The organism is Neoroseomonas alkaliterrae (assembly GCF_014199195.1).
GTDB lineage: Bacteria > Pseudomonadota > Alphaproteobacteria > Acetobacterales > Acetobacteraceae > Neoroseomonas > Neoroseomonas alkaliterrae.
This window is the reverse complement of the sequence record NZ_JACIJE010000007.1, coordinates 219,509-270,596: the sequence shown is the minus strand read 5'-3', so window position 1 is coordinate 270,596 and position 51,088 is coordinate 219,509. Positions and strand designations below refer to the sequence as shown.

The 51,088-nt window shown below is 74.1% G+C and carries 36 protein-coding genes and 1 tRNA gene (1 of these 37 only partly in view); 16 read left to right on the top strand and 21 right to left on the bottom strand.

Annotated elements, in window-relative coordinates:
- Positions 1-14: 14 nt before the first annotated feature.
- The 7 genes from FHS88_RS13930 to FHS88_RS13900 form a co-directional block, all read right to left on the bottom strand.
- A complete protein-coding gene (locus tag FHS88_RS13930; RefSeq protein ID WP_184485687.1) occupies positions 15-824 on the bottom strand; it encodes an aspartate dehydrogenase in 810 nt (269 codons plus the stop codon).
- A 57-nt stretch (positions 825-881) separates the two neighbouring features.
- Positions 882-1,364, bottom strand: a complete 483-nt coding sequence (gene cynS / locus FHS88_RS13925; protein WP_184485685.1) for a cyanase — start codon at positions 1,362-1,364, stop codon at positions 882-884.
- A 32-nt stretch (positions 1,365-1,396) separates the two neighbouring features.
- Positions 1,397-2,335, bottom strand: a complete 939-nt coding sequence (locus tag FHS88_RS13920) for an ABC transporter ATP-binding protein (RefSeq protein WP_184485683.1) — start codon at positions 2,333-2,335, stop codon at positions 1,397-1,399.
- Between the two features lie 4 nt (positions 2,336-2,339).
- Positions 2,340-3,188, bottom strand: coding sequence for a nitrate ABC transporter permease (gene ntrB, locus FHS88_RS13915; RefSeq protein ID WP_184485681.1), 849 nt, complete (start codon positions 3,186-3,188; stop codon positions 2,340-2,342).
- Between the two features lie 3 nt (positions 3,189-3,191).
- Positions 3,192-4,559: a CmpA/NrtA family ABC transporter substrate-binding protein gene (locus FHS88_RS13910; protein ID WP_184485678.1), complete on the bottom strand. Its 1,368-nt coding sequence runs from the start codon at positions 4,557-4,559 to the stop codon at positions 3,192-3,194.
- 136 nt (positions 4,560-4,695) lie between these two features.
- Complete coding sequence (locus FHS88_RS13905) at positions 4,696-5,481, bottom strand: SDR family NAD(P)-dependent oxidoreductase (RefSeq protein ID WP_184485677.1); 786 nt, start codon at positions 5,479-5,481, stop codon at positions 4,696-4,698.
- Between the two features lie 66 nt (positions 5,482-5,547).
- Positions 5,548-5,623: transfer RNA gene (locus FHS88_RS13900), tRNA-His, on the bottom strand.
- Between the two features lie 139 nt (positions 5,624-5,762).
- Between FHS88_RS13900 and FHS88_RS13895 the strand changes: the two genes are divergently transcribed.
- A complete protein-coding gene (locus FHS88_RS13895) occupies positions 5,763-6,992 on the top strand; it encodes an MFS transporter (RefSeq protein ID WP_184485675.1) in 1,230 nt (409 codons plus the stop codon).
- 85 nt (positions 6,993-7,077) lie between these two features.
- Complete coding sequence (locus tag FHS88_RS13890; protein ID WP_184485673.1) at positions 7,078-7,722, top strand: aspartate/glutamate racemase family protein; 645 nt, start codon at positions 7,078-7,080, stop codon at positions 7,720-7,722.
- A gap of 140 nt (positions 7,723-7,862) precedes the next feature.
- Here FHS88_RS13890 and FHS88_RS13885 read toward each other — a convergent pair whose 3' ends face one another.
- The gene (locus FHS88_RS13885) at positions 7,863-8,996 is read right to left on the bottom strand and encodes a M48 family metallopeptidase (protein ID WP_184485671.1); all 1,134 of its coding nucleotides are present in this window, start codon (positions 8,994-8,996) and stop codon (positions 7,863-7,865) included.
- Between the two features lie 18 nt (positions 8,997-9,014).
- Positions 9,015-9,581 (bottom strand): LemA family protein, encoded by a 567-nt coding sequence (locus FHS88_RS13880; RefSeq protein WP_184485669.1) that lies wholly within the window; start codon positions 9,579-9,581, stop codon positions 9,015-9,017.
- 412 nt (positions 9,582-9,993) lie between these two features.
- Here FHS88_RS13880 and FHS88_RS13875 point away from each other — a divergent pair, with 412 nt between their 5' ends.
- From FHS88_RS13875 to FHS88_RS13855, 5 genes are all read left to right on the top strand, one after another.
- A complete protein-coding gene (locus FHS88_RS13875; protein ID WP_184485667.1) occupies positions 9,994-10,521 on the top strand; it encodes a TadE/TadG family type IV pilus assembly protein in 528 nt (175 codons plus the stop codon).
- Between the two features lie 7 nt (positions 10,522-10,528).
- Positions 10,529-11,158 carry a TadE/TadG family type IV pilus assembly protein gene (locus FHS88_RS13870; RefSeq protein WP_184485665.1) on the top strand — a complete coding sequence of 210 codons (630 nt, stop codon included), beginning with the start codon at positions 10,529-10,531 and terminating at the stop codon, positions 11,156-11,158.
- Positions 11,155-13,041: a pilus assembly protein TadG-related protein gene (locus FHS88_RS13865; RefSeq protein WP_184485663.1), complete on the top strand. Its 1,887-nt coding sequence runs from the start codon at positions 11,155-11,157 to the stop codon at positions 13,039-13,041. Before FHS88_RS13870 ends, FHS88_RS13865 begins: the two co-directional genes overlap by 4 nt.
- Positions 13,042-13,153: 112 nt before the next feature.
- On the top strand, positions 13,154-14,080 hold the full coding sequence (locus FHS88_RS13860) for a M91 family zinc metallopeptidase (protein ID WP_184485661.1): 927 nt from the start codon (positions 13,154-13,156) through the stop codon (positions 14,078-14,080).
- A gap of 16 nt (positions 14,081-14,096) precedes the next feature.
- Positions 14,097-14,663, top strand: coding sequence for a hypothetical protein (locus FHS88_RS13855; RefSeq protein WP_184485659.1), 567 nt, complete (start codon positions 14,097-14,099; stop codon positions 14,661-14,663).
- An 85-nt stretch (positions 14,664-14,748) separates the two neighbouring features.
- Here the strand turns inward: FHS88_RS13855 and FHS88_RS13850 are convergent, their stop codons facing one another.
- Together FHS88_RS13850 and FHS88_RS13845 are read right to left on the bottom strand one after the other, a co-directional pair.
- Positions 14,749-16,098 (bottom strand): ATP-binding protein, encoded by a 1,350-nt coding sequence (locus FHS88_RS13850; protein ID WP_338146570.1) that lies wholly within the window; start codon positions 16,096-16,098, stop codon positions 14,749-14,751.
- The gene (locus FHS88_RS13845) at positions 16,091-16,807 is read right to left on the bottom strand and encodes a response regulator (protein ID WP_184485657.1); all 717 of its coding nucleotides are present in this window, start codon (positions 16,805-16,807) and stop codon (positions 16,091-16,093) included. The genes FHS88_RS13850 and FHS88_RS13845 overlap by 8 nt, the downstream gene beginning before the upstream one ends.
- Before the next feature lie 122 nt (positions 16,808-16,929).
- Between FHS88_RS13845 and FHS88_RS13840 the strand changes: the two genes are divergently transcribed.
- The 4 genes from FHS88_RS13840 (at position 16,930) to FHS88_RS13825 (ending at position 20,686) form a co-directional block, all read left to right on the top strand.
- Positions 16,930-17,676, top strand: a complete 747-nt coding sequence (locus tag FHS88_RS13840) for a DNA-3-methyladenine glycosylase family protein (protein ID WP_272872826.1) — start codon at positions 16,930-16,932, stop codon at positions 17,674-17,676.
- Positions 17,677-17,757: 81 nt separating this feature from the next.
- A complete protein-coding gene (locus FHS88_RS13835; RefSeq protein ID WP_184485653.1) occupies positions 17,758-18,921 on the top strand; it encodes an aminotransferase in 1,164 nt (387 codons plus the stop codon).
- Positions 18,921-19,961 carry an ACR3 family arsenite efflux transporter gene (arsB, locus tag FHS88_RS13830; RefSeq protein WP_184485651.1) on the top strand — a complete coding sequence of 347 codons (1,041 nt, stop codon included), beginning with the start codon at positions 18,921-18,923 and terminating at the stop codon, positions 19,959-19,961. Before FHS88_RS13835 ends, arsB begins: the two co-directional genes overlap by 1 nt.
- On the top strand, positions 19,958-20,686 hold the full coding sequence (locus FHS88_RS13825; protein WP_184485649.1) for a hypothetical protein: 729 nt from the start codon (positions 19,958-19,960) through the stop codon (positions 20,684-20,686). The genes arsB and FHS88_RS13825 overlap by 4 nt, the downstream gene beginning before the upstream one ends.
- Here FHS88_RS13825 and hydA read toward each other — a convergent pair.
- Together hydA and FHS88_RS13815 are read right to left on the bottom strand one after the other, a co-directional pair.
- Positions 20,679-22,136, bottom strand: a complete 1,458-nt coding sequence (gene hydA, locus FHS88_RS13820) for a dihydropyrimidinase (protein WP_184485647.1) — start codon at positions 22,134-22,136, stop codon at positions 20,679-20,681. The two genes, FHS88_RS13825 and hydA, sit on opposite strands and share 8 nt — an antisense overlap.
- A 62-nt stretch (positions 22,137-22,198) precedes the next feature.
- On the bottom strand, positions 22,199-23,557 hold the full coding sequence (locus FHS88_RS13815) for a cytochrome P450 (RefSeq protein ID WP_184485645.1): 1,359 nt from the start codon (positions 23,555-23,557) through the stop codon (positions 22,199-22,201).
- 484 nt (positions 23,558-24,041) lie between these two features.
- On the opposite strand from FHS88_RS13815, the gene FHS88_RS13810 reads away from it, so the two are divergent.
- From FHS88_RS13810 to FHS88_RS13790, 5 genes are all read left to right on the top strand, one after another.
- A complete protein-coding gene (locus tag FHS88_RS13810; RefSeq protein WP_184485643.1) occupies positions 24,042-25,757 on the top strand; it encodes a ShlB/FhaC/HecB family hemolysin secretion/activation protein in 1,716 nt (571 codons plus the stop codon).
- 3 nt (positions 25,758-25,760) lie between these two features.
- Positions 25,761-36,386: a two-partner secretion domain-containing protein gene (locus FHS88_RS13805; RefSeq protein ID WP_184485641.1), complete on the top strand. Its 10,626-nt coding sequence runs from the start codon at positions 25,761-25,763 to the stop codon at positions 36,384-36,386.
- Positions 36,387-36,390: 4 nt separating this feature from the next.
- Positions 36,391-39,399 (top strand): CHAT domain-containing protein, encoded by a 3,009-nt coding sequence (locus tag FHS88_RS13800; RefSeq protein ID WP_184485639.1) that lies wholly within the window; start codon positions 36,391-36,393, stop codon positions 39,397-39,399.
- 109 nt (positions 39,400-39,508) lie between these two features.
- Positions 39,509-41,959, top strand: a complete 2,451-nt coding sequence (locus tag FHS88_RS13795) for a protein kinase domain-containing protein (protein ID WP_184485637.1) — start codon at positions 39,509-39,511, stop codon at positions 41,957-41,959.
- A gap of 23 nt (positions 41,960-41,982) precedes the next feature.
- Positions 41,983-42,735, top strand: a complete 753-nt coding sequence (locus FHS88_RS13790) for a dienelactone hydrolase family protein (protein WP_184485635.1) — start codon at positions 41,983-41,985, stop codon at positions 42,733-42,735.
- A gap of 244 nt (positions 42,736-42,979) precedes the next feature.
- On the opposite strand, the gene FHS88_RS13785 is transcribed toward FHS88_RS13790, so the two are convergent.
- The 8 genes from FHS88_RS13785 to tssC all read right to left on the bottom strand — a co-directional run.
- Positions 42,980-44,047: a hypothetical protein gene (locus tag FHS88_RS13785; protein WP_184485633.1), complete on the bottom strand. Its 1,068-nt coding sequence runs from the start codon at positions 44,045-44,047 to the stop codon at positions 42,980-42,982.
- Between the two features lie 10 nt (positions 44,048-44,057).
- Positions 44,058-44,747, bottom strand: coding sequence for an OmpA family protein (locus FHS88_RS13780; protein WP_184485631.1), 690 nt, complete (start codon positions 44,745-44,747; stop codon positions 44,058-44,060).
- Between the two features lie 64 nt (positions 44,748-44,811).
- Positions 44,812-46,311, bottom strand: a complete 1,500-nt coding sequence (locus FHS88_RS13775; protein ID WP_184485629.1) for a class I SAM-dependent methyltransferase — start codon at positions 46,309-46,311, stop codon at positions 44,812-44,814.
- A 39-nt stretch (positions 46,312-46,350) separates the two neighbouring features.
- Positions 46,351-47,484, bottom strand: a complete 1,134-nt coding sequence (gene tssG / locus FHS88_RS13770) for a type VI secretion system baseplate subunit TssG (protein WP_184485627.1) — start codon at positions 47,482-47,484, stop codon at positions 46,351-46,353.
- Positions 47,481-49,307, bottom strand: coding sequence for a type VI secretion system baseplate subunit TssF (gene tssF, locus FHS88_RS13765; RefSeq protein WP_184485619.1), 1,827 nt, complete (start codon positions 49,305-49,307; stop codon positions 47,481-47,483). Before tssF ends, tssG begins: the two co-directional genes overlap by 4 nt.
- A gap of 3 nt (positions 49,308-49,310) precedes the next feature.
- Entirely contained in the window at positions 49,311-49,802 is a 492-nt protein-coding gene (tssE, locus tag FHS88_RS13760; RefSeq protein ID WP_184485611.1) for a type VI secretion system baseplate subunit TssE, read from the bottom strand.
- A gap of 77 nt (positions 49,803-49,879) precedes the next feature.
- Positions 49,880-50,665, bottom strand: a complete 786-nt coding sequence (locus FHS88_RS13755; protein ID WP_184485609.1) for a type VI secretion system accessory protein TagJ — start codon at positions 50,663-50,665, stop codon at positions 49,880-49,882.
- Positions 50,662-51,088: the 3' portion of a type VI secretion system contractile sheath large subunit gene (tssC, locus tag FHS88_RS13750; protein WP_184485607.1), read on the bottom strand. 1,139 nt of this gene lie beyond the right edge of the window; the window shows 427 of its 1,566 coding nt (coding positions 1,140-1,566); the start codon falls outside the window, past its right edge; its stop codon occupies positions 50,662-50,664. The genes FHS88_RS13755 and tssC overlap by 4 nt, the downstream gene beginning before the upstream one ends.

Here is a 51,088-nt window from a genome sequence, read left to right as displayed (position 1 = left end):
GCGCGGCGGCCGCGCTAGGAACCCACCTTCAGCGTGCTGGTCAGCCCGCGCAGGCACGCCAGGATGGACAGCGGCGTGATCCGGCCCGTGCGCGGATTCTCCTCGGAGGGCACGTTCTCGATGGTCATGGTCAGGCGCGCGGCGGCGGCCTCGACGCGGATGGTGTGCTGGTTGCGGGTCTGGGCGGGGTCGGCCCAGATCTCGACCATGGTGCGCTCGGGGCCGATGCCGGCGAGCGCCAGGGCTGCCGCGACATTCACATTGGCCGGGAACCCCTGCGCCGCGTCGAAGGCATTGCCCTTGAAGACGCGCGTCGGCGTGGTGATGGCGAGCACGTCGATCGCGTTCTGCCTGAGATAGGGCGCACCCTCCAGGCCGCGCGGCGGCTTGCGGGTTTCGATGGTGACGCTCTCGACCTCGCCTTCCGCCGCCGCGCGCACGGCGTCGAGGCCGAGCAGCGCGCCGGTCGGCACCACGATGCGAGCGCCGGTTTCGCGCGCGCGCTCCACCAGGTGCATGCGCGGCAGCAGCGCGCCGACCGAGGAAGGCACGAAGATGCGCCCGGCCTCGATCGCGGCGGTGGCGATCTCCTCGAAGGCGGCGGCCGGGGCGGCTTCCACCACCACGTCGCAGGCAGCGAGTTCGGGGTTGGAAACCACCATCGGCGGCTGCCGGAAGCCGCCGACATTGGCCTGCGCCTTCTTGAGATCCCGCGCCGAGACCGCGGCGAGCCGCAGCCCCTGCACCCCCGCATCGAGAGCGCGCGCGAGATGCAGCCCGATCGCCCCGAGCCCCGCGATGCCGACCGTCAGTTCCTGCGCCATGCGCCCCTCCCGCGATGAGGCGAGCGCGTTACCACGGCCGGCGGCGCGGGCGAAGCCTCACTCCTCCTTGAAGCCGTAGGCGGGGATGCCCTGCTCGTTGCCGTAGTACTTGTAGGGCAGGAACTTGCCGGTCATCTCGATCTTCACGCGGTCGCCCTTCTCGTGCGCCATGCGCTCGAAGCGGAAGTCGAAGTCGATGGCGGACATGATGCCATCCCCGAACTCCTCCTCGATCAGCGCCTTCCAGGCCGGGCCGTTGACCATGACCATCTCGTAGAAGCGGTAGATCAGCGGGTCGGTGGGCGGCATGGGGGTGCCGCGATAGGGCACCTCGTTGAGCATGCGCTCCTCGGCCTCGCTCAGCCCGAACAGGGCGGCGGCCTTCTTCGCCAGCGGCTTGACCAGCTTCATCTGGCCAAGCAGCGCGCCGACGATCAGCGTGTCCGACACGCCGCCGATCTCGTCGCTGATGTGGCGCCAGCTCCAGCCCTTCTCGCGCTTTATGTCGAGGATCTTCTCGGTCAGTTGCGCGCGCGTCATCGGCGTTCGTCTCCTTGCCTGGATGGTCGGGTTCATTCCGCCGCGAGCGGCGGCGGCGGGCTCTCGATCGCCGGGCGCACCTCGGGCACGGCGCGCGGCGCCCAGCCCGCGGGCGGGGCGGCGGCGTCGAAGGCCGCCGAGCGGCTGATCAGGAAGTCGAGCACGTGGTCGCGCAGCGCGTGGTAGCCCGGCATGTGGTGCAGGTTCGCCCGCGTGCGCGGCCGCGGCAGGGTGTTCACCACGACCTCGGCGATGCGCGCGCCGGGGCCGTTCGACATCAGCAGGATGCGGTCGGCGAGAAGGATCGCCTCGTCCACGTCATGCGTGATCATGAAGGCGGTCTGCCGCGTCTCGGTGACCAGGCGCGAAACCTCGTCCTGCAGCGAGCCGCGCGTCAGCGCATCGAGCGCGCTGAAGGGCTCGTCCATCAGCATCATCTTGGGCTCGAGCGCGAGCGCGCGGGCGATGCCCACGCGCTGCTTCATCCCGCCCGAGAGCTCCGCCGGGCGCCGGTCGAGCGCGTGGCCGAGGCCGACGCGCTTCAGCGCCTCGCGCGCCGCCGCCTCGCACTGGGCGCGCGACCAGCCCCGGTGCCGGCAGGAGAGCGCGAAGGCCACATTGCCGGTCGCCGTCATCCAGGGCATCAGCGCATGGCCCTGGAAGATCACAGCGCGGTCGAGCGAGGGGCCCGTGATCTCCGCCCCGTCCACGATGACGGCACCCTCCGTGGGGCCTTCGAGGCCGGCGAGGATGTTGAGAATCGTCGTCTTGCCGCAGCCCGAATGACCGACGAGGCAGACGAACTCCCCGCGCTCGATGCCGAACCAGACATCCTCGAAGATGGTGGTGGCGCCGTAGCGGCGGGCGATGCCCTCGACGCTGACATAGGCATGGCGCGCGCGGGCCGCGGGCCGGCCGGCCTGCGCCTCGGCATCCACCGCACGCGGGGGGGAGGCAGCGGTCGCGTTCATCGGCCTATTCCCGCCACGCCACGGCATGCGCCACGAGGCCGAGCAGCCGGTCGAGCGCGAGGCCGACCACGCCGATCATCAGGATGGCGATGACGATGTCGGCGATCGAGAGGTTGTTCCACTGGTTCCACACCCAGTAGCCGATGCCCGTGCCGCCCACGAGCATCTCGGCGGCCACGATCACGAGCCAGGCGATGCCGATGGAGATGCGCATGCCCGTCAGGATGGTCGGCGCGGCGGCGGGCAGGATGACGCGCGTGGCCGTCTTCCACGTCCCCGCCTCCAGCGTGCGCGCCACGTTGAGCCATTCGCGCCGCACGCTCGCCACGCCGAAGGCGGTGTTGAGCAGCATCGGCCAGACCGAGCAGATGAAGATGACGAAGATCGAGGAGACCGCGCTGTCCTTGATGGTGTAGAGCGCGAGCGGCATCCAGGCGAGCGGGCTGACCGGCCGCAGCACCTGGATGAAGGGGTTGAGCGCGGCGTTGAGCAGCGGCGACATGCCGATCAGGAAGCCGAGCGGGATCGCCACCAGCGCCGCGAGCCCGAAGCCCGCGCCGACGCGCAGCAGGGAATAGGCGATCTGCACGCCGATGCCCTGGTCGTTGGTGCCGCGCACGTAGAAGGGATCGGACAGCAGCTCGAGGAGCCGCGCCCCGATGGCCGCGGGCCCCGGCATCGGCGTGGTGCCGCCCTGCGCGGCGGCCTGGCCGAGCAGCGCGGCATATTCGGGATCGAGCGCCGCACCGCCGCCCGCGCGCGGCATGACCGCGAGCTCCCAGGCGATGAGCGCGGCGGCGAGCAGCAGCAGCGAGAGCGCAGCCGCCCGCCAGAAGGGAACCTCGCTGGCCATGGCTCAGGCGCGGACCGCGCGCTCGGTCCAGGGGGAGGGATTCGCCGGGTCGAAGGCGCGGCCCATGATGGTCTCGGTCCGCAGCGGGCTCGCCGGCACGGGGAGGCCGAGATCGCGCATCGCGCGGCCGGCATCCAGCGCAAGGAAGGTCTGCGCGGCCACCTCCGCGTAGTCCACCTCGCGCTGCAACTGGCCCCAGCGGCGCATCTGGGTGAGGATCCACATGGCCATGGAGTGCCAGGGGAAGGGGTCGAAGCCGATGCGGTCGGGAACGCGCTGCACGCGCCCGAGCCCGTCGGCGAAGGTGCCGGTGAGCACCTGCTCGACGACCGTGGGGGGCTGGTTGAGGTAGTTCTGCCCGGCGATGGCCTGCGCCACCTCGCGCCGGTTCTCGGCCTTCTGGGAATAGGCGGTGGCCTCGACGATCGCGCGCAGCAGGGCGGCGAAGGTGTTGGGCGTGTCGGTGATCATGCCGCGCGGCACGGCGAAGGCGCAGCAGGGATGCCCGTCCCACAATTCCCTGGTCAGGATGTGGATGAAGCCCACGCCGTCGAACACCGCGCGCTGGTTGAAGGGGTCGGGGCCCAGGAAGCCGTCGATGTTGTCGGCGCGCAGGTTGGCGACCATCTCGGGCGGAGGGACGGCGCGGATCTGGATGTCGCGGTCGGGGTCGAGCCCATGCTCGGCCACGTAGTGCCGCAGCAGGTAGTTGTGGATCGAGAAGTCGAAGGGCACGGCGAAGCGGAAGCCGCGCCAGTCGCGCGGGTTGCGCTTGTCGCGGTGCTTGTTGGCGAGCGTGATGGCCTGGCCGTTGATGTTCTCGATCGCCGCCACAGCGAAGGGCTGCGGCTGGCCGACGCCGACGCCGAGCGACATGGCGAGCGGCATCGGCGCCAGCATGTGCGCGGCGTCGTATTCGCGCGCGATGGCGCGGTCGCGGATCACCGCCCAGCCGGCGGTGCGGATCACCTCCACGTTCAGCCCGTGGCGCGAATAGAAGTTCATCGGATGCGCCATGATGATGGGCGTGGCGCAGGTGATGGGGATGAAGCCGATCCTGAGGTCGCGCTTCTCCGGCGCGCCGGCGGCCTGGGCGAGCGCCTCGCGCGCGGTGGCGAGCGGGAAGACGCTCTCGATCGCGGCCATCACCGTGCCGGCGCCGAACAGGCGCAGCAGCGCGCGGCGCGTCGCATCCTCGGGGAAGACGGCCTTCATGACCGCGACTTCGGCCGCCTCGCCCAGCGCGCCGGTGCCGTCGGCGGGCGGGGCGGCCTCGGCCGTGCAGGCGAGGCCGGGGGCGTGGTCGCGCCCGCAGGGGCAGGCGTCGAGCCGGCTGTCGGCCGAGAAGGGATCCTGGAAGATGCGCGCCATTCATGCCTCCCGCTCGCCGGCGGATCGGGCCGGCGGGGGTCTGGCTAGCAAGGCGCGTGCCGCCCAACGAAGCGGCAGGAGCGGCGAGGCGTCGCGCCCGGCCGCTTAAATATTGGCCATATTGCCTATACGATGCTCAGACGACCGGGCTCGCCCCGCCATCCACATTGATGGCGGTGCCGGTGACATAGCCGCCCTGATCGCTCGCGAGCAGCAGCGCGAGCGCGGCGAACTCCTCGGCCTTGCCGATGCGCCCGAGCGGGACCGCCCTGCCCTGCTCGGCCTTCCACTCCTCCCAGGTGATGTTGCGCTTGTCGGCGGCGTGCCGGCGCACCCACTGGTCGCTCTCGATGATGCCGACGAGCATGGCGTTCACCAGCACGTTGTGGGGCGCGAACTCGTTCGCCAGCGCCTTGGTCAGCGCCATGCCCGCGGCACGGCTGACGGAGGTCGGCGTTGACCCGGCCTTGGGCGCCTTCGCGCCGATGTTCAGCACGTTGATGATCCGCCCCCAGCGGCGGTCCCGCATGCCCGGCAGGGCGAGGCGGCAGAGGCGTATGGCGGCGAAGAGCTTGAGGTCGAGGTCGTCCTGCCACAGCGCGTCGCTGACCGAGAGGAACTCCCCCCGCTGCGAGGTGCCGGCATTGTTGACCAGGATGTCCACCTGCCCGAGCGCCCGCACCGCGCCGTTGAAGGCCTGCTCGCAGCCTGCCGCGGTGCGGATGTCGGCGGCGATGGCCGCGACCTTCGCCGTCGGCGCGGCGTCGCGGATCTCGGCCTCGGCGGCGGCGAGCGCCTCGGCGCCGCGGGCGACCAGCGCGACATGCCCGCCCGCCTGGGCGAAGGCCTTGGCCATGGCGAGGCCGAGTCCCTTGGAGCCGCCGGTGATCAGCGCGGCACGGCCGTTGAGTGCAATCTGCATGGATGTTCCCCCTCAGGATGCGCCGCATCCTGCCGGGAACGGCGGAACACGCAAGGAAAGGGGGGGTGGGGCGACCAACGGGACTCGAACCCGTGACATCCAGGACCACAACCTGGCGCTCTACCGACTGAGCTATGGCCGCCACCGGAGGCGCGGGGAATAGGGCCGCCGGCCGGGTGCCGTCAACCGCGCCGCGCGCGCGCATGGCAGCAATGCGGCCCCGTCCCCGTTGCCCGCACCGGCGCGCGGGACGACATTGACCGCGATCAAGGGAGTCCGCGATGAGCGCCTCGACCCAAGCCGGCCGCGCGGTCCTGCCCGCGGCGATCCTGATCGCCTGCGGCGTCGCGGCGGCCATGCTCGCGATGGGGCTGAGGCAGTCCTTCGGGCTGTTCCTCGCGCCGATGACGGCCGCCCATGCCTGGACCGCCTCGGGCTTCGCCTTCGCCATCGCGCTGCAGGTGCTGCTCAACGGCGCCTCGCAGCCGCTGGTCGGCCAGCTCGCGGACCGCTTCGGGGGGCGGCGGGTCATCATCGGGGGCGCGCTGCTCTATGCCGCGGGCATCCTCGGCATGGCCTTCTCCGAGGGGCTCGCCCTCTTCACCTTCTTCGCGGGGCTCGTGATGGGGGTCGCGGTCTCGGCGGCGGGGATGCCCGTCATCATTGCCTCGCTGACGCGCCTCCTGCCCGAGGAGAAGCGGGGCCGGGCGGTCGGGCTCGGCACGGCGGGCTCCTCGGCGGGGCAGTTCCTGGTGGTGCCGCTCGCGGGGCTCGGGATCTCGGGCTTCGGCTGGCAATGGGCGCTGATCGCCATGGCGGTGGCGGCGCTGGTGATGATCCCGCTTGCCTGGCCGCTGAACGACAAGCCCGCGCCGGTCGCCGCCGACGCGCCTGCGGCGGAGAGCGAGACCGCCCGCGCCGCCCTCTCGCGCGCCTTCCGCGACACGTCCTTATGGTGCCTGTTCTTCGGCTTCTTCGTCTGCGGGCTGCACGTCTCCTTTCTCACGGTGCACCTGCCGGGCTTCGTGCATTCCTGCGGGCTGCCGCTCTATGTCGGGGCGGGGGCGATCTCGCTGATCGGGCTGTTCAACATCGCGGGCTCGCTGATCTCGGGCGAACTCACCCAGCGCTGGAGGCGGCGGGAACTGCTGGTGGCGATCTACGCCTCGCGCGGGGTGCTGATGGCCGGCTTCATGCTGGTGGAAAAGACGACGGCGAGCGTGATGGTCTTCTCCGCCCTGATGGGCATCCTGTGGCTGTCCACCGTGCCGCCGACCGTCGCGCTCTGCGCGCGCAACTGGGGCACGCGCTGGCTCGCGACCATCTTCGGGCTGGTCTTCCTCGGCCACCAGATCGGCGGCTTCACCGGCGCCTTCCTCGGCGGCGTGGTGTTCGACCGCACCGGCTCCTACGACCTGATGTGGGTGATCGGCATCCTCGCCGCGGCCTTCGCGGCGCTGATCCACCTGCCGGTGCGCGACGGGCCGCGGGCGGTTCCCGCAACGGCCTGAGGGCGGAGCCGCCCGCGCGCCGGCGGGCTTGCCCGGGCGGCGGGGGCGGTCCATGACCCTCGCCGAGCCATTCAGAGGAGCGGCCATGAGCGCAGCCCGGCGCATCGCCCTGATCCACGCCCTCAGGCATTCTCCGCCGCCGATCGAGGCCGCCTTCGCGCGGCTCTGGCCGGGCCAGGTGCTGATGAACCTGATGGATGACAGCCTCTCGGCCGACCTCGCGCGCGAGGGCGCGCTGACGCCGCGCATGACCGAGCGGTTCCTCACGCTCGCGCGCTATGCCGCGGGCACCGGGGCGGATGCGATCCTCTTCACCTGCTCCGCCTTCGGCCCCTGCATCGAGGCCTGCGCGCGGGACCTCGCGCCGATGCCCGTGCTCAAGCCGAACGAGGCGATGATCGAGAAGGCGGTGACCAAGGGGAAGCGCATCGGCCTGCTCGTGACCTTCCCCGGCACCATCCCCTCCATGACGCCGGAATTCCCGCCCGGCATCACGGTGGTGCCCAAGGTCGCCGAGGGTGGCCTCGCCGCGCTCGATGCCGGCGATGTCGAGGCGCATGACCGGCTGGCCGCGGAGGCGGCGAAGGACCTTGCGGATTGCGATGCGATCGCGCTCGGGCAGTTCAGCCTCGCGCGGGCGAAGCCGCTGGTGGAGGCGGCGACCGGCAGGCCGGTGCTGACCACGCCGGACAGCGCGGTGCTGAAGCTGCGGCGGCTGCTCGGGGGCTGATGCCAGCGGGCGAGGGGTTTGACCTTTCGCCCGCCGGTATCGCGCGCGGGCCTGGAGGGGCGGCCGCGCGCGGAACCAGATCCCGATGCCCGGCGGACAAAGGGCGATCCTTTGTCCGCAAGGTCTGAGGGCGGCGCGGCTCAGCCGCGCGGCCCCCAGGGGGACTTGCCGCTGCCCTCGCTGCGCGCCGGCCCCTGCCACCAGGGCGCGGCGGCGCCGGCGGCGGGCCGGGGGGCGACCTGGATGGTGTCGTCGCTCGCCTCCTGCCGCGCCCAGGCGGGGGTCTCGGTCGGCTGCGGCGCGCGCTCGATGCGCCCCGGGTCGCGCCCGCCCGCCATCTTCACGAGCATCGCCACCCGCTGCTCGATCGGCGGATGCGTCGCCATCAGCGAGGAGAGGGCGTTGTCCGTGGAATCCTCGAGGAACAGGGCGCGCACCTGGGGCGAGACCTCGGGCATGTCGGCATTGCCCTCGACCTTGCGCAGCGCGGAGATCATCGCATCCGGGTCGGAGGTCAGTTCCACCGCCCCGGCATCGGCCAGGAACTCCCGGTTCCGCGACAGCGCCATGCGCAGCACCATCGAGAGCAGCCAGGCCGCGGCGATGACCAGGACGCCGATGAGCGCGGCAAGCCCGCCGCTGCGCGAGGAACCGTGGCTGCGCCAGGTGCCGCCGGACCGCGCGGCCCGCCGCCCGCGCGTCATCATGTCGAAGCCGAGCGAGATGATGCCGACAAAGACCGCCGCAATCAGGCCGAGCCGCGCATCGCCGTTGCGGATATGGGCGAGCTCGTGCGCCAGCACCGCCTGCAACTCGCGGTCGTCGAGGTTGTCCATCAGCCCGCGCGTGACGGTCACGGCGCCCTTGTCGCGCGTCAGGCCCGAGGCATAGGCGTTCATCGCCGGGGTCTCGATGACGGCGAGCCGCGGCATGCGCATCCCGCGGGAGATGCAGAGGTTCTCGAGCAGGTTCCACAGCCGCGGCTCCTCCTGCCGCGTGACCGGCCGCGCGCCCGTCGCCCAGTCGAGGATGCGGTTGTGCGCCGCCCAGGCGATGGCGAACCATACCAGCGCCACGACGCAGCAGACGAGGTAGATCCAGGGCAGGGCGCGTATGGCGTCGCGGAAGGCGCGGCCGAGATCCTGCTGCTCGGCCCCGATGATCAGGGCGAGGCCGAGCGCGGTCAGCGCCAGCAGCAGCGGGAAGCCCGCCAGCAGCAGCATGGAGCGCCAGGCGGTGTTCCAGGCATGGGTGCGCAGGCCGAAGGCCTGCATCGCGGCGCCCCCTGCCCTTTACGAGAAGCGGACCTGCGGCGTCGCCTGGACGGCGGCGCGCTCGGCCTCGGGCAACTCGAAGAAGCCGCGCTGCTGGAAGCCGAGCGCGCGGGCGAAGAAGACCGCCGGCACGCTCTCGGTCATGGCGTTGTATTCGGCCACCGAGGAATTGTAGAAGCGCCGCGCCGCGGCGATCTTGTTCTCGATGTCCGAGAGCTCGGACTGCAGCGCGAGGAAGTTCTGGTTGGCCTTGAGGTCCGGATAGGCCTCGGCCAGGGCGAAGAGACGGCCGAGCGCGGCGCCGAGCGCGCCTTCGGCCGGCCCGGCCGCCGCCGGGCCCTGGGCCTGGGCGCTGACCGCGTTGTTGCGCGCCTGGATCACCGCATCGAGCGTCTGGCGCTCATGCGCGGCATAGCCCTTCACGGTCTCGACAAGGTTCGGGATCAGGTCATGGCGCTGCTTGAGCTGGACATCCACGTCCGACCAGGACTGGCCCGTCACCTGCCGCAGCGTGACCAGCCGGTTGTAGATCACGACCAGCCAGACGACGAGCAGCACGACGATTCCGAGGATGACCCATTCCATGCAGCGCATCTCCCTGTTTCGGTGCGGCCAGGAAAGGAGGCTATCGCAATCGGCGGATGCGGGGAAATGGCGACGGGGCCGGCGGCGCGCCGGGGATGCAGGCGCCGGAGCCACCGATCCGCAACCATGGCGCGCTTTTGCCACCGAAACATACAACATCGATCGCAAACGCGGGGCCGCAATATACTGAAAATTGCAATTCGTCCAACAAAACGGACGCCCCGAGACGCCGGCGGTTGCTCCCACGCGGATCGCGCATCCCATTTTACTTGCTTTCTCGACGCGCGCGACCTATCAGCGGATCGCGAATTCGTGTCTGGCGGGATAGGCTCAAATATTGGAATTTGAGCGCCTGACGAACACCTTCGCTGCTGGCCCGACCGGGGCCCGGTTCCGCCGCAGGATGCGCCGCATGAGAGCCTTCTTCCGAAACCGCCGCAGCCCGCTCGGCCGCAGGGGCGCGCTCGCCTCCGAATTCGCGATCATCGCCATCCCGTTCTTCATCACTGTCATCGCGACCATCGAGGCCGCGTGGCAGCTCGCGACCGGCATGGCGCTCGACCACGCCGCGCTGCGCGCGAGCCGCTATGGCGTGACCGGATCGAACTCGCCGCCCGCCCTCGTCATCCAGGGCCAGCAGAGCGTGCCGACCTGCCGGTCGCAGAACATCGCCTGGATGATCACCCGCAGCACCGGCGGCATGCTGACGCCCTCGAACCTCACGGTCGAGACCCGCACCTGGTCCGGCGTGAGCGGCGCCGAGCAGGGCACGGGCTCTCCTGGCGCGGGTGCTGCAGGCCAGATCGTCTCCTACCGGCTGACCTATCGGCAGCCTTTCGTGACCGGCATCGTCGCGGCCAATCTCTGGGGCGGCACCGAGTTCACGCACACCGCCTTCCTCATCGTCAAGAACGAGCCCTTCGAGAATGCGACCTGCTAGCCCCTTGATGCGGCTCGCGCGGATCGGCCGCCGCGGCTGGGTCGCGGCCGAATTCGCGCTGATCGCCCCGGCCTTCTTCCTGATCGCGCTCGGCACGGCGGACCTGATCCGCCTGTTCCGCGCGCAGCTGCGGACGGAAACCATCGCGGTGCAGATCGGCCAGATCGTCTCCCAATGCACGCGCATCACCACACCGGGGGACGTGAACCAGTTCTGGACCCACGCCAACCGGATCGCGGGCGGCATCGTGGACATCAGCAGCCCGACCGGCGGCGCGGTCGTCATCAGCGCGGTGGGGCGGAACACGGCGACCAACCCGGCCTCGAACCGCCTCGCCTGGCAGATCAGGACGGGCAATACCTCCTTCGTCCCGAGCGTCGGCACCACGCCGGGCGGCACCGCGACGATCACGCACAACATCCCCGGCGTCACGCCCTTCGTGGTGCCGGCGAACCAGACCGTCTTCGTCACCGAAGTTTTCGCGATCGTGCAGCCCTGGCCGCTCAGCGCCGGGCTGATCGGCACCGCGCTGCCGGCCACGATCGGGGCCAAGACCCTGTTCCTGACGCGCGCGCGAGACCCGCAGAGCCTTCAGACGGCGCCGACCAACAGCCCCACGGCGGAGTGCACGGCATGAGCAAGCCCCGCAAGCCGACCGGCCTCCTGGGCCGGCGCGAGGAACGCGGCGCCATCGCCGCGCTGAGCGCGATCGTGATGATCGCGGTGATCGGCTCGGCCGGCCTCGCGGTGGACCTCTCCCGCATCTGGCTGCTCTCGGCGCGGCTCAAGACCGCGGTGGACGCATCGAGCCTCGTCGCCGCGCGCACCATCGACAGCCCGACGCGGGATGCCGACACGCGCGCGCTGTTCTGGGCCAACATGACGCGCAACGGCACGCAGCAGAACTACGTGCTGTCGCAGATCCCGAACGCAAGCGCGACGCCGGTGATCGAGCGCGTGAGCGACACGCGCATCCGCGTCTCGGCCAGCGCGACCATCCCGACGACGCTGTTCAGCATCATCAGCCCCGGCACGACGCAGATGTTCGAGACGACCCTCGCCGAACGCGAGGGCTCGGGCCTCGAACTCGCCATCGTGCTCGACCAGACGGCGTCCATGCGGCAGTCGGCACCCGGCTTCACCTCGAAGCTCGCCGCGGCGCAGAACGCCGCGCGGACCATGCTCGACATCCTCTACGGGACGGACGACACGCGGCGGAACCTCTGGGTCTCGGTCGTGCCCTTCTCGCGCACGATCAGCTTCGGTCCCAACAACACGAGCTTCCTGAACACCGCGGGCCTGCCACCGGACTGGAACGTCAACAACTGGAGCGGCTGCGTCGAGGCGCGGCGCGACGGCAACGACATCACCGACATCTCGCCCGCCACGATCGACGGCCGCTTCCGGCCCTATTTCGACCAGAGCACCTATCGCCGCGTCGGCTTCGTGCTGCTGCAGAGCGGCTCCGCCGTGACCGGGACGACGCTGACCAACATCATCTCCCAGACGCGCAACCAGACGCAGTTCGCCACCCAGACGGCGGTGCCCGCGCGGAACATCGATGGCGTCGACCATTCCGGCTACACGGTGCCGCTGACGGTCGGCGCCAATGCCTGCACCACGGCCAACGCCTACACGCCGATCAACGTCAACCTCTTCGCCACGGCGGCGGCCACAACCACGACCGCCTACACGGTCGCCTTCTGCCGCGGCGACAACGACTTCATGAACCCGAACGGGCTGAGCACCACGACCTCCGACGGGCTCCGCTACAATCCGGAATTCGCCTACCTCCGCAATGCGGGCATGGGCCCCGTCGGCAACCTCGCCACCTCCTCGGCGGGCCCGAACCGGCTCTGCACCATGAACCAGATCCTGCCCCTGACCGCGAGCCGCGCGACGGTGCAGGCCGCGATCGACGCCATCCAGGCGCCGATCCGCTCGGGCGGCACAACCACGCCGGTCGGCATGCAGGGTGCCTGGTACACGCTCAGCCCGCAATGGCAGAACTGGTGGCCGAACATCGCGACCAATGGCGGGGCGCTCGGCGCGCTGCCGCTCGCCTACAATACGCGCAACATGAACAAGGCCGTCGTGCTGCTCTCGGACGGCGACAACAACTGGCAGGGCTTCTATACCTCCACGCAGGTGCGCGGCTCGCCCACCGGGACGGAGCTTCTCTACAACGCCTATGGCCGCGTGGCCGACTGGAACGCAAACTTCCCCTCGCTCCCGATCAGCCCGGTCAACCAGACCAACGCCGATGCGCGGCTCGACACGCGCTTCGTCGCGATCTGCCAGGCGATGAAGGGCACGGCGAGCACCAACCCCAACGACCACCGCATCCGCATCTACGTCGTCGGCTTCGAAGTGGCGAACTCCACCCATCGCACGCTGCTGCAGAACTGCGCGAGCGGGACGTCCGACCCCTACTACTTCGAGGCGCCTTCCGCCTCCGCCCTGCAGGGCGCCTTCAGCCAGATCGCGAATGCGCTGACGCAGCTGCGCCTTGTCGAATAGGCGGGGCTGAAACGCTTCACCCCGCGCGCGGCAAGGCGCGCGGGGTCATTCCCCGGCTGCGGCGCAGCGGCTATCCTCGACCACCGATGAGGGCGCCGAGGACATCCGGGCCATGACCAGCTTCCCCGCAGCGCGCGTGACGGACATGCATCTCTGCCCCATGGCCAGCCCGGCGGTGCCGCCGGTGCCCCATGTCGGCGGGCCGATCCTGCCGCCCTGCGCGCCGACGGTTCTGATCGGTTCGCTCTTCTCCGCGCGCATCCTCGACATGGCGATGTGCGTGGGCCCGCCGGACGCCATCGCGCAGGGTGCCGCGACGGTGCTGGTGATGAACATGCCGGCCTCGCGCATCCTCGACAGCACCTCCCATGGCGGCAAGATCATCATGGGCTGCTTTACGGTGCTGATCGGCGGCAAGACGGCCACGATCAAGGTGGACCCGAACGCGGACCCCGCCTTCCTGGCGCAGCTGCGCGCCGCGCTCGCGCAGATCTTCAGCACACCCTCGGGCCGCGAATGGCTCAGGCAGATGAGCGAGACGGGGCGGGAGATCACGATCCTGCAGGGCGGCCCCGGCGCCAACTTCGCCACCCCCGCCAACTCCGCCGACGCCAGCAACGGCACCGGCACCAACACCACGGTCACCTGGGATCCGAACACCACCTCCCTCGGCGGCTATTCGCCCGCCGTCTCGAACTGCGGCAGCGATGTCATCCTCTTCCACGAGATGGTGCATGGGCTGCACAACGCACAGGGCAACGGGATGAAGGGACCCTACGAGACCTTCCCCGGGCAGAGCGGCGGCAGCTTCCGGGAGGAGGAGCGCAAGACGGTCGGCACCAGCCCCAATGTCCCGCAGCCGGGCGGCGGCACGCGGCCCGTGCAGCAGGCGGGGCCGCCCGTCTCCAACGCGCCGGCCGGGCAGCAGGTGGACTACAGCCGCGACGTGCCGACCGAGAACAGCTACCGTCGCGACAAGGGCCTGCCCGACCGGCCCTCCTACTACCCCAGCAACTGGCCCGGCGGCCCGCCCTGGTGATCAGGACCTCCCGCAGATGAGCGAGAACGACCCGCAACTCGGCTTCAGGGTGGAGGCGGTCGCCCGCGACTACCACCTCCACATCCGCTACAGCGTGCGCAATGACGGCGTGCGCGACGTCTATCTGCTGAACCGGCTGTTCCGGAACGCGCCGCCCGCCTTCGGGCCGGACATCGCCTATGTCGAGTTCGACCGGCCGGATCGCGTCGTGCTCGTCTCGAAGCGCATCGCCCCCGTGCCGCCGGGGATGAGCCCCACCGCCCTCGTCGCGCCCTATGTCACGCCCGTGCGGGTGCGCGAGACCTTCACCGAGACCTTCAAGCTCGCCCTGCCGCTGCGCGTCATCCTGGAATACGGGCTGTCCCAGCGCCCGCTGCCGCCCGAGCAGGAGCGCATCACCGAATACCGCGGCATGCGCTTCCGCCTCGCCTATTACTGGCGCGACGACGGGGTGACGGAGACGCCGGCCGTCGCCTTCGACCAGCCGGTCATCATCCCCGGGAACTTCCCGCGCTTCCCGCCGATCCTCGAACTCGTCTCGCCGGTCGTGCCGGTGCCACTGCCGGTCATCGAGCCGCCCTGAGCGCAGCGCCTCACGGCGGGCGGGCACGGGGGAGCCCGCCGCCCGCCGCGCAACCGGCCACGCCGTGCCCGCGCGGCCGGCGCCCTCAGCCCGGCAGGCTCGCCACCGCGGTCAGCCCGCCGCCCGGGCGGTTGCGCAGCACCACGTCCCCGCCATGCGCGCGCAGGATGTTGCGCGCGATGGTCAGGCCGAGGCCGGTGCCGCCGGTCTCGCGGTTGCGGCTCTCCTCCAGGCGCTGGAAGGGCTGGAACACGCGCTCGATCTCGGCCTCGGCTATGCCCGGCCCGTCATCCTCGATCTCGAGCCGCACCATGCCGCCCTCGCCGGTCGAAAGCCTCAGCCGCGCCGCGCCGCCATAGGTCAGCGCATTGCTCACGAGGTTGGCGAGCGCGCGCTTGAGCGCCACCGGCCGCGCGCGGGCGGTGAGCCGCTCGGGCCCTTCATAGGTGATCTTCTCGGCCAGTTCGGGGCGCGCATCGGCGGCCTCGTCCACCACCGTGCGGCACAGCGCAGCGATGTCGATGGGCGAGGCCGGCTCGGCCGCCGCGTCGTCGCGCGCGAAGGCCATGGTGGCCGAGATCATCTGCTCCATCTCGTCGAGGTCCGCGAGCATCTTCCGCCGCTGCTCGTCGTCGTCCATGAACTCGGCGCGCAGGCGCAGCCGGGTGATGGGCGTGCGCAGGTCGTGGCCGATCGCGGCCAGCATCTGGGTGCGGTCGGCGACGAAGCGGCGGATGCGCTCGGCCATCTGGTTGAAGGCGCGCGCGGCGGTGGCGACCTCCGAGGGCCCGGCCTCGTCGAGCGGCGGGGCGTTGACGTCGCGGCCCAGCCGGTCGGCCGCGGCGGCGAGCAGCCGCACCGGGCGCATCAGCCGCCGCACCGCCCACAGGATGAGCAGGATCGCCGCCCCGGTCATGACCAGGAAGGCGGCGAGGAAGGTCGCCGAATGCCAGGGCCGCGGCGGGGGCATCTGCACGCGCAGGTTCAGCCATTCGCCGTCCGGCAGGCGCAGCGAGGCCTGGAAGCCGCCGCCCGGCCGGTTGGGACCGAGCCGCACCTCCCGCGGGCGCAGCCGCGGCGGGCCGGAACTGAGCGCATCGAGGCGGAACAGCCGGATCATCTCCGGCGGCGGGGGCGGGCCACCCTGGCGGACCAGCGGCGTGCGGGAGATCTCGGCCTGGATCGCGTCCGGCAGGTCGAGATCCGCGAGCATCTGCTCCCGCCGGTCGGGGGGCGAGAGCACCGCCGCCCGCCAGGCCGAGAAGGCGCGGCCGGCGATCTCGCGCGCATGGATCCAGCGCTGGAGGTCCACGCGGTCGAGCGCATGGATGGTCAGCCCCGCGGCCTGCACGGCCATCAACGCGACCACCAGCCAGAAGGCCGTGCGGCCGCCGAGGGTCGCAGGCAGCCAGGTGCGGCGCCGCGCCTCAGCCACGTTCGACCGTCGCCGCCAGCACGTAGCCGCCGCCGCGCACGGTCTTGATCAGCGTCGGGTTGCGCCCGTCATCCTCGAGCTTGCGGCGCAGGCGCGAGACCGCGACATCGATCGCCCGGTCGAAGGGCCCGGCCTGACGGCCGCGCAGGATGTCCATCAGCATGTCGCGCGTCAGCACGCGGTTGGGGCGTTCCACCAGCACCTGCAGCAGCTCGTATTCGCCGCCCGTCAGTGAGACCTCGGCGCCATCGGGGTTGAGCAGCCGCCGCCGCGCGGGCTCGAGCGTCCAGCCGGCGAAGCGGATCACCTTGGCGGGCGGCTCCTTGCTCGGCCCCTCCCCGTTCGCGCGGCGCAGCACGGCGCGGATGCGCGCGAGCAGCTCGCGCGGGTTGAAGGGCTTGGCCACGTAGTCGTCGGCGCCGAGTTCGAGGCCGACGATCCGGTCCGTCTCCTCCCCCATGGCGGTGAGGATGACGATGGGCACCTCGGACTGGCTGCGCAGCCAGCGCGCGAAGTCGAGCCCCGGCTCCCCCGGCATCATCAGGTCCAGCACGACGAGGTGGTAGCGGCCGAGCGGCCAGAGCTTGCGCGCCTCCCGCGCGTCGCGCGCGGCGGTGACGCGCATCCCCTGCTTCTCGAGGAAGCGGGAGAGGAGGTCGCGGATCTCGCGATCGTCGTCCACAACGAGGATGTGCGGGGCGGGCTCCATGCCCTGTTACAATAGGATGGCCGCAGGCCGGTTCACGAGGCGCGCGCGTTTCTTTCGGTAACGGCGGCCCGGGCTGTTGCGCTCCGTTGCAATCCGGGGCGCGAGGGGGCTTCGTGGCGGGCATGCAGCCACCATCTCCAGGGCGAAGGGCCGCCGCACGCAACCTCCCCCGCGGGGGCGGCCCAAGGGCGGCGGGGGCAGCCGCTTCACTTCCCCACGCCTCCGCCGCCCACCCCCCTCCCCCCGAATGGGCGCGCGAGGGCATCGCGGAACTCACGCGGCTCGATCCCGATTTCGCGCGCATCGAGCCGCAGGCCGGCCCCCTGCCGTGGCGCCGGCGCGACCCCGGCTTTCCCGGCCTGCTGCGCACGATCTGCGGCCAGATGATCTCGAACCAGGCGGCCGCGGCGATCTGGGGCAGGCTTTCCGCGCTGCCCGGCATCCTGCATCCCGAGGGGCTGCTCGCGACAAGCGACGAGGCGCTGCGCGGGGCCGGTCTGTCCCGGCCCAAGGTCGCGCATGTCCGCGCGCTCGCCGCCGCGGTGGCGGAGGGCAGGCTCGACCTCGGCGCCCTGCGCGACGCGCCGGATGCCGAGGCGGTGGCGGCGCTCTCCGCGATCCCCGGCCTCGGGCCCTGGACGGCGCAGGTCCATCTGCTGTTCGGCTTCGAGCGGCCCGACATCTTCCCCGCCGGCGACATCGCGCTGGCGGCGGGGCTTGCGCATCTCAAGGGCCTCGTGGAGCGCCCAAAGCCGCGGGCGCTGGCGGCGATGGCCGAGGGCTGGGCGCCCCGGCGGTCCCTTGCGGCGCGGCTGCTCTGGCACCACTGGCGGCATGTCACGGGGCGGCCGGCGGGCGAGGCCGCCTGAGCCGGGACCGGAAGCCTCGCGGAAAGGCGGACTCGGCGTCGCGGATGGACGGCGCGGGGCGGGGGTGGTTCCTTCGCGCGCATGGATTTTCCGCTTTCGCCGCGCATCGGCGCGACCGCCGAACCGCCCATCCCCTCCGTCCGCGCCTGGGCCTCCCGCTATGACGGGCGCGCAGGGCCCGTGCTCGACCTCACCCAGGCGGTGCCGGGCTACCCGCCGCACCGCGACCTGCTCGCGAAACTCGCCGAATGCGCGGGCAGCACCGCCACCGCCTCCTACGGGCCGATCGACGGGGAAGCGGCGCTGCGCGCGGCACTCGCCGAGGACATCAGCGGCGTCTACGGCGCGCCTGTCGCAACGGCCGACATCGCCATCACCTCCGGCGGCAACCTCGCCTTCACCATGGCCATGACCGTGCTGGCCGGCCAGGGCGAGGCGGTGATGCTGCCCGCGCCCTGGTACTTCAACCACCGCATGGCGCTCACCGCGCTCGGCATTCCCTGCGTGCCGCTCGAATGCCGGGCGGAGGACGGCTTCGTGCCCGACCCCGGCCGCGCCGCCGCGCTGATGGAGGGCGTGCGCGCCATCGTCCTCGTCAGCCCGAACAACCCGACCGGGGCCGTCTATCCGCCGGAGGTGATCGCGCGCTTCGCGGAACTCGCGCGGCGGCACCGGGCCTGGCTGGTGCTGGACGAGACCTATCGCGACTTCCTCGGCGCCGGGCAGTCCCCGCCCCACGCGCTGTTCGGCGACCCGGCCTGGCGGGAGAATGTCGTGCACCTCTATTCCTTCTCGAAGGCCTATTGCGTGCCGGGGCACCGGGTCGCGGCGATCGCCACCGGCCCCGCCTTCCGCGCGGCGCTGATGAAGGCGCTGGACACGATGCAGATCTGCGCGCCGCGGGCGGCGCAGACGGCGCTCGCCTGGGCCATCGGGGCCCTGCGAGGCTGGCGCGAGGGCAACCGCGCCGTCATGGCCGCGCGCGCCGAGGCCTTCCGCCGCGCCGCCGCGCAACTGCCCGGCTGGCGGCTCGACGCGCTCGGCGCCTATTTCGCCTATCTGCGCCTGCCCGCGGAGGCGCCGGAGGCGGTGGCGACGGCCGAGCGGCTCGCGGTCGAGCGCGGCCTGCTCGGCCTGCCAGGGCCCTTCTTCGGCCCGGGGCAGGAGCGCCACCTGCGCCTCGCCTTCGCCAATGCGGCGGAGGACGCGATCGCGGCGGTGCCGGCGCGGCTGACGGAGGGGTGATGTCCGTCTTCGAACGCTACCTCTCGCTCTGGGTCGCGCTGTGCATCCTGGCGGGGATCGCGCTGGGCAGCGCGGCGCCCGGCGCCTTCGGCGCGCTGGCCGCGCTGGAATACGGCTCGGTCAACTTCGTCGTCGCGGTGCTGATCTGGTTCATGGTCTACCCGATGATGGTGGCGGTGGATTTCGCCGCCCTCTCGCGCATCCACGAAAGGCCGAAGGGCCTTGTCATCACGCTTTCGGTCAACTGGCTGGTGAAGCCCTTCACCATGGCCGCGCTCGGCGTGTTGTTCTTCCAGCACCTCTTCGCCGGGCTGATCGATCCGGCGCAGGCCGGGCAATACATTGCCGGGCTGATCCTGCTGGGGGCGGCGCCCTGCACCGCCATGGTCTTCGTCTGGTCCCAGCTCACGCGCGGGGATGCGACCTACACGCTGGTGCAGGTCTCGGTGAACGACGTGATCATGGTCTTCGCCTTCGCGCCGATCGTCGCACTGCTGCTCGGCGTGACCGACCTCTCGGTGCCGTGGGAGACGCTGCTGCTCTCGGTGGTGCTCTATGTCGTGATCCCGCTCGCGGCGGGGGTCTGGACGCGGCTGCGGCTGACCCGCGCCCTCCCGCCGGCGGCGGGCGAGGCGGCGGTGGCGCGCTTCACGGCGCGGGTGAAGCCGCTGTCGGTGCTCGGGCTGCTCGCCACGATCGTGCTGCTCTTCGGCTTCCAGGGGCGCGTCATCCTCGCGCAGCCGCTGCTGATCGCGCTGATCGCGGTGCCGCTGCTGATCCAGTCCTACGGCATCTTCGGCCTCGCCTATGGCTGGGCGTATCTTTGGCGCGTGCCCTATCCGGTCGCGGCACCCTGCGCGCTGATCGGGACATCGAACTTCTTCGAACTCGCCGTCGCCGTGGCCATCGGGCTGTTCGGGCTGGATTCGGGCGCGGCACTGGTGACCGTGGTCGGCGTGCTGGTGGAGGTGCCGGTGATGCTCTCCCTCGTCGCCTTCGCGAACCGCACGCGGGGCTGGTTTCCCGGGGCCGATCCGTGATCCCGCGCCGGCTGCTGCTCGCCGCGCCGCTGCTTGCGCCCGCCAGCGCCCGGGCCGCGACCGGCGAGATCAGGCTGCTGCCCGGCGGGCCGCGCCTTGCCGTCCGCGCGCGGATCGAGCCCCACCCCTCGGCGCGCGAGGCGCTCGCCATCGCCTTCACGGGCCCGGGCGCGCCCGCGGCGCGCGTGCTGCTGCCTTCCTGGTACGGCCGGGCGCGCGTGCTTCAGGCGCTGCCCATCGCGCGGCGCGAGGTGCTGCTCGCGGCCTTCGAGGGCAATCGCGGCACCGGCATCGCGCAGGAACTGGCCGCGGTGATCGGCGCCGACGATGGGGGGCGGCTGCGCGTGCTCGGGATCGAGACGCTCTCCTTCCGCGACCGGCAGACCGGCCAGGGCTGGCGGCGCATGAGCGGGCGGATCGAGGCCGAGCCGGGGCGCGAGGCGCTGCGCCTTTCCATGACCAGCACCGCGCGCCTGCCGCGCCGCCCGCCGGGGCCGCAGCCCGGGCCCGAGGAGCGGGAGGGCTGGACCACGCGGCTGCTCTGGGGCGGCGAGGGGCCGCTGCGCCCGGCCGCCGCGACGCCGCCCCGCGCGAGCGCCCTGCGCCGCCGCGTGGACGAGGCGCGGGCCCGGGTGCTCACGCTGCTTGCCGAGCCGGTGACCGACCTGACGGCGCTCGATCTCGACGCGACGGGGCTCTGGGCGGTGGGCTACGCCATCACCTGACGGCCGGAGGCGGCGCGGGGTCGAAGCCGTCCGGCGTGATGCCGCGCGGGCGGATCAGGTCGTAGGGCCCGCGCGGCAGGAAGCGGCCGGTGCCGGGTTCGGCCTGCACCTTGCCGTCGCGCATCACCACCTCGCCGCGGCGGATGGTGGCGACGGGCCAGCCGGTGACCTCCATCCCCTCATAGGGCGTGTAGTCCACCGCGTGCTGCATCAGCGCGTTGGTCAGCGTGACCTTCTTCGCCGGATCCCACAGCGCGAGGTCGGCATCGGCGCCGACCGCGATCATCCCCTTGCGCGGGGCAAGGCCCATCAGCCGCGCGGGGTTGGTGCTGGTCAGGCGCACGAAATCGTCGAGGCTGATGCGGCCCTTCGAGACGCCCTCGCTGAAGATGATGGGCAGGCGCGCGGCGAAGCCGGGGATGCCGTTCGGGATGTCGCGGAACACGGCATCCGCGCCGTTCTGGCGCTTGCCGCGGTCGCCCTCATACGAGAAGGCGCAGTGGTCCGAGGAGATGACGTCGAGCGTGCCGCGGCGGATCATCTCCCAGATGCGGGCGTGTTCCTCGCGCGTGCGCGGGGCGGGGCTGCACATGAACTTCGCACCCTCGAAGCCGGGGCGGTCGATGTCGGCGGCGGTCAGGGTCACGTATTGCGGGCAGGTCTCCCCCCACACCTTCACCCCGCGGGCCTGGGCGCGGGCGATCTCCTCGGCGGCCTCGGCGCAACTGACGTGGAAGACCTGGATCGGCTGGTCCACGAGTTCGGCGAGCGCGATGGCGCGGTGCGTCGCCTCCCGCTCGACCACCGGCGGGCGCGCCCAGGCGTGGTATTTCGGCGCGGCCATGCCGTGCTTCAGCAATTCGGCCGTGCGCCAGTTGATCGCCGCGTAGTTCTCGCAATGCACGGTCACCAGGCAGCCGAGTTCGCGCGCCTTGGTGAGCACGCGCAGGTACTGCGCATCGTCGAGGTGCAGCGGCTCGTAGGTGAGGAAGACCTTGAGGCTGCGCACGCCCTCGGCGACCACGCGCGGCACCTCCTGCTCCATCACCGCGTCGGTCGGGTCGCTGATGATCTGGTGGAAGGAATGGTCCAGCATCCCGCGCGCGGCACGGGCGCGGTAATCCACGTAGCGCTCCCAGACGCCGTGGCCCTTCCATTGCGGGATGAAGCAGACGACCGAGGTGGTCCCGCCCGCGAAGGCGGCGGCGGAGGCGGTGGCAAAGGTCTCCTCGTTGGCGCCCCCGCCGGGCTGCGGTTCCTCGATGTGGCAATGGCTGTCCACGCCGCCGGGCAGGACGAGCAGGCCGTCGGCCTCGATCGCCCGCGCGGCGTCCGTGATGCGCTCGGCGATGGCGACGATGCGGCCGTCCTTCACGCCGATGTCGCAGCGCGTGGTGCCGAAGCCGGTCGCCACCTGGCCGCCGCGCACCGCGAGATCGTATCCGGCCATCGCCCACCCTCCCCTGCCCGAACGCCGCTCAGACTGAGGCGCGCGCTGAGGCGCGTCCAGCCTCAGCGGGCGGCGAGCAGGAGCCGCATCCCCTGCTTCGGCCTCAGCGTGAGGCGGCATTGCGGCGCGGGTGCCCAGCCCTTCGGCACGCCGAGGCGGAAGCGGCGCAGAAGCACGGCGAGGAAGACCAGCATCTCGGCCATGCCGAAGGCCGCGCCGGCGCAGATGCGCGGCCCGATGCCGAAGGGGATCCAGGTGAATTTCGGCTGGCGGCGCGCGGACTCGGGCAGGAAGCGTTCGGGGATGAAGGCGTGCGGCCGGTCCCACCACATCGCATGGCGATGCAGCAGCCAGGGCACGGCCATCACCGTGTCGCCGGGGCGGATCTCGAAGCGGCGGATCCGGTCGGCCGCGCGGGCCTGGCGCGAGAGCACGGCGACCGGGGGATAGAGCCGCATCGCCTCGCTCAGCACGGCGCGCGCGAAGGTCAGCCCCGCCGCCTGCTCCGCATCCGGCGCGCCGGGCGGCAGCGCGGCGAGTTCCTCGTCCAGCGCCGCTCCGGTCGCGGGATGGGCGGCGATCAGATAGGCGGCCCAGGTCATCGCCGTGGCAGAGGTCTCGCTGCCGGCGAGCAGCATCATCGCCACCTCGTTCGCCAGCGCCTCGGCATCCATCACCGGCGTGCCGTCGGGCCGGCGCGCCGCGCGCATGGCGGCGAGCAGCGGCGGCGCGGGCTCGGGCACGGCGGCGAGCGCCTGCGCGACGAGCGCGCGCAGCCGCGCGGCGGCCAGGCGCGCCCGCCGGCTCTGCCGCCCCGCGAGCCAGGGGGGCAGGCCGAGCAGGTAGCGCAGATCCACGCTCTCGGCCGCCGCCTGGTAGGCGGCGAAGGCCTCCGCCACCGCCGCCGCGGCCTCGCGCGGCACCGCCTCGCCGAACAGGCTCAGCATCATCACCCGCGTCGTCGCCGCGGCGAAGAGCGGCGCGACATCCACCGGGCCGGGCGCGGCGCGGGCGAGGTCCCCGGCCAGTTCCTCCGCCGCGCGGACGAAATGCGGATGGAAGGCGGCGATGCGCGAGGGATGCAGCGCCGGGGCGATGACCGCGCGCCGTTCGGCCCAGGCCTCGCCATGGTTGATGAAGAGGCTGTCGCCCACCACCGGCTCCAGCGCCTGCTCCATGAACCACGACTTGCGCTCGTAGTTCTCCGCATGGGCGACGAAGACGTGGCGGACCACGTCCGGATGGTTGGCGATGACGAGGCCGCGGCCGGGCAGGCGCAGCGGTATGACCTGCCGGCGATAGGCGTCCTCGGTGAAGGCGCGCAGGATGTCGCCGCGGCCGAGGATCAGCGAGGGCAGCCACCGCCAGGGCTGCGCCGGCGGGCGCGGCATGGGCGGGACGAAGTCGGCGGCGGCCTGCATGGCGCGCAGACTAGGCCGGCGGCGCGGGGCGGTCACCGCCGCGGGATCATGCTCGGTCCCTGCCCTGCCGCGGGCGGCCCGCACCCGCCCTCACCGCGGGGCTCAGCGACCATCGCGCGCGCCAGCGGCAGATCGCTCCGGCGCGTCTCGCCTCGGGCCGGCTGGTGCGGCACTCAGCGCGGAGAAGGCGCCGATGGAGGCGCTCTTGGCCGGCGAGGATGCTTCGGGAAATGCCGGGGTGGTCACAGTCTCGCGAGGCTTGGGGCCGCCCCGGCTCTCGCCTGCCCCTTCCCGGCAGCCCGGCCTTCGGCAAGCGTGGCCGGGGGCGCGGCGTGAGCGGCGTTACAGGGCCGCCGCCAATGGGTTGGTTCATTTCCCGTAAAGGGTCAGTATCATCGGCGGAACAACGTCCAAGGCGCTGTGCGTGGCCGATCCCGTGCGCTCGTTCCTTGCCCGCGCCGCAGTCCCGGCGCTGATGGCCGCGATGCTCCTGCCCCTCGGCGCGGGCGCGCAGGCGCCTGCCGGCGCGCCCCGCCCCCCGCCGCCGCCCGCCGGGCTGATCGAGCGCGTCCTGCCGCCCGCCGCCCCCGCCCTTTCCCCGCGCGCCCAGCCGCCCGCCGAGGAACCCCGCCGCGGCCCGGGCGAGGGGCAGGAGGTGGCGATCGCGGAGGCCGTGGTGCAGGGCAACACGGCGGTGCCCACCGCCGATCTGCGCCCCATCCTCGCCGCCATCGAGAACCGCAGCGTCCCGCTCGCGCGCATCGAGGAGACGCGGATCGCGCTGCTCGGCGCCTATCGCCGCGCGGGCTATCCCTTCGTCTCGGTCGCCGCCGCCCTCGCGCCCCGGCCCGACGGGCGCGCCGAAGCGCGCTTCGCGATTACCGAGGGCTATGTCGCCGAGGTGCGCCTCGATGGGGACATCGGGCCGGCGGGCACGCAGGTGCTGCGCTTCCTCGAACGGGTGAAGGCGCACCGGCCGGTCTCGACCGCGGCGGTCGAGCGCGCGCTGCTGCTCGCCTCCGACGTGCCCGGCGTGCGCGTGCGCGGCGTGCTGCAGCCGATCCAGGGCGAGCCAGGCGCGCTCAGGCTGATCGCCCAGCTCACGCGCTCGCCGGTCAGCGGGTATTTCAACCTCGACAACCGCGGCTACCGGCTGACCGGGCCCTGGCAGGGGCTGCTGGTCGGCGGGCTCAACTCCTTCACCGAATACGGTGAGCGGACGGAACTCTCCCTCTTCGGCGCCGAGCAGGGCACGCAGTGGTTCGCGCAGGCAAGCGTGGAGACCTTCATCGGCGGCTCGGGGCTGCGCTTCAGGCTCTATGCCGGCACCGGCAACACGCTGCCTTCGGGGCAACTCTCGGACATCGGCTATGTCGGCGAGACGCGGCTGGCCGGCATCGTCGCGACCTATCCCATCCTCCGCACGCGGCCGGCCAATCTCTGGGCGGTGGCGCAGTTCGACGCCTTCGACAGCGATGTCTACACCGGCGTCGGCACCGCCTCGGGGCGGCAGCGCGCGGGGCGCGACCGCATCCGCGCGCTGCGCGGCGGCTTCGACGCGCAGGCGCTCGACACGCTGATCGGCTTCCTGCCGCCGGCGACCAACCAGGCGGCGCTGCGCATCCACCAGGGCCTCGACGCCTTCGGCGCGACGCGCGACGGCGATCCGCTGGTGACGCGCATCGGCAGCGAGTTCGGCTTCACCAAGGTGACCGGCGAATACCAGCGCGTGCAGCCGCTGTTCAGCCCCTTCGACGGGGCGATGGTCAACATCCAGGCCTATGTCAGCGGGCAGTGGTCGGACAACATCCTGCCGCCGGCCGAGAAGTATTATCTCGGCGGATCGCGGCTCGGCCGCGGATTCTATTCGGGGCAGGTCACGGGGGACTGGGGCTACGGTTACGCCATCGAGCTGCAGCTCGACATGGCCTACGAGATGCCGGCCGACCCGCCTCTCGGCAACAATCGCGGTTCGACGCAGCTCTACGTGTTCCGCGACATGGGCTGGGCCTTCCAGAACCTCGACACCGATGCCGACCGGCGCCTCTCCTCCTGGGGCGGCGGCGTGCGGCTCGTGGTGGCCGACCTCGCGCAGTTCGACCTCGAGGTCGCGCGGCGCCTGACGACGCGGCCCGATGGCGTGGCTAGCGACCCCCTGCGCGCCACGCAGGTCTTCTTCCGCATGCTGTTGAGGTTCTGAGCCATGGCCAGCGGCGCGCCCCCCCGCCCAGCGCGCGAGCCGCGCCCGAACCCGCCCGCGCCCGCGCGCGCGCCGTGGCGGCGTTCGCCGCACCGGCTCTGGCTGCTCGGCACCACCGCGCTGCTGCCCATCGCCACCGGCCAGGCGCTGGCGCAATCGCTGCCCGGCGCGCTGACCGGCCCGGCCGGCGGGCAGGTCGTCGCCGGCCAGGCGGCAATCGCGCAGGCCCCCGGCCGCACCACCATCACCCAGGGCACCGAGCGCGCGGCGATCGACTGGCAGCAGTTCAATGTCGGCAGCCAGCACACTGTGCAGTTCGTCCAGCCTGGCCAGGGTTCCTGGACGCTGAACCGCGTGGTCGGGCCCGATCCCTCGGTCATCGCCGGGCGCGTGCAGGCCAATGGCGGGGTCGCCATCGTCAACCAGTCGGGCTTGGTCTTCGCGCGCGGCGCGCAGGTGGATGTCGGCGCGCTGATCGCTTCCGCCTCCGGCATCACCAACCAGAACTTCATGGCCGGGCGGATGGTCTTCGACCAGCCGGCGCGGCCCGGGGCGCGGGTGGAGAACCACGGCACCATCACCGTCGCCGACCGCGGCCTCGCCGCCCTGGTCGGGCCGGGTGTCGCCAATTCCGGCGTGATCCGCGCGCGGCTCGGGCGCGTCGCGCTCGGCGCGGCGGAGGCCTTCGTGCTCGACCTCGCGGGCGACGGGCTGATCGGCCTCGACGTCACCCAGGCGGTGCGCACGGCGCCCGAGGGCGGGGCCGCGCTCGTCACCAATTCCGGCGTCATCGAGGCGGCCGGCGGCTCGGTGCTGCTGACCGCCCATGCCGCCTCGGGCCTCGTCGAGGATCTCGTCCGCAACACCGGGCGGATCGAGGCGCCGACGATGGCCGAGCGGACCGGCCAGGTGGTGTTGCGCGCCGAGGGCGGCGGCGTGCGCGTCGAAGGCACCGTGGCCGCGACGGGCGGTGCGGGCGAACGCGGCGGGCGGGTCGCGCTGCAGGCGAGCGGCACGGTGCGCGTCGCGGGCGGGGCGCGGGTGGATGCCTCGGGCGGCGCGGGCGGGGGGGAGGTGCTGGTCGGCACCACCGGCCGCGGGCGCAACCAGGCCATGGCCGCGCGCACCATCGTCGAGCAGGGCGCCGCCATCCGCGCCGATGCGACCGGCGCGGGCGATGGCGGGATGCTCGTGCTGAATTCGCTCGAGCGGACCGAGCTGCATGGCGCGCTCTCGGCGCGCGGCGGCCCTGGCGGCGGGAATGGCGGCTTCGTGGAACTCTCGGGCCAGGGGGCGCTGTTCTCCTCCGGCACGATAGACCTGCGCGCGCCTTCGGGCGCCAGCGGGGAGCTGCTGCTCGACCCGCGCAACATCATCGTCAGCGGCGAGGCCGCGCCGCCGGGCCTGCCGGGGGGCGAGACCATCGCCCTCGTCATCCCGGACAACGAGCCGATCCCGCCCGGCGGCACGGTGGGCGCCGCGGACGGCGCCGACACCACCTGGACGCGCGTCACACCCGCGGCGATCGCGGGCTTCGCCGGCACGGTCACGCTCGATGCCGCGCGCGACATCGTCGTGGATGCGGCGGTGACGAAGGACAATGGCGGGCTCGCGCTGGTCGCGGGGCGCGACGTGCGGGTGGGCGCGGCGCTGACCGTCACCGGGGCGGGGAACGACCTGAGCCTGACGGCGGGGCGGAACGTCGCGGTCAATGCGCCGCTGAGCACGGAGGGCGCGCTCTCGATCACGGCCGGCACCGGTTCCATCGCGCTCAACGCCTCCGCCTTCGCGCAGGGCGTGACGCTGCAGGCGGCGACGGGCATCACGCAGGCCCCCGGCGCGATCCTGCGCCATGTCGGGGGGCTCAACCAGCCGCTGCTGCTCACCGCCAACGTGGCTGGCACGGGCGACGTGCTGCTCGGCTCGGACAACGGGCGGATCCGCTGGCAGACGAGCGGCATCGCCGATGGGCAGCTCCTGCTGCGCAGCGTGGACGGGATCGTGCTGCCCGAGGCGCAGACGCTCGCGGTCAACGGCGGGGTGGATTTCCGCATCGCCGCCTCGGGCGGGGCCATGACCGGCATCCAGCTCCTGGGCGAGCTGCGCGCGGAGAGTTTCCAGATCACCTCGAACCGCGTGGTGCAGCAGGACCCGAACGCGGTCATCGTGCGCATCGGCGCGGGCGGCGCGGCGGACCCGGCTTCGCCGCTGCCGCTGGCCTTCACCGTCACCGGCAGCAACACCGGCCTGAACCTGAACGCGGCGAACAACGGCGCGCTGCGGATCGTCTCGGGCAGCGTGGCCGATGGCGATGCGACGCTGCGCGGCGCGGCGATCACCATCGCCGGCGCGCTGACGGCGGGCACCGGCGGGCAGCGCAACACGCTCACGCTCAACGCGGCGGGGGATGTCGCCTTCAACGGCACCATCACCGCGCGCAACCTCGCGGTGAATGCCGACGGGGCAATCAGCCAGACCGCCGCCCTCGCCCTCGGCGGGACGGGCGGCGGCGGCGACAACGGCGTGCTGACCATCCGCGGCCTGGGGGGCGCGACCGATGCGGGCAGCATCGCGCTCGCCGCGACCAACGCGATCGCGGCGCTGGATGCGCGCAGCGCCGGGCCGCTGGCCGTCACGGGCGACGACGCCTTCATCCTCCGCCAGGCGCGGGGCGCGGGCATCACGCTGACCGGCGGCGCCGTCACGGTCGCGAACGCGGATGGCGTGATCGGCACCGGCGCGGGCGATGTGCGGATCGTGGCGGACAGCCTGACCGTGAACGGCGGCGTCGCCGCGCCGGACGGACGCACCCTCTCCCTGCGCGTGGATGCGCTTGCCGTCGGCGCGACGGGCAGCCTCGCGGCGGCCGGCGGCGGCACCATCGAGATCGGCCCGCGCAGCGCGGGCTTCGCGGTGCAGGTCGGCAGCGCGGGCGCGCCGGCCAATACGCTCGTGCTCGCCGCGACGGCGCTCGCGGACGCCACCGCCGGCACGCTGCGCATCGGGCAGACGACGGTGGGCGGGACGCAAAGCGCGAGCGGCATCGCCTTCGTCGCGAACCTCACCACCGCGGCGGGGCTTTCGCTTGTCAGCGGCGGGGGCATCGGCCTCGGCACGGCGAGCATCGCGGCGCCGACGGTGCGGTTGGAGGCGGCGGGCGGCATCGCCCTCGGCACCGGGACGGTGACGGCGAATGGCGCCAGCCCGGCCATCACGCTGCTGGCCGGGGCCGGCATCGCGCAGGGCGCGGCGGGGCGGCTGGTCTCCCCCGGCGGGTCGGATGTCGCGCTCGTCGCCCACGCGGCCACGGGCAATGTGGCGCTGGCGGGGACGGGGGATTTCACGCTGGCCGATGGCGGAATCCCGGCCGGCGCCTCCGGGCCGCGTTCCCTCTTCGCGGCGGCGGGCGGCGTGGCCTTCACGACGACCGGCGCGCTCGGCGTCGCGGCGGCGGTGGAGGCGGCGGGCGCGGGGGCGGGCATCGCCCTCTCCGGGCGGGCCGTCGCGCTGCAATCGGCGCTGATCACGGGCGGCGGCGCGGGCACCACCGTCAGCCTGACGGCCAGCGGCGCAGGGGCGGCGGACAGCATCACCCAGACGGCGGCTGGCAGGATCACCGCCGCGACCCTCGACCTCGCCTCCGGCCGCGCCATCCGGCTCGAGGCGGCGGACAACGCCGTGGGGGCGCTCGGCAGCCTCGCCTATGCGGGGGAGTTCGCCTTCCGCACGACACAGGCGCTGAGCGTCACGGCGCCGATCCAGGCGGCGGGCGGGGCGGCCTCCGACATCACGCTGCGCACGGCGGCGGGCCTCGCGCTTCATGCGCCCGTCACCGCCGGAACGGGGCGGCTGACGCTGGAGACCGGCGGCACGGTGCAGCAGGCCGCGACGGGCGCGCGCATCACCGCGGGCGAGCTGCGCGTGAACGCGGGCGGGGATGCGCTGCTCGCCCCTGCGCTGGCGGCCGAGTTCAACGCCGTCGGCGTGCTCGGGCCGTCGAGCGTGAACGGCGCCTTCGCGCTGCATGTCGCGGGCGATCTCGCGCTCCAGGGCAGCATCGCGCAGCTCGGGGCCAACCGGAGCCTGGTCGTCGAGACGACGGGCGCGCTCAGCCTCGCCGCCGGCGCTGCGGTCGAGTTCGCCAACCCCACGCTGCGCGCGGCGGGCGCGATCACGCTCGAGGGCTCGCTCGGCCTGAGCGGCGGCGCGGCGCCCTCCGGCACCGTCCTCCTCTCCAGCCTCGGCGCGGTGGCGCAGGGCGGCGGGGCGATCCGCGCGCAGGCGCTGGGCGTGAGCGCGACCGGCCCCGTCACGCTGGCCGAGCCGGGCAACGACATCCGGCGCGCCGGGATCACCGCCGGCGGCGATGTGGTGCTCGCCACCTCCGGCCCGCTCGCCACCGACCTGTCCGGGGCGATCCAGCGGCCGGGCGGCAGCCTCGTCTTCGTGGACGGGATCCGCGGCGCGAATGTCTCGCTCGCGGCATCGGCGCTGAGTGTCGCGGTGCCGGCCTTCGAGACCTTCGCCGTCCATGCGACGGCCGCGACCGGCACGGTGACGCTGCGGGCGGACACGCTCGCCCTCGCCGGGCGCGTCGGGGCGGGCGACCCCTTCCCGCCCTTCGGCCAGCCGGCGCTCAACGGGACGATCGACGTCGCCGCGCGCACGCCCGGGCGCGGCGTGGCGATCGGCGCGAATGATCCGGGCGCGCTGTCCCTGGTGGGGGCGGATCTCGCGCGGCTCGAGGCGCGGAACCTCGCCCTCGGTTCGGCCGCGCCGGGGGCGGGCGGCCTCGCGGTGCTGGGGCCGACGGGCTTCGCCCCCTCCGTGGTGACGGCGGCGCTGCGGGGCGGGACGGTCGCGGTGAACGCCGCGCTGACCATGCCCAATGCGGCGGGCGTGCTGACGCTGCGCGCCGGCGCGGGGGACGTGACGCAGACGGCTGCCGGGACGATCGCCGCCGACCGGCTGGTGGCCGAGGCGCCGGCGGGCTCGGTGCGGCTCGATGCGGCGAGCAACGCGGTGCGGCTGCTCGCCGGCGGCGCGGCCGGAAGCCTCGCCCCGGCCGAGGCGGCGGCGGAGGTCTTCGCCTTCCGCAACGGCACGGGCTTCAGCATCGCCGCGCCGGGCATCGCGGCGGCGGGGGCGAGCGTGTCGCTCGCCGCGGCGGGGGGCGGGAGCATCGAGCAGACGCTCGGCGCGCCCATCGCGGCGGCGCGGCTCTCGGCCAGCGCGGGCGGGGCCATCGTGCTGCATGCCGGCGGCGATGCGGCGGGCCCGGCCGACCTCAACCGCGTCGGGCGGCTCGAAAGCGCCGGGGCGCTCTCGGTGGTCTTCGTAAACGGGGATCCACTGGCGGTGGGGGATGTCGCCGCCACGGGCAATCTCTTCCTCGGCCATTTCGCGCTGCTGCAGGCGCCGGGGCTGACGCTCGAGGGCGCCATCGAGGTTCCTTCGTCCTTCCTCTACCTCCGCACCGGGCCAGGCTTCGACGCGCCGGTCGCGGGGCCCTCCATCACGCAGACGGGCGGGCTGATCTGGGCGGGCGGCCTCGCCGCCTCCGCGGGCGGGGACATCCTGCTGCCCGAGGCGAACCGCATCGCGGGGCTCGTGCAGGGCGTGAACGGGATCACGAGCGGCAGCGCCAGCGCGAACAGCGTGGTGACCGCGCCCGGCGGCACCTTCCTGCTGGTGCGCGACCTCTACACCGGGCCCTTCGGCGGCACGGTGCCGAACCTCGATGTCGGGGCGCCCGTCGTGGTCGGCGCGGGCGGGGCGATCCGGCTCTTCACCGACGGGCTCGACGTCTCCTTCGCCCCCGGCGGCTTCCCGCCGCTGCCGGCCTTCGTCGCGCCCGGCGGCACGGTGCAGTTCGCGCCCTTCACGGCGGGCACGACCATCGGCCTCGGCGGCTTCGGCGGGCTCGACGGGGCGACCTACACCGCGGCCTCGGTGCAGCGCGTGCAGGCGAGCCGCCTCGTCATCGGCGGCATCGACGTCGCGGTGGCGGGCATCGGGCCGCTCGACCCCGCCGGCACGGGCTCGGGCACCATCACCCTGCGCGGGGTGCTCGACCTGACCGGAGGCGGTTCGCCCTCGATCCTCGAACTGCACACCAACGGGGACATCCTGGCCGCGGGCTTCGGCCTCTCGGTGCCGCAGATCAGCGCCTTCGCGGGCGGGGACATCGCGCTCGGCACCATCTCGGCCCCGGTCGGGCAGGTCGTGGCCGGCGCGGGCGCGGGCGGCGCGGCGGGCATCGCGGCGGGCGGGACGGTGCAGGTCGCGTCATCGGGCACGCTGACGGTCTCGGCGCCGATCCTCGCCGAGGGTGCGGCGGTCACGCTGCAGGCGAACGACTTCGCCCTGGCGCCGGGCGCGAGCGTGCGCAGCGGCCCGGTGCCGGGCTCCGTCGTCACGCTCGCGGATATCGGCGGCACCTTCACGCTCGGCGGCGCGGCCTCCGTGCTCTCGGCGGGCGAGATCGCGCTGCTCGACGCGCAGGGCGGCACGATCCGGCTGCAGGGTCCGAATCTCGGCATCGAGGGGCCGGTCTCCATCGCCGCCGCGGCGGCGTCGCGGCTCGAGCTGGTCGCCACCGGCTTCGGCACGATCGCGCAGGCGCCCGGCGGCACGGTCGCGGCGGCGCAGCTCTTCGCCCAGGGCGGGAGCATCCTGCTCGACGGCCCCGGCAACAGCCTGCCGGTGGTGCAGGCCGCCGCCCTCGGCCAGGTGCGGATCACCACCGGCGGCGCGCTCGAGGTGCGCGGCGTCACCAGCGCCTTCGGCGGCGCGGTGGCGCTGCAGGGCACGGCGGTGACGCTGCCCGGCACCAACCTCGCCGGCGCGGCGCAGCAGGCGGTGCAGGGCGGCACGGTGCAGATCACCGCCACCGCCGGCGACGTGACGGGCGGGCCGGGGCTCGCCTCGGTGATCGGCACCGCCGGCACCACCGTCACCGCCGCCGGCACGATCAGCCTGCCCGGGGCGAACGCCACGCCGGCGCTGGTCGCGAGCGCGGGGAACGGGATCACCTTCGTCACCGCCGGCACCCTGGCCGCGCAGGCGACGGGGCCGGGCGGCGCGCCGGTCGCGGGCGACATCACCCTCGCCGCCGCCGCGCTCGCGCTGAACGACGTGCGCGCGACCGGCACGGTGGACCTCAGCGCCGCGACGGGCGGCATCGCGCAGAATGCCGGGGTGCGGCTTTCGGCCGGGACGCTCAGGGCCTTCGCGCCGGGCTCCGTCCTCCTCGATGCCGCGGACGGGGCGGGTGCGGCGCGCAACCAGGTGCAGGACATCGGCCTGCTGGCCTCGACAGCCGGCAGCATCACGCTGCGCAACGCCGATCCGCTGACGATCGGCCTTGCCCTGGGCGTGAGCGCGGGCCAGGCGCTGACGCTGGAAGCGCCGACGCTGACCATCGCGGCGGATCTCACGGCCGGTCCGGGCGGGCGGATCCTGCTGCGCACCGGCGGCTTCGAGGGCGGGCTGCGCTCGGGCGGGGACATCCTGCAGACGGGCGGGACGATCACCGCACCGACCCTCGCCGCGCTGGCGGGCGGGACGGTGAGCCTCGATCGCGCGGGCAATGCCATCGGCGCGCTCGGCGGCGGGATGAGCGGGTCGGGCGCCGCCCTCGGCCTCGGCCTCTCGGCGGGCACGGCGGCGACGCTGCGCAGCGATGCGGGTAGCCTCGGCATCACCGGCGCGGTGGCCATCGGGCCGGGCGGGACGCTGCTGCTGCGCGCGGACGATCTCGCCATCGGCGCGACCATCAGCGTGCCCGCGGGACGGATCACGCTGCTGCCGGCCACCGCCAATGGCAGCATCGGCTATGTGCTGGGCGGGCCGGCGGGCAGCGCCAGTGCCGGGCGGATCACGCTCGACAGCACGGAACTCGCCTTCCTGCCCAACGCCGCCCCGGCGGCGGAGCTGGTGCTCGGCGGCCTCGGCATCACCGGGGACATCACGATCGCCGGGGCGGTGCCGCTCGCGACGGGCGGGCTGCTGCCGCGGGTGGGCCGGCTGACGCTCGCCGGGGATGGCGCGCTGATCCAGAACCCCGGCACCGCGCTCGATGTCGCGATGCTGTCGGCGGATTTCCCCACGGGCGCGGTGCGCCTCGACCCCGGCGGGCCGGGCAACCGGATCGCCGCGCTCGCGGGGGTGGTGGCCGGCGGCGATGTCGCGATCCGCGGCGGGGCCGGGCTGATGGAGTTGCGCGACGGCGGCGCGGGTTCGGCCGTCAGCATCCTCGCGCCTGGCCGAAGCCTCGCCCTGCGCGCGGACGATCTCGACATCCAGGCCGCCATCCGCGCCCCGGAGGGGACCATCGGCATCCTGCCCGAGACGCCCGGGCGGGCGGTGACGCTCGGCGCCGCCGGGCCGGGCACGCTCGCCCTCGACGCGGCGGAGATCGCGCGGCTGGGCGGCGGCGGGCCGGGTCTCGACGCGCCGGGGGCGCTGCGGCTGCGCATCGGCTCGGACGGCAGCACGCGCAGCGCGGGGGACATCGTGCTCGCCGGCGACGTGCGGCTGCGCGACGGCGCGAGCGTGCGCGTCGGGACGCTGGAACTGGTTGCGGGGCAGCCGGGCGCGGCGGGCGGCAGCGTGCGCCAGACCGGCGGCGCGCTGGATGTCGCGGCCGTCACCGGCACGGCGCAGGGCGATTTCCGCCTGGGCCTTGCGGGCAACACCTTCGCCACCGCGAGCGGGATCGCGGCCGGGACGCTGCCCACCGCCGGCGCGCCCGGCGTGGTGGACATCGCCGCCGCCGGCGCCTTGGCCGCGAGCGGCATCGCCTCGCCGGCCACCGTCAGGCTCGCGGCCGGGGCCGCGCTCTCGGCTGGTGGCATCGGCGCGGCCTCGGTGATCCTGCAAGGCACGTCGGTCTCGCTCGACGGGCTGATCCAGGGCAGCGGCGGCGTCGCGATCCAGAGCGGCGGCACCGTCACGCAGGAAGCCGGCGCGCTGATCGTCACCGGGCAGTTCGCGATCAATGGCAGCAGCATCACCCTGCCGGAGGACAACGCCTTCATCGAACTCGCCGGCCTCGCCGCGACGGGGCCGGTGCTCGCGCTCAACACCGTGCTGCCGCTGCTCGTCAGCGGGCCGGTCTCGGCGGTCGGCAGCCTCTCGCTCACGACCGACCAGGGCATGACGGTCGCGGCCGGCGGCAGCATCAGCGTCAGCGGCGGGCCGGGCACGGCGAGCCTGACGGCCGGGGGCGGCATCACCTATGCGGGCGGGCTCGCCACCACCGGTGAGGCGAGGCTCGCCGCAGGCGGCGCGCTCGCCTTCACGGGGGGCGCGAGCATCGGGGGCGATGCGGCCTTCGGCGCGGGCGCGGCCATGACGCTCGCCGGGACGCTGGCGGTCGCGGGCAATGCCGCCTTCACGGCGGGCGCGGGGCTGCAGAGCGCGGCGGGGATCAGCGTCGCCGGCACGCTCGCCATGACGGCCGGGGGTGGCCTCGGCCTCACCGGCACCACGCTTGGCGGGGGCGAGGTGCGGCTCGCCGCCGGCGGCCCCCTCGACAGCTCCGGCACGCTCGTGGCGGGCACGTCGCTGGCCGCGCTCTCGGGCGCGGAGATGGCGCTGTCGGGGCTGGTGCAGTCCGGCGGCGCGGCGTCCTTCACGGCGGGCGGCGGCTTCGCGCTGTCGGGCCAGGCGATCGCGGCGACCGATCTCGCTGTCCTGGCGGGCGGCGAGGCCCGGCTCACCGCGGGCAAGATCACCGCGGGCCGGCGCGTGAGCCTGACCGCCGGCGGGGTGCTGCTGCGCGACTTCCAGGTGGACCCGGTCTCGATCCTGATCGAGACCGGCGGCGGGATGCTGGTCGAGCGCAGCGGCCTCGCCGCGAGCGACAGCATCCGCCTCGCCGGCGGGGCCATCACGCTGCGCGAGAGCGGCTTCATCGCCAGCACGCTCGACGTGGACGCCGCCGGGGTGATGAACCTGGACGGCGGGTTGTTCGTCATCGGCCGGGCGGTCGCCTTCTCGGCGCCGGGGGGCATCGCCACCCAGGGCGTGATGGCCGTGCGCCCGCGCGACGGGCTGCTGCCCGCGGTGGTCTTCGACACCCGCGCGGGCGGCATCCGCCCAGAGCCGATCACGCTGGTCGAGCCGGACATCCCCGGCCTGCCGCGCAACCAGCAGCGCACGCAGGTGCGCATGCCGAACACCGAGGCGCCGGGCGAGTTCGGCCCGGCCTCGGCCGCCCCGGCGGGTGCGGTCTCGATCAACATCGATGCCGGAAGCAGCCCCGTCTTCCTGCTGATCGACGGCGGCGCCGCGACAGGCAGGATCGTCTCGGCCGGCCGCATCGGCATCCATGGCACGGGCGGCTCGGCGGATCTGTTCGGGCAGTTCGTGGACGTCAACGGCGTCGTCATCGGCGGGCCCGCCGCGGCGCGCTTCGGCGACACGACGCGGCCCGCGGCCTCGGGCACGCTGACGCGCTACCGCATCAACAACTGCGTCATCTCCTCGATCAACTGCGTGGTGCCGAGCCAGGTGCTCTCCATCCCGCAGGCGCCGCCGCAGCGGGTGGACCTCAGCATCGGCGGCGGCCGGATCACCGACCCCGACGTGCAGGTGCCCAATGTCAGCGAGGAGGACTACTGAGCCGATGCGCGCCTCGCTTGCCGCGGCCGCGCTGGCCTGCCTCGCCGCCTGCGCGGCGCCGCCGCCCGACGCCTATGTGACGCGCGGCGCCACCGCCACGGCGGGCGAGCCGGCCGGCACCGATGCCCGCAACGAGGCCTGCCAGGTCCAGCCCGGCCGCAGCCTGCCCGCCGACCGGCCGGTGCTGCGCGCGCGCGAGGTGTTCTGCGGCGGCTGGACCCAGCCGGCGGCGCGGGTGCTCGAACTCTCGGGCAGCGCCGGCCCGGCGGAGCTCGATGCGCTGGCGGCGGGCGGGATGTGGCGGACATGGCTCGACCAGCGCGTGACCTGCGCGCCGCCCACCCGCACCACCATCGCCGGGGGCGGCGAGGCGCGGCTGCTCGCCTGCACGCGGCGCGCCGGTGGCTGGCCGCATGTCGCACTGGTCACGGCGGGCCCTTCCGGGCCGGTGGTGGCCGATGGCGTGGCGACGGCGCTGCCGGTGATCGAGAGGCTCGCCGCCGGGCGCGGGCCGGGCACGGGCGTGGCCGCGGCGGGCGGGCGCTCGGCGGCGCTCGAGCTCGCGGTCGCGCGCCTTTCGGCCGATGCTTTCGGCACCGCCGATGTCGGGCGCTACGAGCAGCTCATGACGCTCGGGCGCGACCTCAACCAGACCGAGAACTTCGCCGCCGCCGAGGACGCCTACCGCGCCGCGCTCGCCGTGCAGGAGCGCGTCCTTGGCGCGGACAACCCCAATACAGCGACGGCGATGCTGCATCTCGCGGTCAACCTCTCGAACCAGCGGCGGCTGGCGGAGGCGCAGGTGCTGCTCGACCGCGCCGCCGCGCTGGCCCCGCGCGCGGCGGACCCGGTGACGCCCGCGCGCCTGCTGCATTATCGCGGCCTGCACGCGCTGAACGCGGGCGATGCCGTCCGTGCCATCGGGCTGCTGCAGGAGGCCGAGGCGCGCTACGCGACGCATGTGCCGATGGCGGCGCAGACGCAGCGGGAGCAGGAGATCGCCGACCTCGTCGCCGATCCCGTGTCGCAGTCGGCGGTGCTCGGCCTTGCCGAGGCCAAGCGCAACCGCGCGGTGGCGCTGACGCGCGCGGGCCGGGCGGCGGAGGCGCCGGCGCTGGTCGCCGAGGCGCGGCTGGTGCTGCGCCGCGCCGGGCTCGAGCCCAACATGATGGTGGGGCGGGCACTGCGCACCGAGGCCGGCGCCGACATCAGCCTCGGCCGCACCGCTGCCGCCGCCTCGCTGCTCGAACGCGCGGCCACGCGATTCAGCATCGCGGCACCCGGCGAGCGGCCCGAGGCGGTGACGCTCTTCCTCGCCGGGCAGCAGCGGATGCGGACGGGCCGGCGGGAGGACGCGCTGGCCGCCTTCCGCGCCGGCGCGGCCATCCTGCGCGCGCGGCAGATCGGCCTGCCGGTCGCGCTGGTGGTGCCCTATCTCGACGCCCTCGACCGCGAGGCCGCCGCCAACCCGGCCGCCGCCGCCGCCCTGCGCGCCGAGATGTTCGGCGCCGCCCAGCTCGCCCAGCGGTCGAGCACGGCGCGCTACGTGCAGCAGGCCTCGGCCCGGCTCGGCGTGTCGGAAGGCAACCAGGCGGTGCAGGGCGCGGTGCGGAGCCTGCAGGACGCCGACCGCGAACTGCGCGAACTCTTCGCCGAGCGCGACGCCGCGACCGGGCAGAACGCCGCGCTCGATGCGCGCATCGCCGCCGCGCAGCAGCGCCGGGCGGAGGCCGAGAGCCAGGTCGCCTCCGCCGCGCCGGGCTACCGCCAGCTCCTGCTCGCGGCGGTGGATGCGGACAGCGTGGCGCGCGCGCTCGGGCGCGACGAGGCGCTGCTGACGATGCTGTTCGGCCCGCGCGAGGGCTTCGTCATCGCGCTGCGCGCGGGGCGGGTGGAGGCGCAGCGCGTGCCGGTGGGCGAGCAGGACGTCGAGGCGCTGGTCGGGCGCGTGCGGCGCTCGGCCGAGATCGGCCCGGGCGGCGTGCCGCGCTTCGACACCGCGGCGGCGCATGAGCTGCACCGGCTGCTGGTGGCCCCGCTCGCGCCGCTGCTCGACGGCGCGGCGACGCTCGTCGTGGCCCCGGACGGGCCGCTGCTCGCCCTGCCCTTCGGCCTGCTGCTCGAAGCACCCGCGGGGCCGGAGGCGCTCGCGCAGGCCTCCTGGCTGATCCGCCGCCACGCCATCACGCATGTGCCGAGCCCGCAGACGCTGGTCACGCTGCGCGCGGCCGGGACGGGCTCGGCCGCCCCCCTGCCCTATATCGGCTTCGGGGATTTCGTGCCGCCGAGCGCGGCGCAGTTCGCCCGCTCCTTCCCGCCCGGCCGCTGCGGGCCGGATGCCCGGCTGGCCACCGGCCTCGGGCGCCTGCCGGGCACGCGGGCGGAGGTGCTGGCCTCGCGCCAGCTGCTCGGCGCCGCGCCGGACCGCGCGATCCTGGGGGCGGAATTCACCATCGCGAATCTGCGGCGGCAGCGGCTGGACCAGTACCGCATCGTGCATCTCGCGACCCATGCGCTGCTGCCGGGCGAACTCTCCTGCCTCGCCGAGCCATCGGTCGTGGCCTCGGCGCCGGGCGGGGCGCCCTCGGCCGATCCCGCCTTCCTGAAGGCGAGCGAGGTGCTGGACCTGAAGATGGACGCCGATCTCGTGATCCTCTCGGCCTGCAACACCGGCGGGCCCGGCGGCGAGGGCGGGGGCGAGGCGCTGTCGGGCCTCGCGCGCGCCTTCTTCTATGCCGGCGCCCGCGGGCTGATGGTCACGCACTGGGCGGTGGACGACGCCGCCGCCGCGCTGACCGTGGCCGACACGCTGCGGCGCCAGCAGGCCGGCGCGGCCTCGGCGGCGGCGCTGCGCGGGGCGCAGCTGCTGATGCTCGAGGAGGCCGGGCGGGCGCTGCCGGCCGCCTTCGCGCATCCCTACTACTGGGCGCCCTTCGTGCTGATCGGCGACGGGCGGCGAGAGGGCGGCGCGGGGCCGCGCGCGGCGATGGCGGCCCCGGCCCGCGGCGGGTGAGGCGGATCGCATGCCGCGCCTTGCCGGCGAGGCCGTTGACGACATCCGCGGGGAAGGGCTGTAGCATCCGCGCGATGCGGATGCCGCGAGCCGGAGACGCCGAAGGTCCATGCTGCCACCGGAGCTGAACCAGAAATACGAGGTGCGGGGCACGCTCGGCGCCGGCGCGATGGGCACGGTCTATGACGCGGTGGACCGCATCATCGAGCGCCGCGTGGCCATCAAGGTCGTCAACCGCCCGAGCGAGAACGACCCCGAGGCTGTCGAGGCCCATGCCCGCTTCCGGCGCGAGGCGCAGGCGGCGGGCCGCCTCTCCCACCCCAACATCGTCGGCGTCTACGACTACGGGGAGAACGCGACCCAGGCCTGGATCGTGATGGAGCTGGTCGAGGGCGGCAGCCTCAAGGGCCGGCTCGACCGCCACGAGCGCTTCACCATCCCCGAGATCGTGCGGATCATGAGCGAGGTCTGCGCGGCGCTGCAGTATTCGCACCAGCGCGGCGTGGTGCACCGGGACATCAAGCCCGGCAACATCATGCTGACCACCGACGGGCAGGTGAAGATCGCCGATTTCGGCATCGCCCGGCTTGAGAACTCGTCCATGACGCAGGTGGGCACGCTGATCGGCACGCCCTCCTACATGGCGCCCGAGCAGTTCCGCGGCGAGCCGGTGGATCTGCGCGCCGACATCTGGGCCGCGGGCGTGATGCTCTACCAGCTGCTGACCGGGGAGAAGCCCTTCGAGGGCGGCTTCTCCGCCGTGATGCACAAGGCGCTGCACACCGAGCCGCCGCCGCCCTCGCAGCTTTCGGTCACCACGCCGCGCGGCTTCGACGCGGTGATCGCCCGCGCGCTGGCCAAGCGGCCCGAGGACCGCTTCGCCTCCGCCGCCGAGTTCGCGGAGGCGATCCGCAACGCCGCCGCGGGGCAGGCCGCCCCGACCGCCGGCCTGCCCGGCCTGCCCGGGCTGAACGAGGATGCGACCATCGTCGCCGGCCGCCCGCCGGCCGGGGGGACGATGCATGAGCCCCCGCCGGGCGGTCGCCCCGGCCCCGGCGCGGCCCCGCCAGCCGGCCGCGGCGCGCCGGTCGCGCTGATCGCGGGCGGCGCGGCGGCGCTGATCGTCGCGCTCGTCGCCGGCTGGTACTTCGTGATGGGGCCAGGCGCTGGGCCCGACCCCGCGATCGCCGAGCGCGAACGCCAGGAACGGCTCGCGCGCGAGGCGGCCGATCAGGCGCGGCAGGCCCAGCTCGCGCAGGAAGCCGCCGTCCGCGAGGCCGCAGAGCGCGAGCGCGCAGCCGCCGCCGCCCAGTTGCAGCGCCAGGCCGAGGCGCAGGCCCAGGCCGCGCGCGACGCCGCCGAGCGTGAGCGCGCCGCCGCCGAGGCCCAGCGGCTGGCCGAGGCGCAGGCCCGCGCGGCGCAGGAGCGCGCCGCCGCCGAGCAGGCCGCCCGCCTCGCCGCCGAGCGCGAGGCCGCCGCGCGCGACCAGGCGGCCCGCGAGCAGGCGCAGCGAGAGCGTCTGGCCGCCGAGCAGGCCGCGCGCGAGGCCGCCGAGCGCGACCGCATCGCGCGCGAGCAGCAGGCGCGCCAGCAGGCCGAGCGCGAGCAGGCCGAACGCGAACGCCTCGCCCGCGAGGCCGCCGAGCGCGATCGGCTGGCCCGCGAGGCGGCCGAACGCGACCGTCTCGCGCGCGAGCAGGCCGCACGGCAGGAGGCGGAGCGGCTTGCCCGCGAACAGGCCGAGCGCGAGCGGCTGGCCCGCGAGGCGGCGGAACGCGACCGTCTCGCGCGCGAGCAGGCCGCACGGCAGGAGGCGGAGCGGCTCGCCCGCGAACAGGCCGAGCGCGATCGCCTCGCGCGCGAGGAGGCCGCGCGCCAGCAGGCCGAGCGCGACCGGATCGCGAGGCTCGACCTGCGCGCCGCGGCGCAGGCCATCGCCTTCTCCACCCCCTGCTCGCTCATCGCCTGGTCGGCGACCGACCGCACCCTGACCCTGACCGGCGTGGTCCGCCGCTCGGACGAGCCCTCCGTGCGCGCCGCGCTGGCGCAGCGCGGCGTGCCGGAGGATGCGGCGCGGCTCTCGCTCACGCCCTTCGACGGCGCCTTCTGCGAGGCGCTCGACCTGCTGCGGCCCTTCCTGGGCCCGCCCGGCGCGCCGCCCTCCGTCTCCGTCGTCGGCCGCCTGCCACTGCAGAAGGACGAGCTGATGCGGCTCGACGTGGTGATGCCCGACTGGCCGGCGCATCTCTACGTCGCCTACTTCATGCATTCGGGCGAGGTCGCGAACCTGGTGCCATCGGCGCTGCAGCAGGCCGGCGCGCAGATCCGCCTGGGCGAGCCGCAGGGCAGTTTCCCGGGCTGGATCGTGGACGAGCCCTACGGGACGGACCTCGCCGTGGTCATCGCCTCCGACCGGCCGCTCTTCGGCGCGACGCGGCCGGTGGTGGAGCGCCAAGCGGACTATGTCGCGGCGCTGGCCGCGGCGCTGCGCAACGCGCGCGCCACCGGGACGCGCGTGATCATCCGCCCGGTTGTCGTGGAGACGGTCGCGCGCCGCTGACGGCGCGGCGACGGAGGGACGGAATGGCGATCACGGCACGCGCACTCGACATCCCGGCGCCGGGCGGGGCGATCAACGCGCATCTCTACGCGCCCGAGGACCGACCGGACGCCGCGCCCGCGGTGCTGGTGCTGATGGACGCGCCGGGGGTGCGGCCGGCGCTGCACGGCATGGCCGCGCGGCTGGCCGCGGCGGGCTACCGGGCGCTGCTGCCCAACCTCTACTGGCGCGCCCTGCGCGAGGTCGGCTTCGACCGCGCCGCCTTCAGCCGGGAGGGCGACGCGGAGCGCGAGCGGATCTTCTCCCTCGCGCGCGCCTATGGGCATGCCGAGTTCCGCGCGGACCTGCCGGCCATGCTGGATGCGCTCGGCGTCTCGCCGGCGCGGCCCGGCGCGGCGGTGGGCTATTGCATGTCGGGCCGCTTCGCGCTGCAGGCGCTGGCGGAGCAACCGGCGCGCATCGTCGCCGCGGCCTCGTTCTACGGCACGCGCATGGTGACCGAGGCGGCGGACAGCCCGCATCTCTGGCTGCCGCGCATCACGGGCGGCGAGGCGTATCTCTGCTTCGCCGAGCACGACCCCTATGTGCCCGCGGGCGTGCCGGAGGCGGTGGCGCAGGCCATGGCGGCAAGCGGCGCCACGCACCGCATCGAGCGCTACGCCGGCACGCATCACGGCTTCGCCCAGCCGGATTCCGGGGGCTTCGACCCGGTGGCGGCGGAACGGCACTGGGCCGCGCTGCTCGACCTGCTCTCCCGCGTGCCGCGCCCGGGTTGAGCCAAGATCGGATAGCCCTTGGGCTGCGCGGACGGCGCCGGGCCGGCGGCGCGGCCGTGCGCCGAACCAGGTCCCGAAAACCCGCGGACGGCGGGCGATCCCTGGTCCGCCGCGAATCATGCCAGCGGGCGACAGGTTTGACCTTTCGCCCGCTGGTATGGCGCGCGGGGCCGGCGGGGCGGCCGTGCGCGGAACCGGATCCTGTTACCCGGCGGACAAACGTCTTTCCCTTGTCCGCAGGGTATCAGCGCGGCGCGCGCACCCGCAGCGCCGCGCGCAGTTCCTCCGCCCGCGCATCGTCGAGCCCCACATGGGCGGGCGAGAAGAAGCGCGCATCGGGCGTGTAGAGCAGATAGGCCATGGCCTCGTTGACCATCACCTCCTCGAGCGTCGGGTCGTAGCCCTCGCGTTCGAGGAAGGCGCGGAATCGGGCGCGCTCCTGCTCGGTGAAGACGTCGCGCCAGACCTCCATCACATGCCGGGCGAAGGCGGGGTTGGTGAAGAAGTGCCCGTGGCCGATCTCGTGATGCAGGATGGCCTGGCGCATCTTGGCATCCACGCGCGGCTCGACGCCGGGCACGGAGATGACCGCATACTCCTCCCCCGGCGGCAGCACGGCGCGGATGCGCGCGAGCTGGCCGCGCAGCCAGCGTTCCTGCTCGTTCAGCGCGATGCCGTCGCGCTCGGCGAGGGCGAAGAAGCGTTCGAGGTCGCGGCCGCGGTAGTTGTGGCCGTAGTAGTAGGTCGCCGCGGTGTCCCCGCTGCGCGCGATGGCGGCGGCGAGCGCCGCGTCGTCGAGCACCCGGTCGCGCGGCTGCCCGGCCTTCTCGATCAGCGCGGCGGCGCGGTTGAAGGTGGCGCCCTGGCTGTCGAGGCCGGGGAAATCCACGACGAAGACGCGCGGATTCTCCGCAAGGCGGAACAAGGTCGGCGCCGTCGCACGGTGCTCGCGGATCGCCTCCTCGGAGGCGAGGCGCGGCAGGTCCAGCTCGGCCGGCGGGCGCGCCGGAACCGGCACGGGCACCGGCGTGGGGACCGGAAGGCGCGCGACCGGCGCGGGCGAAGGCGACGGCGCGGGGGGCGCCGGGCTCGCGACGGCCGGCGGTTCGGGCTTGGAGGGCGGCTCGGCCGGCGGTGCGGGCGCGAGCCACATCCAGGCCGCGATCCCTCCCGCCCCGGCCGCGAGCACAAGGCCGGCGAGGCCGATGATCCAGGGCGCGCCGCGCCGCGCCGGCCCGCGCGCCGCGGCCGGCGCCGCGCCCGCGGGTGCGGTGCGCGGCGGCAGCCGGACGGTCGCGTCCGGGTCGGTCACGCCCGGCCCGTCAGCCGCCGATGTTGACCACCTGCACGCGGCGGTTCTGCGCGTTCGGGGTGTTGTCCGGCGTCGGCACCAGGAGCTGCGTCTGCCCGAGCCCGACGGCGACGAGGCGCGCAGGATCCACGCCGAACTTGTTGATCAGGTAGTCGCGCACCGCCGCGGCGCGGCGCTCGGACAGGATCTGGTTGGCCTCGGCGCTGCCGACCGTGTCGGTATGGCCCTCGATGCGGAAGCGGTAGCCGGCGAGTTCCTGCGAGGTGAGCGCCCGGCCGAGCGGGGCGAGCGCGCGTTCGGCCGCCGGGGAGATGGCCCAGGAGCCGGTCGGGAAGTTCACCGTGATCGAGGCCGAGGGCAGGTCCGAGGTGGTCTCGCGCATCGGCGGGCGGGCCACCGCCTGCGAGGGGCGCGAGGTGCTGGGCACGGAGGTGGCGGGCGCCCCCGGCCCCGCCACCGCGGCGGGCGGCTGGCTCGCGGGCGGCTGGCCGAAGACGGGGGCGGGCTGGACCGGCGCGCTGTCGGCGGGCGCGCTGCCGGGCGCCCCGGGGACGCGGATGCCGCGGGTCTGCCCGCCGGACTGCGGGCGGAGGCGTTCGATGAGCTGCAGCGCGGCGGGGTCGGACTGGGCGAAGCCTGCCGGGGTGCCGGCGAAGAGCGCGAGCGCGGCGGCGCCGGCGACGAGAAGCGAGCGGGTCATGGGCGGACCTCCTTCGATCTTCGGTTGTATAGCAGCACGGGCGGGGCGCCGCATCCGAAGCGGTTCACACCAGCCCCATCATGCGCCAGGCGAAGAGCCGGCGGTCCAGAAGGCGGGTGATCGCCTCGATCCCCTGCGCCCTGACATCCGGTGGTGCGCCCGCATCCAGCAGCCGTTCGGCGAGCGCGGCCGGCTCCGCCGCGACGCCGTCCTGCAGCGCGGCGATCACCGCGAGGTCCGAGGTGGTGGCGACGATCGCGGAGCCGAGGGCGGGCACCGGCGCGCCGAAGACGCCCGTGGCCACCCCCTCCCGCGCGAAGGCGTCGAGCAGCGCCGCCGTGCAGCGCCGGGCGGCCGCGGTGGCCGGGCCGGGGCCGGGTACGTCCCGCCACATGGGCAGGGCGCTGTGGCTCTCGACCAGCATCACCGCAAGTTCGGCGGCGTTCAGCTCGCGCAGTTCGGGCAGCGCGGCGATGTCGCCCATCCGCTGCGGCCCCTTGGCGAAGGCGGCGGCGATGGGCGCGACGATCTCGGGCGGCAGCACGGCCGGGCCGACCTTCGTCGGCACCTCGATCTCCATGGCCTCGGGCGCGGCGTTGGGCATCAGGCGCAGCCCGGCGAGCATGCGGCGCCCGCCCGGGCGGCGGCCGCGCACGAAGATGTCGGTGCGGAAGCGGCGGCCGATGAAGAGGTCGCTGAGCGTCTCGCGCGGGACACCCTCGGGCAGGGCGGCGACGGCCTCGCGCTGCTCCGGGCTCAGTTGCAGCGCGGGCAGGCTGCGGCCCGGATTGGCGGTGCCGCCGTAGTCGAGCCGCGCGCGCGTCATCTCCCGCGCGAGGTCGGCATGGAAAACGGGCCGCCAGAAGCTCGTCAGCCATTCATGCACCATGTAGGCGGGCGCGCGTCTCGCGGCCTTCACCAGCCGTTCGAACACGGCGTCCTCGGGCAGGTAGCTCGCGCCGGCGGCGCGCAGCGCGGCGATGGCCTCGAGCGCGGCGCTGCCCCGCTCCTCCGGCGTGCCGCTGACGGCGCGCGCGATGTCGTCCATCAGCCGCTGCAGCACGATGCAGTCCGCGAAGCCGGGCAGCGCGTTGTAACCCATCAGCACGACGCCGCCGGCCTTCACCCGGCTCTTGAGCAGGCGGAGGATGCCCTCCCGCACGATGTCGGGCACCCAGGTCCAGACGCCGTAGCAGATGACGACATCCACCTCGGGCAGCAGGCGCGCCCAGCCCTCCTCGGTGGGCTCGGCGAGGTCGGCCTCGAGGAAGCGGAGATTGGGCAGGCCGGCGGCGGCGGCGAGTTCGCGCGCCTCGGCGACATGGGCGGGCTGGAGGTCGAGGCCGATCACCTCCCAGCCCGGATTGGCCGCGGCGAGCAGCGCCGCGGTCACGCCGCGCCCGCAGCCGATGTCGAGCACGGTCAGGCGCTCCGGGTCGGCGGGGTTCCAGACAGTGTCGGCGACGGCGAGCGCATAGCGCAGCATCGGCGGCGCCGCCTCGGGCTGGAAGGCGGAGACGTAGCGGACATCCGCGGCGCCGTATCGGGACTTCGCGTCGCTCATCGGGCTGGGGCCTTCACGGAAGGGGAGGCGGCGGGCCGGTCACACGACCTCGCGCGGTTCGAACAGCGCGTCGCGCGCATCCTTGCGGCGCGGCCGCGAGGCGCCCATCCAGGAGGTCCAGCCGAGCCGCGCGCCGGCGGCGAGGTTCGCGGCGGGCACCTCATCGGCGCGCAGCACTAGGTTGACGGCGAAGGCGGTATCCGGGCCGACGAAGAGCCGCGCGAGCTGCGTGATGCGCAGCCAGGCCGGCGTGCCCGGCAGCAGCGATTCGAACTCGGCGCGGCCGAGCGGGCCGAAGCGGATGATCAGCCGCGCCTGCGGGTCCCAGACCTGCGCACCGGCCGCGGCCGAGACGCCGAGCGCGGCATGCTGCGGCGCGTCCCGCCCCTTCGGCAGCCGTGTCTGCTCGCTCTCGGGCAGGCGGATGAAGCCGCCGGCGAACTCCTCGATCTCGACGCGCCGGCCGGTCTCGGCCTCGAGCATGGCCCGCAGGCGCTCGGCGCTGCGGCTGCGGGCGGCGAGGTTGCCCGCGTGATAGAGCAGCGCTTGCTTCGGCAGCCGCAGCCGGTCCACGAGATGGGGCGTGGCCATGCCGATGGCGGCCGAGAGGGCGCGCTCGGTCGGCTCGGGGTTGCGGGTCGGCCGGTATTTCGCGCCCGCCTTCACATAGAGGCCGGTGGTGCGGCGGCCGAGCATGTCGAGGAAGGCGTGCAGCGCGAGCGACCGCTTGCGCTGCTCGGCCGCGACCATCGCCGAATGGTGGCGCGGCAGCGCGCCGCCCGCGCCCGTCAGCCCGAAGGTGCCGAGCGTGAGCTCGCCCTCGGCCGGCTTCGCCGCGAGGACCGCGCCGCCGGGCATGGCGAGGCGCGTGCCGGTGCGCAGGCGGAGTTCCTCGGGCTCGTCGCGCGGCAGGCCGGAGGCGGCGAGGGCGATCATCGCCGCCTGGTCGATGTCGAAGCGCGCCGGCTCGCGGCGCAGGCGCTCGACCGGGCTGAGGGCGATCAGCACCGGGGAAGGCGGCGGCTCGGGCGGCGGGCGGGTCGCGGCGGCGGCCTCCTCCGTCGCGACCGCCATCGCCGCGATGTCCGGCAGCGCGGGCGGCGCCTCGGCTTCCGGGGCCGGATCGGATGGCGGCGGCTCGGCGCCGGATGCCGGGGTCTCGGGCCCGCTCACAGCAGCATCCGCGTGCCGCTGCGCGGGGCGAAGCGCGCCACCAGCCCGGGCCGGCCGCGCAGCGCCACCAGCGTTCGGGAGAAGGCGTTGACCGAGACCTGCAGCGCGAGGAAGCGTTCGAGGATCTGGGCGAGCGGGTAGAGGCCCGCCGACTGCCAGGCCTGCGCGTCGAAGGTCAGCGTCACGTCGAGGCCGCGCACGAAGGCCCCGGCGCGCCCGCCCGGCACGCGCGCCACGCCGGGCTTCGTCTCGACGGCGACGAGCGCGGCGAGGGCGGCGCGCGTCTCGGCGGTATCGCGCAGGTCGTGCAGGCGCAGGATCTCGCGCAGCGCGGAGGCGCCGGATTCGCCGCCCGTCACCGAGAGGTGGTTGAGCGCGAGATGCGATATCAGCCGCCAGGCGCCGCGGTCGTTCAGCCGCGGGCGCAGCGTGGGCGTGGGCGGGGAGATGCAGTCCACCATCGAGACCGGCGCGCCGCCCTGCGCGACGCGCAGCCGCGGCTGGCCGGCGCCGAAGGGCAGCAGCGCAGGCAGGTCCCGGTTGCAGCACAGCGCCTCGACCGTCAGCACGCCCTCGGCGGGCTGGGCGGGGTCGTAGGCCTCGTCGCGCAGCTCGATCCAGGTCTGGGTGCCGGTGACCGGCGGCGTCGCGCCGCGGCGGAAGGTCACGTAGTTGACCTCGGCCGTGTTCGCCTCGTCCTGGTCCACGCGCCCAAGGCGGTAGAAGGGCAGCACCTGGCGGCGGCGCCCATCCGGGCGGCTCTCGCGCACGCTGTCCACGGCGTAGATCTCGAGCGCGCCGGGACGGCGGGCATCGGGCACCACCATCCATTCGGACTGCGTGCCGTCGAGCGCGATGGGCTCGCAGCGCTGGGGGAAGAGGTTGACCGCCGGCGTGCAGCCGAGCGCGATGTCCTCCGCGCCGAGCATGCGCTCCAGTTCCGGCATGGCGCGCGAGAGGTAGATGAAGACGTCGAGCCTGTCGCTCTCCTGCAGCAGCGTGCGCGCCTCGAGCCCGGTGAGGTCGAGGTAGAGGAACTTCTCCGGGAAGGCGAACCATTCGGTCAGCAGGCGGTAGCCGGCGAAGGAACGGCTCGGCCAGGGCAGCGCCGCCTCCTCCGCCGCGAAGCCGGCGGGCTCGAGCGCCTCGGGGCCGAGCAGCGTCGGGCGCGGGTCCACCGGGCTGTCGGCGAGCGCGACGCCGAGGGTCGAGGTGCAGAGCAGCTCGTGCAGCAGCGCGGGCTGCGCGCCGACGCCGCGCAGATGCAGCCGCAGACGGTCGAGGCCGAGGCGGGAGAAGGGCAGGTCCGGCGTGGTCACGCGCAGGCTCAGGCGCAGCACCGCCATCGCCCCCTGCACGCGCGGATTGGCCGGCGCGACGATCGGCAGGCCCGAGAGCCGCACCGCCTCCACCGCCAGCGGCCAGACGGTGACGTCGTGGCAGGTGGTGAAGCGCACGGGCTCGCCGCGCACGGGCTCGGTCTCGACCATCAGGCCGCGCGGCACGCGCACCGGCCCCTGCGCGTCGGGCGGGGAATGCACCTTCAGCGTCGTCATCGAGGGCACCGGCGAGAGGAGCTGCGGCGCCAGCATGTCGAGCAGCGTCTCGCTGAACTCGGGCAGCTCGTCGTCGAGGCGCTGCTGCACCCGCGCGGCGATGAAGGCGACCCCTTCGAGCAGGCGCTCGACATAGGGGTCGTCCACCGCCTCGGGCGTGATGCGCAGGCGCGCGGCGACCTTGGGATAGGCGTCGGCGAACTCGCCCGCGAGCTTGCGGATCGAGCGCAGTTCCCGGTTGTAGTAGGGGAGGAGCGATTCCGACACGGCTCAGTCCTCCGTCACCGCCACGTCGAGGGTGGTCGGGCGCACCACCGTCTCGAAGGAGATGTGCTCGGGCACCGGGTCGGTGCGCAGGATCGCCTCGATCCGCAGCCGCAGCACGCGGTCGATGGATTCCGTCTCCTCCTTCCTGAGCTGGACGCGCACATCGGTCAGGCGCGGCTCGAAGCGCGCGATGGTGGCCTGGATCTCGCGCGAGAGGGCGCTGCGGCGCTCCTCCTCGGTGAAGCTGCCGGCTGTGGGGTCGGGCACGCCGTAGCCGATCGGGGAGACCGGCAGTTCCGTCAGGCCCGGCGGCAGCGGCAGGCGGCGGCGGCGCGCGTTCAGCAGCGCCTCGAGATCGCGCCGCACCGCAAGGCGCAGCATGTCCACCGCCAGCGCCTGCGACAGCGGCGGGTCGCGCGGGCTGTCGGGGTCGGCGTCGAGCAGCCGGTCGAGCAGCGGCAGGCGGATGCGCGCGCTGGCGCGGTTGTCGCTCATCGCCGCGCCCCTATACCGGGACGGCCGGGCGCTGCGGGGGCAACGGCGCGGTGTTCATGGCGTGCGGCGCGGGCGGCTCAGTCGAAGGTCAGGTCGGTCAGTTCGGCCGCCGTCTTCGCGTCCTCTCCGACGAGGAACTCGCGCAGGCCGAGGCCGCGCACGAGGCCGCCATCCTCCATCCATTCCGTGCCGCGGCCGAGGCGCAGCGGGTCCGGCGCGTCCTTGGCCGTCCAGCCGTAGATCGCCGGGATGTAGACGACGCCTTCCTGGCCGTCCTTCATCTCGATCGAGCAGCGCCGCCAGTAGAGGTCGCGCGGGCGCTTCGGCGCGTCGAAGGAGAGCGCGCGCAGGCGCTCGGTCGGCACCCACATGTATTCGCCCGAGAGGGTATAGACCTCGATCATGGCGGCGAAGACGTCGTCGGCGTCGCGCATGTCGTCGAAGGCGGCATCGCCGAGGCGCCCGGCGACGCGCGGCCGCAGCGCCTCGACCTCGGCGGCCGCGGCGGCGGCGCCCGCGCCATCGCCGGCGCGCAGCAGCGTCACCGCGCGGGCGGCGGCCTTCTGCGCCTCGGTCGGGTCATCGCCCTGGAACTTCGGCACGCGCCCCTCGCCGAGGACCTGGCGGCGCGTCACCTCGGCGCGCAGGAGCTGGCGGAACTCCATCACCGTGGGCAGGGGCGTCTCCTCGATCACGGCGTCGAGGGCGCGGTCGGCGCGCTCGAACTCCCCGGCGAAGAGCAGCATCTCGGCGAGCACCCAGCGCGCCCCGGCGTCGCGCGGGGCGGCCTTGACCGCCGCCGTCGCGGCCGCCACCGCGCCGTTGATGTCGCCCGCCCTGAACGCGTCGCCTGCCGTGGTCATGCCGCTTGCCTCGCCGCCTGGAGATCCGTCACGAGGCGGAAGGCCGCCCCCACCTCATCCAACTGGTAGTGCGGCTGCAACTGGATGATGCAGCCGAACACGCCGGGCTGGCCCGGCTTCTCCACCACGTCCACCCGCGCGTCGCGCAGCGGGTATTTCGCCCCGGCCGCGCCGCCGCCCGAGGAGATGTTGGTGAAGCCGAGCAGCCATTTGTGCAGCCGGCGCTGGATCTCGTCGGCCGTGCGGAAGGAGCCCACCATGTCGCGCCCCATCAGCTTCACGCAATGGGCGAAGCGGCTGACGCAGAGCATGGCGTTGAACTGCGCGGAAAGGCGCTGGTTCGCGTTCGCGGCCATCGCCGTCTCCCCCGTCATGCGCGGCGGGCGGTGGATGGAGGGCGTGGCGGCGAAGGAGCCTTCGGGC

Bases quoted from the DNA above. Each gene is read 5' to 3' on its own strand.
- FHS88_RS13875 (WP_184485667.1), top strand. From the start codon at position 9,994: ATGAGAGCCTTCTTCCGAAACCGCCGCAGCCCGCTCGGCCGCAGGGGC.
- FHS88_RS13870 (WP_184485665.1), top strand. From the start codon at position 10,529: ATGCGGCTCGCGCGGATCGGCCGCCGCGGCTGGGTCGCGGCCGAATTC.
- ntrB (WP_184485681.1), bottom strand. From the start codon at position 3,188: ATGGCCAGCGAGGTTCCCTTCTGGCGGGCGGCTGCGCTCTCGCTGCTG.
- FHS88_RS13885 (WP_184485671.1), bottom strand. From the start codon at position 8,996: ATGCAGGCCTTCGGCCTGCGCACCCATGCCTGGAACACCGCCTGGCGC.
- FHS88_RS13780 (WP_184485631.1), bottom strand. From the start codon at position 44,747: ATGACCCGCTCGCTTCTCGTCGCCGGCGCCGCCGCGCTCGCGCTCTTC.
- FHS88_RS13835 (WP_184485653.1), top strand. From the start codon at position 17,758: ATGGATTTTCCGCTTTCGCCGCGCATCGGCGCGACCGCCGAACCGCCC.
- FHS88_RS13795 (WP_184485637.1), top strand. From the start codon at position 39,509: ATGCTGCCACCGGAGCTGAACCAGAAATACGAGGTGCGGGGCACGCTC.
- FHS88_RS13905 (WP_184485677.1), bottom strand. From the start codon at position 5,481: ATGCAGATTGCACTCAACGGCCGTGCCGCGCTGATCACCGGCGGCTCC.
- FHS88_RS13920 (WP_184485683.1), bottom strand. From the start codon at position 2,335: ATGAACGCGACCGCTGCCTCCCCCCCGCGTGCGGTGGATGCCGAGGCG.
- hydA (WP_184485647.1), bottom strand. From the start codon at position 22,136: ATGGCCGGATACGATCTCGCGGTGCGCGGCGGCCAGGTGGCGACCGGC.
- FHS88_RS13790 (WP_184485635.1), top strand. From the start codon at position 41,983: ATGGCGATCACGGCACGCGCACTCGACATCCCGGCGCCGGGCGGGGCG.
- FHS88_RS13910 (WP_184485678.1), bottom strand. From the start codon at position 4,559: ATGGCGCGCATCTTCCAGGATCCCTTCTCGGCCGACAGCCGGCTCGAC.
- FHS88_RS13775 (WP_184485629.1), bottom strand. From the start codon at position 46,311: ATGAGCGACGCGAAGTCCCGATACGGCGCCGCGGATGTCCGCTACGTC.
- FHS88_RS13815 (WP_184485645.1), bottom strand. From the start codon at position 23,557: ATGCAGGCCGCCGCCGACTTCGTCCCGCCCATGCCGCGCCCGCCGGCG.
- arsB (WP_184485651.1), top strand. From the start codon at position 18,921: ATGTCCGTCTTCGAACGCTACCTCTCGCTCTGGGTCGCGCTGTGCATC.
- FHS88_RS13855 (WP_184485659.1), top strand. From the start codon at position 14,097: ATGAGCGAGAACGACCCGCAACTCGGCTTCAGGGTGGAGGCGGTCGCC.
- FHS88_RS13890 (WP_184485673.1), top strand. From the start codon at position 7,078: ATGAGCGCAGCCCGGCGCATCGCCCTGATCCACGCCCTCAGGCATTCT.
- FHS88_RS13895 (WP_184485675.1), top strand. From the start codon at position 5,763: ATGAGCGCCTCGACCCAAGCCGGCCGCGCGGTCCTGCCCGCGGCGATC.
- FHS88_RS13865 (WP_184485663.1), top strand. From the start codon at position 11,155: ATGAGCAAGCCCCGCAAGCCGACCGGCCTCCTGGGCCGGCGCGAGGAA.
- tssE (WP_184485611.1), bottom strand. From the start codon at position 49,802: ATGAGCGACAACCGCGCCAGCGCGCGCATCCGCCTGCCGCTGCTCGAC.
- FHS88_RS13880 (WP_184485669.1), bottom strand. From the start codon at position 9,581: ATGGAATGGGTCATCCTCGGAATCGTCGTGCTGCTCGTCGTCTGGCTG.
- FHS88_RS13860 (WP_184485661.1), top strand. From the start codon at position 13,154: ATGACCAGCTTCCCCGCAGCGCGCGTGACGGACATGCATCTCTGCCCC.
- FHS88_RS13800 (WP_184485639.1), top strand. From the start codon at position 36,391: ATGCGCGCCTCGCTTGCCGCGGCCGCGCTGGCCTGCCTCGCCGCCTGC.
- FHS88_RS13840 (WP_272872826.1), top strand. From the start codon at position 16,930: ATGCAGCCACCATCTCCAGGGCGAAGGGCCGCCGCACGCAACCTCCCC.
- FHS88_RS13805 (WP_184485641.1), top strand. From the start codon at position 25,761: ATGGCCAGCGGCGCGCCCCCCCGCCCAGCGCGCGAGCCGCGCCCGAAC.
- FHS88_RS13930 (WP_184485687.1), bottom strand. From the start codon at position 824: ATGGCGCAGGAACTGACGGTCGGCATCGCGGGGCTCGGGGCGATCGGG.
- FHS88_RS13845 (WP_184485657.1), bottom strand. From the start codon at position 16,807: ATGGAGCCCGCCCCGCACATCCTCGTTGTGGACGACGATCGCGAGATC.
- FHS88_RS13755 (WP_184485609.1), bottom strand. From the start codon at position 50,665: ATGACCACGGCAGGCGACGCGTTCAGGGCGGGCGACATCAACGGCGCG.
- cynS (WP_184485685.1), bottom strand. From the start codon at position 1,364: ATGACGCGCGCGCAACTGACCGAGAAGATCCTCGACATAAAGCGCGAG.
- FHS88_RS13810 (WP_184485643.1), top strand. From the start codon at position 24,042: ATGCTCCTGCCCCTCGGCGCGGGCGCGCAGGCGCCTGCCGGCGCGCCC.